Annotated in this window: 51 protein-coding genes and 2 pseudogenes (1 of these 53 only partly in view); 28 read left to right on the top strand and 25 right to left on the bottom strand. The window is 71.2% G+C overall.

The window, feature by feature from the left end; genetic code table 11:
• A protein-coding gene (locus AC5L35_RS22530) for an RDD family protein (protein WP_495061663.1) crosses the window boundary here: on the bottom strand, positions 1–452 show its 5' portion. 22 nt of this gene lie to the left of the window's left edge; the window shows 452 of its 474 coding nt (coding positions 1–452); the start codon lies at positions 450–452; its stop codon lies off the left edge, out of view.
• A 156-nt stretch (positions 453–608) separates the two neighbouring features.
• Between AC5L35_RS22530 and glnA the strand changes: the two genes are divergently transcribed.
• The 5 genes from glnA (at position 609) to AC5L35_RS22505 (ending at position 6,325) form a co-directional block, all read left to right on the top strand.
• Positions 609–2,033, top strand: coding sequence for a type I glutamate--ammonia ligase (glnA, locus tag AC5L35_RS22525; RefSeq protein WP_495061662.1), 1,425 nt, complete (start codon positions 609–611; stop codon positions 2,031–2,033).
• 484 nt (positions 2,034–2,517) lie between these two features.
• Positions 2,518–3,477: a cold-shock protein gene (locus AC5L35_RS22520; RefSeq protein ID WP_495061661.1), complete on the top strand. Its 960-nt coding sequence runs from the start codon at positions 2,518–2,520 to the stop codon at positions 3,475–3,477.
• 1,266 nt (positions 3,478–4,743) lie between these two features.
• The gene (locus AC5L35_RS22515; RefSeq protein ID WP_495061660.1) at positions 4,744–5,346 is read left to right on the top strand and encodes a sulfite oxidase-like oxidoreductase; all 603 of its coding nucleotides are present in this window, start codon (positions 4,744–4,746) and stop codon (positions 5,344–5,346) included.
• Positions 5,316–6,065: a ferredoxin reductase gene (locus tag AC5L35_RS22510; protein ID WP_495061659.1), complete on the top strand. Its 750-nt coding sequence runs from the start codon at positions 5,316–5,318 to the stop codon at positions 6,063–6,065. The genes AC5L35_RS22515 and AC5L35_RS22510 overlap by 31 nt, the downstream gene beginning before the upstream one ends.
• The gene (locus AC5L35_RS22505; RefSeq protein WP_495061658.1) at positions 6,065–6,325 is read left to right on the top strand and encodes a DUF6510 family protein; all 261 of its coding nucleotides are present in this window, start codon (positions 6,065–6,067) and stop codon (positions 6,323–6,325) included. The genes AC5L35_RS22510 and AC5L35_RS22505 overlap by 1 nt, the downstream gene beginning before the upstream one ends.
• Before the next feature lie 27 nt (positions 6,326–6,352).
• On the opposite strand, the gene AC5L35_RS22500 is transcribed toward AC5L35_RS22505, so the two are convergent.
• From AC5L35_RS22500 to AC5L35_RS22450, 11 genes and pseudogenes are all read right to left on the bottom strand, one after another.
• Positions 6,353–7,291, bottom strand: a complete 939-nt coding sequence (locus tag AC5L35_RS22500) for an urease accessory protein UreD (protein WP_495061657.1) — start codon at positions 7,289–7,291, stop codon at positions 6,353–6,355.
• On the bottom strand, positions 7,288–7,983 hold the full coding sequence (ureG, locus tag AC5L35_RS22495; protein WP_495061656.1) for an urease accessory protein UreG: 696 nt from the start codon (positions 7,981–7,983) through the stop codon (positions 7,288–7,290). Before ureG ends, AC5L35_RS22500 begins: the two co-directional genes overlap by 4 nt.
• Positions 7,984–8,000: 17 nt before the next feature.
• Positions 8,001–8,705, bottom strand: coding sequence for an urease accessory protein UreF (locus AC5L35_RS22490; RefSeq protein ID WP_495061655.1), 705 nt, complete (start codon positions 8,703–8,705; stop codon positions 8,001–8,003).
• Positions 8,706–8,739: 34 nt separating this feature from the next.
• Positions 8,740–10,458 carry an urease subunit alpha gene (ureC, locus tag AC5L35_RS22485; protein ID WP_495061654.1) on the bottom strand — a complete coding sequence of 573 codons (1,719 nt, stop codon included), beginning with the start codon at positions 10,456–10,458 and terminating at the stop codon, positions 8,740–8,742.
• The gene (locus AC5L35_RS22480; RefSeq protein ID WP_495061653.1) at positions 10,455–10,835 is read right to left on the bottom strand and encodes an urease subunit beta; all 381 of its coding nucleotides are present in this window, start codon (positions 10,833–10,835) and stop codon (positions 10,455–10,457) included. Before AC5L35_RS22480 ends, ureC begins: the two co-directional genes overlap by 4 nt.
• 9 nt (positions 10,836–10,844) lie before the next feature.
• Positions 10,845–11,147 (bottom strand): urease subunit gamma, encoded by a 303-nt coding sequence (locus tag AC5L35_RS22475; protein WP_495061898.1) that lies wholly within the window; start codon positions 11,145–11,147, stop codon positions 10,845–10,847.
• 55 nt (positions 11,148–11,202) lie between these two features.
• Positions 11,203–12,447: pseudogene (locus AC5L35_RS22470) on the bottom strand (beta-propeller fold lactonase family protein); the annotation flags it as partial.
• A gap of 145 nt (positions 12,448–12,592) precedes the next feature.
• On the bottom strand, positions 12,593–13,198 hold the full coding sequence (locus AC5L35_RS22465; protein WP_495061652.1) for a TetR/AcrR family transcriptional regulator: 606 nt from the start codon (positions 13,196–13,198) through the stop codon (positions 12,593–12,595).
• A 5-nt stretch (positions 13,199–13,203) separates the two neighbouring features.
• Positions 13,204–13,911 (bottom strand): SDR family NAD(P)-dependent oxidoreductase, encoded by a 708-nt coding sequence (locus AC5L35_RS22460; RefSeq protein WP_495061651.1) that lies wholly within the window; start codon positions 13,909–13,911, stop codon positions 13,204–13,206.
• A 122-nt stretch (positions 13,912–14,033) separates the two neighbouring features.
• Complete coding sequence (locus AC5L35_RS22455; protein ID WP_495061650.1) at positions 14,034–14,699, bottom strand: TetR/AcrR family transcriptional regulator; 666 nt, start codon at positions 14,697–14,699, stop codon at positions 14,034–14,036.
• Positions 14,700–14,701: 2 nt separating this feature from the next.
• Positions 14,702–14,881 (bottom strand): hypothetical protein, encoded by a 180-nt coding sequence (locus AC5L35_RS22450; RefSeq protein WP_495061649.1) that lies wholly within the window; start codon positions 14,879–14,881, stop codon positions 14,702–14,704.
• Between the two features lie 145 nt (positions 14,882–15,026).
• On the opposite strand from AC5L35_RS22450, the gene AC5L35_RS22445 reads away from it, so the two are divergent.
• From AC5L35_RS22445 to AC5L35_RS22435, 3 genes are all read left to right on the top strand, one after another.
• Positions 15,027–16,823, top strand: a complete 1,797-nt coding sequence (locus tag AC5L35_RS22445; protein ID WP_495061648.1) for an MFS transporter — start codon at positions 15,027–15,029, stop codon at positions 16,821–16,823.
• A gap of 167 nt (positions 16,824–16,990) precedes the next feature.
• Positions 16,991–17,884 carry a cytochrome P450 gene (locus tag AC5L35_RS22440; protein ID WP_495061647.1) on the top strand — a complete coding sequence of 298 codons (894 nt, stop codon included), beginning with the start codon at positions 16,991–16,993 and terminating at the stop codon, positions 17,882–17,884.
• Positions 17,885–17,985: 101 nt separating this feature from the next.
• Positions 17,986–19,356 carry an FAD-binding oxidoreductase gene (locus AC5L35_RS22435; RefSeq protein ID WP_495061646.1) on the top strand — a complete coding sequence of 457 codons (1,371 nt, stop codon included), beginning with the start codon at positions 17,986–17,988 and terminating at the stop codon, positions 19,354–19,356.
• A 36-nt stretch (positions 19,357–19,392) separates the two neighbouring features.
• Here the strand turns inward: AC5L35_RS22435 and AC5L35_RS22430 are convergent, their stop codons facing one another.
• The gene (locus AC5L35_RS22430; RefSeq protein WP_495061645.1) at positions 19,393–20,271 is read right to left on the bottom strand and encodes an alpha/beta fold hydrolase; all 879 of its coding nucleotides are present in this window, start codon (positions 20,269–20,271) and stop codon (positions 19,393–19,395) included.
• Between the two features lie 122 nt (positions 20,272–20,393).
• On the opposite strand from AC5L35_RS22430, the gene AC5L35_RS22425 reads away from it, so the two are divergent.
• The 5 genes from AC5L35_RS22425 (at position 20,394) to AC5L35_RS22405 (ending at position 28,114) form a co-directional block, all read left to right on the top strand.
• Positions 20,394–23,696, top strand: a complete 3,303-nt coding sequence (locus tag AC5L35_RS22425) for an ATP-binding protein (protein ID WP_495061644.1) — start codon at positions 20,394–20,396, stop codon at positions 23,694–23,696.
• A gap of 475 nt (positions 23,697–24,171) precedes the next feature.
• Positions 24,172–24,765, top strand: a complete 594-nt coding sequence (locus AC5L35_RS22420; RefSeq protein ID WP_495061643.1) for a hypothetical protein — start codon at positions 24,172–24,174, stop codon at positions 24,763–24,765.
• Positions 24,743–25,426, top strand: a complete 684-nt coding sequence (locus AC5L35_RS22415; protein WP_495061642.1) for a helix-turn-helix transcriptional regulator — start codon at positions 24,743–24,745, stop codon at positions 25,424–25,426. Before AC5L35_RS22420 ends, AC5L35_RS22415 begins: the two co-directional genes overlap by 23 nt.
• Positions 25,427–25,481: 55 nt before the next feature.
• Positions 25,482–26,102: a Pvc16 family protein gene (locus tag AC5L35_RS22410; RefSeq protein WP_495061641.1), complete on the top strand. Its 621-nt coding sequence runs from the start codon at positions 25,482–25,484 to the stop codon at positions 26,100–26,102.
• Complete coding sequence (locus AC5L35_RS22405) at positions 26,099–28,114, top strand: ATP-binding protein (RefSeq protein WP_495061640.1); 2,016 nt, start codon at positions 26,099–26,101, stop codon at positions 28,112–28,114. The genes AC5L35_RS22410 and AC5L35_RS22405 overlap by 4 nt, the downstream gene beginning before the upstream one ends.
• A 14-nt stretch (positions 28,115–28,128) precedes the next feature.
• Here AC5L35_RS22405 and AC5L35_RS22400 read toward each other — a convergent pair whose 3' ends face one another.
• Together AC5L35_RS22400 and AC5L35_RS22395 are read right to left on the bottom strand one after the other, a co-directional pair.
• A complete protein-coding gene (locus AC5L35_RS22400) occupies positions 28,129–28,320 on the bottom strand; it encodes a hypothetical protein (protein WP_495061639.1) in 192 nt (63 codons plus the stop codon).
• Between the two features lie 169 nt (positions 28,321–28,489).
• Positions 28,490–28,570, bottom strand: a pseudogene (locus AC5L35_RS22395) (sigma factor-like helix-turn-helix DNA-binding protein); the annotation flags it as partial.
• A gap of 223 nt (positions 28,571–28,793) precedes the next feature.
• Here AC5L35_RS22395 and AC5L35_RS22390 point away from each other — a divergent pair.
• Positions 28,794–29,102 carry a dihydrofolate reductase family protein gene (locus tag AC5L35_RS22390; protein ID WP_495061638.1) on the top strand — a complete coding sequence of 103 codons (309 nt, stop codon included), beginning with the start codon at positions 28,794–28,796 and terminating at the stop codon, positions 29,100–29,102.
• Positions 29,103–29,112: 10 nt separating this feature from the next.
• On the opposite strand, the gene AC5L35_RS22385 is transcribed toward AC5L35_RS22390, so the two are convergent.
• A complete protein-coding gene (locus AC5L35_RS22385) occupies positions 29,113–30,324 on the bottom strand; it encodes an RICIN domain-containing protein (protein ID WP_495061637.1) in 1,212 nt (403 codons plus the stop codon).
• A 414-nt stretch (positions 30,325–30,738) separates the two neighbouring features.
• Between AC5L35_RS22385 and AC5L35_RS22380 the strand changes: the two genes are divergently transcribed.
• Genes AC5L35_RS22380 through AC5L35_RS22365 form a run of 4 tightly spaced genes read left to right on the top strand, consistent with a single transcriptional unit; the run spans position 30,739 to position 33,456 of the window.
• Positions 30,739–32,313 carry a phage tail sheath family protein gene (locus tag AC5L35_RS22380; RefSeq protein WP_495061636.1) on the top strand — a complete coding sequence of 525 codons (1,575 nt, stop codon included), beginning with the start codon at positions 30,739–30,741 and terminating at the stop codon, positions 32,311–32,313.
• Positions 32,314–32,370: 57 nt separating this feature from the next.
• The gene (locus AC5L35_RS22375) at positions 32,371–32,820 is read left to right on the top strand and encodes a phage tail protein (protein ID WP_169399698.1); all 450 of its coding nucleotides are present in this window, start codon (positions 32,371–32,373) and stop codon (positions 32,818–32,820) included.
• A gap of 1 nt (position 32,821) precedes the next feature.
• Positions 32,822–33,301: a hypothetical protein gene (locus AC5L35_RS22370; RefSeq protein ID WP_495061635.1), complete on the top strand. Its 480-nt coding sequence runs from the start codon at positions 32,822–32,824 to the stop codon at positions 33,299–33,301.
• The gene (locus tag AC5L35_RS22365; protein WP_312859511.1) at positions 33,298–33,456 is read left to right on the top strand and encodes a DUF6760 family protein; all 159 of its coding nucleotides are present in this window, start codon (positions 33,298–33,300) and stop codon (positions 33,454–33,456) included. Before AC5L35_RS22370 ends, AC5L35_RS22365 begins: the two co-directional genes overlap by 4 nt.
• 714 nt (positions 33,457–34,170) lie before the next feature.
• Here AC5L35_RS22365 and AC5L35_RS22360 read toward each other — a convergent pair.
• Together AC5L35_RS22360 and AC5L35_RS22355 are read right to left on the bottom strand one after the other, a co-directional pair.
• The gene (locus AC5L35_RS22360; protein ID WP_495061634.1) at positions 34,171–34,410 is read right to left on the bottom strand and encodes a hypothetical protein; all 240 of its coding nucleotides are present in this window, start codon (positions 34,408–34,410) and stop codon (positions 34,171–34,173) included.
• Positions 34,411–34,437: 27 nt separating this feature from the next.
• A complete protein-coding gene (locus AC5L35_RS22355) occupies positions 34,438–37,500 on the bottom strand; it encodes a hypothetical protein (protein ID WP_495061633.1) in 3,063 nt (1,020 codons plus the stop codon).
• 184 nt (positions 37,501–37,684) lie between these two features.
• On the opposite strand from AC5L35_RS22355, the gene AC5L35_RS22350 reads away from it, so the two are divergent.
• The 8 genes from AC5L35_RS22350 to AC5L35_RS22315 all read left to right on the top strand — a co-directional run bounded on the left by AC5L35_RS22350 (position 37,685) and on the right by AC5L35_RS22315 (position 45,697).
• Positions 37,685–38,143 (top strand): hypothetical protein, encoded by a 459-nt coding sequence (locus AC5L35_RS22350; RefSeq protein ID WP_495061632.1) that lies wholly within the window; start codon positions 37,685–37,687, stop codon positions 38,141–38,143.
• 17 nt (positions 38,144–38,160) lie between these two features.
• Entirely contained in the window at positions 38,161–38,595 is a 435-nt protein-coding gene (locus AC5L35_RS22345) for a phage tail protein (RefSeq protein WP_169399240.1), read from the top strand.
• A gap of 3 nt (positions 38,596–38,598) precedes the next feature.
• Positions 38,599–39,360 carry a CIS tube protein gene (locus tag AC5L35_RS22340; protein WP_495061631.1) on the top strand — a complete coding sequence of 254 codons (762 nt, stop codon included), beginning with the start codon at positions 38,599–38,601 and terminating at the stop codon, positions 39,358–39,360.
• Positions 39,361–39,726: 366 nt separating this feature from the next.
• Positions 39,727–41,595, top strand: coding sequence for a VgrG-related protein (locus AC5L35_RS22335; protein ID WP_495061630.1), 1,869 nt, complete (start codon positions 39,727–39,729; stop codon positions 41,593–41,595).
• Between the two features lie 46 nt (positions 41,596–41,641).
• Complete coding sequence (locus tag AC5L35_RS22330; RefSeq protein WP_495061629.1) at positions 41,642–42,049, top strand: GPW/gp25 family protein; 408 nt, start codon at positions 41,642–41,644, stop codon at positions 42,047–42,049.
• A complete protein-coding gene (locus AC5L35_RS22325; RefSeq protein WP_495061628.1) occupies positions 42,049–44,001 on the top strand; it encodes a putative baseplate assembly protein in 1,953 nt (650 codons plus the stop codon). The genes AC5L35_RS22330 and AC5L35_RS22325 overlap by 1 nt, the downstream gene beginning before the upstream one ends.
• Complete coding sequence (locus tag AC5L35_RS22320) at positions 43,998–44,561, top strand: phage tail protein (RefSeq protein ID WP_495061627.1); 564 nt, start codon at positions 43,998–44,000, stop codon at positions 44,559–44,561. The genes AC5L35_RS22325 and AC5L35_RS22320 overlap by 4 nt, the downstream gene beginning before the upstream one ends.
• Positions 44,558–45,697, top strand: a complete 1,140-nt coding sequence (locus tag AC5L35_RS22315; protein WP_495061626.1) for a zinc ribbon domain-containing protein — start codon at positions 44,558–44,560, stop codon at positions 45,695–45,697. Before AC5L35_RS22320 ends, AC5L35_RS22315 begins: the two co-directional genes overlap by 4 nt.
• A 42-nt stretch (positions 45,698–45,739) precedes the next feature.
• Here AC5L35_RS22315 and AC5L35_RS22310 read toward each other — a convergent pair whose 3' ends face one another.
• The 3 genes from AC5L35_RS22310 to AC5L35_RS22300 all read right to left on the bottom strand — a co-directional run bounded on the left by AC5L35_RS22310 (position 45,740) and on the right by AC5L35_RS22300 (position 53,115).
• Positions 45,740–46,306 carry a dienelactone hydrolase family protein gene (locus AC5L35_RS22310; protein WP_495061625.1) on the bottom strand — a complete coding sequence of 189 codons (567 nt, stop codon included), beginning with the start codon at positions 46,304–46,306 and terminating at the stop codon, positions 45,740–45,742.
• A gap of 53 nt (positions 46,307–46,359) precedes the next feature.
• The gene (locus tag AC5L35_RS22305; protein WP_495061624.1) at positions 46,360–52,452 is read right to left on the bottom strand and encodes an eCIS core domain-containing protein; all 6,093 of its coding nucleotides are present in this window, start codon (positions 52,450–52,452) and stop codon (positions 46,360–46,362) included.
• Between the two features lie 300 nt (positions 52,453–52,752).
• Positions 52,753–53,115, bottom strand: coding sequence for a cupin domain-containing protein (locus tag AC5L35_RS22300; RefSeq protein WP_495061623.1), 363 nt, complete (start codon positions 53,113–53,115; stop codon positions 52,753–52,755).
• 62 nt (positions 53,116–53,177) lie between these two features.
• Here AC5L35_RS22300 and AC5L35_RS22295 point away from each other — a divergent pair, with 62 nt between their 5' ends.
• Positions 53,178–53,669: a DnaJ family domain-containing protein gene (locus tag AC5L35_RS22295; protein ID WP_495061622.1), complete on the top strand. Its 492-nt coding sequence runs from the start codon at positions 53,178–53,180 to the stop codon at positions 53,667–53,669.
• Between the two features lie 3 nt (positions 53,670–53,672).
• Here AC5L35_RS22295 and AC5L35_RS22290 read toward each other — a convergent pair whose 3' ends face one another.
• The 4 genes from AC5L35_RS22290 to AC5L35_RS22275 are packed head-to-tail and all read right to left on the bottom strand — an operon-like array spanning position 53,673 to position 56,259.
• Positions 53,673–54,617, bottom strand: coding sequence for an EamA family transporter (locus AC5L35_RS22290; protein WP_495061897.1), 945 nt, complete (start codon positions 54,615–54,617; stop codon positions 53,673–53,675).
• 8 nt (positions 54,618–54,625) lie between these two features.
• A complete protein-coding gene (locus AC5L35_RS22285) occupies positions 54,626–55,063 on the bottom strand; it encodes a GlcG/HbpS family heme-binding protein (protein ID WP_495061621.1) in 438 nt (145 codons plus the stop codon).
• 41 nt (positions 55,064–55,104) lie between these two features.
• Positions 55,105–55,524, bottom strand: coding sequence for a nitroreductase family deazaflavin-dependent oxidoreductase (locus AC5L35_RS22280; RefSeq protein ID WP_495061620.1), 420 nt, complete (start codon positions 55,522–55,524; stop codon positions 55,105–55,107).
• A 21-nt stretch (positions 55,525–55,545) separates the two neighbouring features.
• A complete protein-coding gene (locus AC5L35_RS22275) occupies positions 55,546–56,259 on the bottom strand; it encodes a M50 family metallopeptidase (protein ID WP_495061619.1) in 714 nt (237 codons plus the stop codon).
• Between the two features lie 92 nt (positions 56,260–56,351).
• On the opposite strand from AC5L35_RS22275, the gene AC5L35_RS22270 reads away from it, so the two are divergent.
• Complete coding sequence (locus AC5L35_RS22270; RefSeq protein WP_495061618.1) at positions 56,352–57,257, top strand: helix-turn-helix domain-containing protein; 906 nt, start codon at positions 56,352–56,354, stop codon at positions 57,255–57,257.
• The last annotated feature ends 4 nt before the right edge of the window (positions 57,258–57,261 follow it).

Here is a 57,261-nt window from a genome sequence, read left to right as displayed (position 1 = left end):
ATGGTGCGAGCCGCACGGTCGTGCCAGCCCCGGCCGTCGCCGTCGCGGACGACCGCCGGGATGACCAGCGCGATCAGCGCCGTGCGCAGCAGCGCCCTCGGTATTCCGATGACGGAGGCGGAGTCGATCGAGGCGACCCTGATGCCCAGGAGCGTCATCCCCGCGCTCGCGCCGAACACAGCGACCGGCACGGCCGTGAGCAGGAACCAGATGCCGAGGACCGCCCACGACAGGTTCGGGCCGCCGATCTCGTCCGAGCCCAGGACCAGCAGCGCGATCAGGTAGCCGAGCAGCCAGTCGACGATGAGCGCACCGAGCCGGCGCCCGAACCCGGCCACCGAACTGACCCCGTCGGCGGGGAGGCCGAACCGCTGGCCCGGATGGCCGTCGGCGCCGCGTCCGGGTGGACCCGTGCTCGATCCGGGCATCCAGGACTCGATCCAGCGCGCCATGGCGTCTAGCGTAGGGGCGCGACACCGGAGGGACAGCTTGCCCAGTCCGTTAACCTCCGTGAAACGGCCGAGTGACCGCAGGGCAACAACGCGCCCATAGCGTCGCCAGCGAGAGTGGTCATTCGACCCCCATGCCGTTCGAAGGAGTCATCGAGGGTGTTCAGCAACTCCGAAGAGGTTCTGAGCTTCATCAAGGACGAGAGCGTCGAGTACGTCGACATCAGGTTCTGCGACCTCCCGGGAGTCATGCAGCACCTCACGGTGCCCGCGTCCACGTTCACGCAGGACCTGTTGGACGACGGCATCGCGTTCGACGGATCGTCGGTGCGCGGCTTCCAGGCCATCAACGAGTCCGACATGGCGCTGTTCGCGGACGCCGCCACGGCCCGGCTCGACCCGTTCCGCAAGCACAAGACGCTCAACATCAACTTCTTCGTGCACGACCCGATCACCGGGGAGCCCTACAGCCGCGACCCCCGCAACGTCGCGCGCAAGGCCGAGGAGTACCTGCGCGCCTCGGGCGTGGCCGACACCTGCTTCTTCGGTGCCGAGGCCGAGTTCTACATCTTCGACTCGGTGCGCTTCGGGTCCGACCCGCACCAGCAGTACCACCACATCGACTCCGTCGAGGGCTGGTGGAACACCGGCCGCGAGGAGGTCGGTGGCAACCAGGGCTACAAGGTGCCGTTCAAGGGCGGGTACTTCCCCGTGCCGCCGGTGGACCACTACGCCGACCTGCGTGACGACATCGTCGCCCACATGATGTCCAGCGGCTTCGAGGTCGAGCGGGGCCACCACGAGGTGGGCACCGCGGGCCAGGCCGAGATCAACTACAAGTTCAACACGCTGCTCCACGCGGCCGACGACGTGATGCTGTTCAAGTACCTCGTCAAGAACACGGCATGGGCGGCCGGCAAGACGGCCACCTTCATGCCGAAGCCGCTCTTCGGCGACAACGGCTCGGGCATGCACGCCCACCAGTCGCTGTGGAAGGACGGCCAGCCACTGTTCCACGACGAGTCCGGCTACGGCGGCCTGTCCGACACGGCCCGCTACTACATCGGTGGCCTGCTGCACCACGCCCCGAGCCTGCTGGCGTTCACCAACCCCACGGTGAACTCCTACCACCGCCTGGTGCCGGGCTTCGAGGCTCCGGTCAACCTGGTGTACTCGGCGCGCAACCGGTCGGCCTGTATCCGGATCCCGCTCACGGGCAACAACCCCAAGGCCAAGCGCCTGGAGTTCCGCTGCCCCGACTCGTCGGGCAACCCGTACCTGGCCTTCTCCGCGATGATGATGGCCGGCATGGACGGCATCAAGAACAAGATCGAGCCGGCCGCGCCGATCGACAAGGACCTCTACGAGCTTCCGCCCGAGGAGGCCAAGGACATCGCGCAGGTCCCGGGCAGCCTGAGCGCGGTCATCGACCGGCTCGAGGAGGACCACGAGTACCTGCTCGAGGGTGGCGTCTTCACCCCCGACCTCATCGAGACCTGGATCTCGTACAAGCGGGAGAACGAGATCGACCCGCTGCGACTGCGCCCGCACCCGTACGAGTTCGCGCTCTACTACGACGTCTGATTCAGGCGTTTCGCTGACCATCTAGGCAGCGACAGAACGGCGGTTGACCTGGCAAGACGCCTTCCGGCGCTTGTCAGTGTCCACCGCCGTTTTTCGTGCTCGTGCGCCACGGCGGGTTTGAGGACGGTGGGGTGCAGCCACCCGACCACGCTGCCGCACCGGAACAGCAACCTGCGACAACGAACCACCGTGCCGGTGCACCCACAGGCCCAGGGCGTCAGCGGCGTCCTGCGCGGCCGCTGCCTGATGCATCCGGCGAGTCTCCCGCTGCCACTCCGCCACCTCCAGAACCAGCACCGCGTGAGCACGATGGAGCAGCAGCGGCTGGTCGAGGACCGGCTCCGAGAATTGATCGAGCCCCTCCTGCCCGATCCTCCGCCAGCGCGCGGGCCCGCACTGCCCGCCTGTGGGCCCGGCCCGACGGACCGCGAGGTCGGTCGGGGAGACTGGGGCCAGTACCCGCCCTCCCGACCTGGAGCCTTTAATGCCGCAAGGGACCGTCCGTTGGTTCGACACCGAACGGGGTTTCGGCTTCCTCGCGCCCGAGGACGGCTCGCCGGATGTGTTCGTGCACGCCTCCGAGATCGTCGGGGGCGGCGGCGCGACAGTGCTCCGCGAGGGCCAGGCCGTCGTGTTCGAGGTCGGCGAGAACGACCGCGGGCCCCAGGCGCTGCGCGTTCGCGTCACCGCCGACGCGGCCGCCGACAGCGCCGTGGGCCTGCTCGGCACCGTCTCCTGGTACGAGCCAGGCAAGGGCTACGGCTTCGCCGCGCCCGACGGCGGCGGCGCCGACATCTTCGTGCACAGCTCTGCCATCGTGACCGGCGGCGTGCTCACCGAGGGGCAGCGGGTGGCGTTCCTGGTCGTGGAGGGCGAGCGCGGCCCGCAGGCCGGGCACGTGATCCCGCTGGGGGCGGGGGCCGGCCTGCCCGCTGCGGCCGGCACCACGGGCACCGCGGACGGCACCGACAGTGCTGATGGCACGGTGGCCTGGTACGACGAGGACAAGGGCTTCGGCTTCATCAACCCCGACTCCGGCGCCGGGGACGTCTTCGTCCACGCCCGGGCCCTGGCCGAGGGGCTGACGTGGCTCGCCGAGGGCGACCGCATCGCCTACGAGGTGGCCAGTGGGGACAGGGGTCCGCAGGCCCGCGACGTGCACCTGGTCCGGGGCGCCGAGCACCAGACGGCGCCGCAGCGGTCGGCACCAGCCGTAGGGCCGGTATCGCGGGAGGTGCCAGTACGAGGCGGTGAGGGTGTCGTCGCGCGCTACGACGGCGACCGCGGCTTCGGGTTCATCACCCCGGACGCGGGCGGAGACGATCTCTTCGTCCACGTGTCGGTGGTCATGGGGTCGGGGCCGCTGGAGAAGGGTGACCGGGTCCGGTACGCGGTGCGTCAGAGCGACCGGGGCCCGCAGGCCGACCGCGTCGAACGCCTCTGAAGTCGAACGCCTCTGACGAGGCGGCCCCGCCGACGGCTGATCACTTCCCGACCAGAGTGCTCGTTCATCCCCGTCGATGGTGCCCTCGGCAACGCGGCTGCAGCCTGCTCCAGGAGATCGATCTCCCTCGTGGTGACGGGCGCCCCGTGTCGACCGGACCTCGGCTGTTCGACCGAGAGCCACCAGAACGCACGGTGCGCAAGGCGGCATCCTCGACACCAGCATCCTGATCGCCACCGACGTCAGCCCCATCCCCGGCGAGCTCGCGATCAGCACCATCAGCATCGCCGAACTGCGGTTCGGCGTCCTCGTCGCACCCGAGCACGCGCGCGCCGCCCGCCTGTTCAGGCTCAGCGCCATCCAGCGGCCGCTTCGACCCTCTGCCCGTCGACGACGCCGTCTCCGACAGCTACACCCAGCTCGCCGCCCGCGTCACCGCCGTCGGCCGTCAACCCCGCGCCCGCGTGATGGACCTACTCATCGCCGCTACCGCTCACGCCCACAACGCCACCATCTACACCCGCAATCCGAAGGATCTCGCACGTCTTGAAGACCTCGTCACAATCGCGGTCGTTTGACCCGCCGCGAGCCCTGGCCTGGTTCTCGTGCGCCACAGATGCGCCACGAACAGCCTGTTGATCTCCATGTCCGCAGTTCAGAAGCATGTAGCGTGCTGATCTACGACGTGTGATCCGCAGGTCGCCCTGACCTGCTGAACGACCCCGGAAACGGCGGTTGGCCTGCGAGACGTCCTCGGACGTCGGGCAGCGTCAGCCGCCGTTTCCGTGCTCCCTCAGCACCAGCTTCGCCGAGGTCCACGCCGGAATCCGCGTGCTGCGTGACGTACTCGCACAGGGCACCTGACCCCGAACACCCGACCCGAGACCCACCTTTTCGCCCCCCGAAGGGCGGAAACCCGGATCTCGCACCGATCAAGAAACCCGCGCGGGCGACTCGCGGAGCCGGGACGGGCGACTCGCGGAGCCAGAACGGGCGACTCGCGGGGCCGGGGCGGGCGACTCGCGGGGCCGGGGCGGGCGACTCGCGGGGCCGGGGCGGGCGACTCGCGGGGTGGGTCAGGGGGTGGATGCTCGCGCGCCCCGGCGCGGTGTGGCCCGGTGTTGATCCCGGACAGCGACTCCCGGGGAGTCGACTAGGGAGTTCACCGGCGCGAACGGCCCCGCATCCGGGGCAGGGTGCCCCCATGGAGATTTCAACGGAGGGCCGGGGGCGGACCGCCGGCGTCCGATCCTGCCGGTAGACGCGATGGCACTCTCGCCCAACTTCCACAGCAAACGACGCACCGACGTCGATCCGGCACGGGTTCCGCCCGGCCAGTACGTCACTTCCGGGTTTCCGGTTCTGTCGGCCGGACCGACACCGAAGACAGCACCAGCGGAATGGACCTTCACCGTCCGGGGCGCTGTCGACCGATCCCTGACCTGGACGTGGGAGGAGTTCCGGAGCCTCCCGAGCGAGACGATCACCGTCGACATCCACTGCGTCACGAAGTGGTCGAAACTCGGCACGTCCTGGACCGGCGTCGCACTCGAGACGCTGCTCGGCGACGTTCAGACCGAGGCCCACCACGTGCTCGCCTTCAGCGACGGTGGTTACACGACCAATATGCCCATTACCGACGTTTCGGCCGGCAGAGCGTGGTTGGTGTACGAGTACGACGGCGCACCGCTGGCCCCGGAGCACGGCGGGCCGGTTCGGCTGCTCGTCCCCCACCTCTATTTCTGGAAGAGCGCCAAGTGGGTGCGCGGCGTCGAGCTTCGCAACCAGGACGAGCCGGGTTTCTGGGAGCGGTACGGCTATCACAACTACGGAGACCCATGGCGGGAACAGCGATACACGGGCGACTGAGCTGGCAGGTGGGCACGGTGGTCGAGGCCGTCGAGGAGACGCCGAGCACCAGGACCATCGCGCTTGCGCTGCCGGACTGGCCCGGTCATCGAGCCGGCCAGCACGTTGACATCCGCCTGACCGCCGACGACGGCTACCAGGCGCAGCGTAGCTACTCGATCGCATCAGCCCCGGAGGACGGCCACGTCATGCTGACCATCGAACGGCTGGCCGACGGTGAGGTGTCTCCTTACCTGGTCGACGAGCTCAAGATCGGCGATCAGCTCGAGTTGCGCGGACCGATCGGCGGCTACTTCGTGTGGGAGGCCACCTCCGCCGGTCCGGTGCTGCTCGTCGCCGGAGGCTCGGGCGTCGTGCCGTTCCGTTCGATGTTGCGGCACCACCTGGCGGCAGGTAGCGCAGCGCCGATCCGGCTGCTCTATTCGGCCCGCTCGCAGTCGTCGCTCATCTACCGCGACGAGCTGACGCGCCTGTCCGCGTACCCGGAAACCGACGTCCGCATCACCCTGACCCGTGAGGAGCCAGGCGGCTGGGACGGGCACCGGGGCCGGATCGACCGGGGATTCCTCGATCTGGTGGCGTGGCCAGCTGCTGACCGTCCGTCGGTGTACGTGTGCGGGCCGACCGCTTTCGTGGAGACGGCGGCGGACGCGCTGGTCACGCTCGGCCATGAGCCCGAACGGATAAGAACAGAACGCTTCGGCGGGACGGGGACGTGATGACCGTGTTGGACGGCAACTCGATCGCGGGCGAGCTACGCTCGGCGTTCGGTGTGGAGATGACGATCGCCGTCGGAACCTGCGCGACGTGCGGGGCGAGCAGCCCTCTCGCCGAGTTGCGGGTCTACCTCGACGCGCCCGGCGTCGTAGGCCGTTGTGCGAACTGCGAGCGCGTCCTGCTGGTCATCGTGAGGAGCCACGGGATCGCGTGCGTCGACGTGTCCGGTTTCGCCGCGCTGGATCAACCGACCCGGGTGTGACGCCGCCTGCGGGGCGCCGGTCGCGGCTCAACCCTTGCGAAGATCGGGGGCCGGGGCGCCGACCAGGGACGTGCGCACCCGGTTCCAGACCGTGTGCATCGCCGCCTGGACCGCTCTGGACGTGTGCCCGAGCATGCGCACACCGGCGCCGCACCCGGCCGGCAGCTCGCTGACCCCGGCAAGCACGTCCGGTACCTCCGCAAGCGCCTCACGGAGCAACGTGACGAGGTCGGGCGGTGGCATCCGCGAGCACACCACATAGAGGCCGGCCACGACGTCGTAGCCACCGAGCACGCCCGGCGAGCTCGGGTCGCCGATGTGGCCGGGCCGTAGCCGCATCGTGTCGGCGAACAGCAGCGTGCCGTCGAGGTCACGAGCCTCGGTCTCGGCCCAGCACAGGTCATAGGCGTGCGCCTCGTCATGCGCGACCCTGCCGGGCAGGAGGATCTCACCGAGGATGACCGTCGCGTCCTCGGCTGCCGTGAGGGAGGTCCGCTGGAACAGCCGCGACCCGCGGAACGGCACGACGGGGTCGGGCAGATATTCCAGCACCGCACCGGCACCGACGCGGAGGTTGACCAGCTGTGTCGCGAAGTTGTCCCGGGCGGTGAAGACCTTGGTCGAGGACTGGGTCGTGACGTGCACGGCGGAGCCGGGCGCGCAGTCGATGTCCACCCGGTACCGGTCGCCCTGGACCATCCCGTCGCCTTGCTGCTGCAGGAAGAGGAACGCCATGTCGGGCCGGCCCGGATCCAGATAGATCGGCCGATAGATGTGCAGCGGCGCCCGCTGGTACTGCCGTATCACCTTGGTGCTCCCCGCGCATGGGGCCAGCGCCAGGTCGAGCACTCCCGTCTTCCCCGGGGCCCCGACCGCCAGGCCGTCCAGGACCGTGCCGTCGAAGGTGAGAAGTTCGTCGGGCAGGCCGGTGGGCGTGCACCACGCCACGTCGTCCCGTCGGGTCATCTCGGACCGGCGGCAGGAGCGAACCGGCTGATGACCTCACCGATCCGGTCCATGACCTCGTCGAGCCCGTCGCCGGTGAAGCAGTTGGTGAAGACGAAGGGCCGGCCGTCACGCACAGCGCGGGCGTCCCGGTCCATCACCGACAGATCGGAGCGGACGAGGTCGGCCAGGTCCACCTTGTTGATCACCAGCAGATCGGAGTGGGTGACCCCGGGGCCGCGCTTGCGCGGAATCTTGTCACCCTGCGCGACATCGATCACGAAGATGAAGTAGTCGGCGAGAGCCGCGCTGAACGTCAGCGTCAGGTTGTCGCCGCCCGACTCGACGAGCACGACGTCCGCATCGGTGAAGCGATCGGTCAGTTCGGCGACTGCGTCGAGGTTCATGCTCGGGTCGTCCCGTACCGCGGTGTGCGGACAGGAGCCGGTCTCCACCCCCACGACCCGCTCCGGCGCGAGCACACCGGCGAGCGTGCGTCGCACGTGCTGGGCGTCCTCGCTCGTGAAGATGTCGTTGGTGACGACGAGCGGGCTGTGCCCCGCCGCGATGAGCAGTGGGACCAGGTCCTCGATCAGCGCCGTCTTACCCGAACCGACCGGCCCTCCGATGCCGATCCTGGTGATGCCCGGGGCCCGGACACCGGCGAACCCGGCCATCGGACCGTGGGTGTGGGTGTGGGTGTGTGGCTCCATGTCGCGTGTCCCATTCCTCAGCTGGCGAACAGCCGGAGTTCGGATTCCTCGTGCAGCATCGCCATGACGTCCAGCAGTGGCGTGCAACTGGCGATGTCGGGAACGTCCTTGTCGACGACGTGCAGCGCGGCCTCGCCCATGACGGCGCGCACGTCGTGCAGCACGGCCTGAGCCGTGTTGTGGTCGGTCACGGCCAGCCGCACGGCTGCCGCGACCCAGTTGGCGGAGAACGCGAACAGCTCACCGGCCACCGACTCCAGGCGTGGCACCCCGAGGGATGCGCTCACGACACCGAGAACCACCGCATGGTTGCCCGGCGAGCGCCCGCTCCGGACCTGCCTCGCGTAGTCCGACACCGCCCTGTGATCGAAAGCCGATGTCGCGATGCGCAGCAGGGCACGCCCTGTGCGTGCAGACGTCTCCCTGGCCTCCCGGGAGAGCTTCACCGCGGTCAGCCGCTCGTCGGCCCGCGTGACCAGCTCCAGATCGAGGGAGTCAGGGGTGGCTGTGGCACGGTGCGCACATGCCAGCCCGATCCCGTCCGTCGGCGCGACGGCGAGCTCCAGGTGGTCACGCAGCAGGGCCGACAGCAGTGCGGGGTCACCGGGCGTGGCCAGCCGACCGGTCTGCGCCAGCGTCTCCAACCCGGAGGACAGCGTGTAGCGGCCGCTGGGGAACGCTGAGTCGCTCAGCTGCAGAACGGAGAGGAATCCCGTCAACATCCGGGACCTCCGACGAGTTGCGGATGGTCCGGCATCAGACGATGTAGTACAGCTGGGACATCGGCACCTCGCTGACCGCGGGCACAACGGCCGGCTGACCGTCCACGTCGACCTGGTAGGTCTCGGGGTCCACGGAGATGTCCGGGGTCAGGTCGTTGCGCACCATCTGCGCCTTGCCGACGGTGCGGCACCCACGCACCGCTTCGGTCCACCTGTCGAGCCCGAGCCGCTCCATGACCTGGGCGTCCGCGGCCGCCTGCGACACGAATGTCACCGACGTCCGCCCCGCCGCCTTCCCCAGCCCGGCGAACATCGGTTGCAGCAACACCGGTTCCGGGGTCGGGATGGATGCGTTCGCGTCCCCCATCACCGACCAGGCGATGAGGCCGCCCTTGATCACGCACTTCGGTTTGACACCGAACATGTTCGTCGGCCACAGCACGATGTCGGCGAGCTTGCCCGGCTCCAGTGAGCCGACGAGGTGACCGATGCCGTGCGTCAGTGCCGGGTTGATCGTCAACTTCGCCAGGTAGCGCAGGATCCGCTCGTTGTCGTCACCAGCCGTTTCCCCTGGCAGGCTGCCGGTCAGCTTCTTCATCTTGTCCGCGGTGCGCCAACACGTCGCGACGGTGTCACCGACGCGACCCATGGCCTGCGAGTCCGACGAGTACATGCTCAGCACGCCCATGTCGTGCAGCACGTCCTCGGCCGCCTCGGTCTCAGCGCGGATACGGGACTGTGCGAACGCCACGTCCTCCGGATTGTCCGGGTTCAGATGGTGCGTCACGATCGTCATGTAGAACAGGTTGTCCGTCGTGTCCGTGGTGTACGGACGCGTCGGATTGGTCGAGGACGGCAGCACGTTCGGCAACGACGCGATGGCCATCATGTCCGGGGCGTGCCCGCCGCCCGCGCCCTCGGTGTGGTAGCTGTGGATCGTCCGCCCGTCGATCGCGTCGAGCGTGTCCGCGAGGTACCCGCTCTCATTGAGGGTGTCCGCGTGCAACGCGACCTGCACGTCGTACTCGTCGGCCACCTCGAGCGCGCAGTCGAGCGCGGCCGGTGTGGCCCCCCAGTCCTCGTGGACCTTCAACCCGAATGCGCCCGCCTCCACCTGCTCACGCAGACCCTCCGGCCGGCTGCTGTTGCCCTTGCCCATCAAGCCGACGTTGACCGGGAGAGTCGCGGTCGCTTCCAGCATCCTCGCCATGTTCCACGGACCAGGCGTGCACGTCGTGCCCTTGGAGCCGTCAGCAGGACCGGTGCCCCCGCCCAGCAGGGTGGTCACCCCGCTCGAGAGGGCGTGCGGAACCTGCGCCGGCGTGAGGAAGTGCACGTGGGTGTCGATCGCACCCGCGGTAGCCACGAGACCCTCGCCGGAGATCACCTCCGTACCCGGCCCGATGACGAGGTTCGCGGACACCCCGTCCTGGACGTACGGGTTGCCGGCCTGGCCGACCCCGACGATCCGCCCGTCCTTCACGCCGATGTCGGCCTTGACGATCCCCACCACCGCGTCCATGACGATGACCGAGGTGATCACCAGGTCCAGCACGCCGTCGACGTTGCGCAGTCCGGGTGCTTGCGCCATACCGTCGCGGATCGACTTGCCACCGCCGTAGACGGCCTCCTCACCGGGGAGGATGCGGGTGCTCTCGACGCGGGCGATCAGCTCGGTGTCGGCCAGCCGGAACCGGTCGCCCGCTGTCGGACCGTAGAGCGACGCGTACCGCCTTCTCGAGACCGTGCTCATGGCCGCTCGTCCATTCCGGAGAACCCCAGTTCGGCGGCCCGGGCCAACGCCTGGCTCGCTGTCCATCGGGCCGACATGCCACCGTCGAGCAGACCGCTGAACCCGATCACCCGACCGGCCCCGCCGAACTCGACCAGGTCGACGTCGCGCTCGTCACCGGGCTCGAAACGGATCGACTGTCCCGACGGCACGTTCAGGCGCATGCCCAGCGTCGCCGCCCGGCGGAAGTCCAACACCCGGTTCACCTCGAAGAAGTGGAAGTGGGAGCCGACCTGGATCGGCCGGTCACCGGTGTTGCGCACCGAGAGGCGCAAGGTGCGCCGCCCACTGTTGATCTCGATCGGGTCGTCGTCGAGCAACCATTCACCTGGAATCATCGTCAGCCCCTAGGGAATCGGGTTGGCCACGGCCAACAGTTGCGTGCCCGTCCGGAAAGTGGCCTCGACCTGGACCACGTTCACCATCTCCGGCACACCGGGCAGCACGTCGTCCCGGCTCAACACCTGCTTGCCGAGCTCGGTCGCCTCGGCGACCGAGCTTCCGTCCCGGGCCGCTTCCAGCAACGCCTCGGTGATCAGAGCGATCGACTCGGGAAGGTTCAGCTTGAGACCGCGATCCCGGCGCCTGCGCGCCAGCTCGGCCACCTGGTAGATCACCAGCTTCTCGAGCTCCCGGGGGCTGAGCATCAAGGACGACAGGGAGGTCTCGATACGTGGTTCCGCCGAACCGCTGGGCACCGTCATGTCAGAACCCGGCCAGCCCCTGCGGGCTGTTGTAGGGGATCTCCGCGCTGGTGACCTCGGTGAGCGAGCCGTCCGGTCGGACCGCGTACCCGACGAGCTTCGAGGCGTTGCCATAGATCTGGTACAGGTAGCCACCGTCCGGGGTGATCCAGCTGTCGTTCGGGCCGCTGCTGACCGTCCCGTTGAGCGCCCGGAACGTCCCGTCACCGGGCACCTTCGGGCACGCGGAATGGTGGGCCAGCGAGATCACGTCACCGTCGATACGGAAGGTGCTGATGTGGCTGTATCCGAAGTTCGTGGCGAATACCCACTGGTCGTCGGGCGACACCGCCAGCCAGCACAGCTCGGACGGCAGCCCCCCGCCGGTGTCGATCTTCACCACCGGGCCGGTTCCGAGCTCGCCACGTTCGTCGAACGTCGCCAGTGCGATGCCGTCGGCGACGGCATAACCGATGACGAGGTGATCCGGCCGGTGGTGCAGGAACGCGGGGTAGAACGGCGATGCGCCACCACCGTCCTGGAACAGCCCCTCCCCCAGCGAGCCGTTCGCCGTCACCGGGAAGACGACGATGCCGTCCGGGTCGGGCGCGTTGGACGCCACCGACTTCTTCGTGCCGTCCGGCTGGTCCGCCCAGAGGATCGGGGAGCCGTCCGGATTGGCCCCGGCCGGTTGGTCGAACGTGGTGCCGACGACCAGGAACTTCTCGTCCGGGGACAGCACGACCATCGTGGACACCCGCAGCGGCTTGTCCGGGGTGTTCACGGTGTAGCCCTCCGGCCGGGCTTTGAGCTTGCCATCGGTGCTCACCGACATCAGGCGGACGTGGTCGGGGCCGAAGGAGTGCAACACGAACAGCGTGCTGCTCGCCGCCGAGTACGCCAGCGACTTCGCGGTGCCGCTCCTGCCGGTGACGATGTTTCCGGTCCGCTTGACGTCCAGCAGCGTCAGCTTGCCGTCCTCGCCGACGCCGAAGCTCGAGACCGAGTTGTCACCACCGTTGGTGGCGAACAGGAACCGCTTGTCCGCCGTGACCATCACGCTGCCGGCCGCCTCGAAGGCGTTGGGCGCGCTCTCCTGCCCACTGATCGGCTTGTACAGCCCGGAACCCGCGCCTCCGGTGGGAATGCGTTCCACCTCGGCGATCGAGCCGTCCGAAGCACGCGCGTAGTGGATGACGACGTTCTCGACCTCGTTGGTCTGGATGTACACGTGACCGGTGGCGTACATGTCCTGATCCATATGTCTCTCCCGTTTCCCGTTCTTCTGCTCGGAACATGCCCCGACTTCCGCGTCCTCGCGTCAGGGGACACCCGAGCCACACCCCCGGTTCATGCCCCGGTCCGAGGAGGTGCCGGCCGGCGGTTCCTCGGACCAGCCGGCGTTTCGGTTCCTATACGGACGGCTCGACCACGCTGCGCACGGCAGCCAGGAGCGCGGCCCGGTGCTCGTCCAGCCGGGCGGAGACCGGTTCGTCACCTGCGGCCGCACGCAGGGCCGCAGGCGCGCTGAGCCAGCTCTCGGTCATGCGCAGGACGAGCGCGAACAGGTCGGCCGAAGGGATGTCGGCGCGCAGCCTGCCCGCGCGCTGCGCCGCGGCGACCGCCTCCAACCGGTCGCGGTAGGTGGCCACCTCCGTGTCGGTCGGCTCGGCGCGCTCGAAGGCGCGCCAGACGGCGATGCGGCGCGCCTCGGGATTGGCCAGTACGTAGTCGAACCTGGTGGCCGCGAACCCGATCAGGTCCCCGTCCCGCAGCGGAACCGCTGTGGTGACCGCCTCCGCCTGGTCGTCGACCACGGCGTCGAACAGCCGGTCCTTGTCGCCGAAGTACACGTAGATCAGACGCTTGTTGGCACCCGCACGCTCCGCGATGCGGTCGATGCGGGCCCCGGCCAGCCCGTACTCGGCGAACTCCTCGGTCGCGGCGCGCAGCAGCAGCGCCTTGGTCGCCGCGGCGTCGCGGGGGCGTGGTCGGCGCTCTGCCGATGACGCGGACATGTCCGTCACCACGCGACGGGACCGGTGGCGTCGAAGAAGCCACCGGTGGGGCCGTCCGGGCCGACCTGGGCCATCCGGACGATGACCTCAGCGCCCTGCTCGACGGTCTGGGTGCCGGCGTGATGGTTGAGGTCGGTGGCGGTGAAGCCGGGGTCGACGGCGTTGATCCGGATGCCGGGGAACGCCTTCGAGTACTGGACGGTCAGCATGTTGACCGCGGCCTTGGACGACGGGTAGGCGATGTCCGGGTAGAAGTGCGAGGGGTTCGCCGGGTCCCCGAGGTCGCGCGTCACGGACAGGCCGCTGCTGACGTTGACCACCACCGGGGCGGCGGACCCCGCCAGCAGCGGCAGGAACGCGTGCAGCATGCGGACCTGCCCGAACACGTTGGTCTCGAACACCTCTCGCACCGAGTCGCCGGTCACGTCGGCGACGGGGACGAACCCGCCGTCGGCGGTACGCGGCTCGATGCCGGCGTTGTTGACCAGCACGTCCAACCCGCCGTCGGCCTCGATCGCCTTCGCGGCGGCGGCCACGGACGCGTCGTCGGTCACGTCGAGCTGCACGAAACGCGCGCCGAGCCCTACTGCGGCGGTGCTGCCCCGCGTGACGTCGCGGGCGCCCGCGTACACGGTGTGACCTGCGGCCACCAGCTGCCGGGTGACCTCGTAGCCCAGGCCCTTGTTCGAGCCGGTGATGAGGACGGTGGACATCGCTACCTCCCGAAGATCTTCTAACTAACCGGATGTTTAACGGTAAGGCCGGCCGCTAAATCAGTCAACAGTTAGTTACTTAGGGATCGCCGGTCGTCTCGCGGCTCCGCCTCACTCCGGGGTCAGGGCTGCGTGATCGGGGCGAGCCAGACGCCGACGAGGGCGTCGATCAGGCCGGAGGCAGCATCGTGCCAGGTGGCACGGGGGGTGGGGGTCCCCTCGGCGAGTGCGCGCTCCCGCTCGGCGATGACGTGCACCATGAGGTGCCGTCCGATGTCGCCGCGTTCGATGCGGACCTCGACCGGCAGTGCGGGCAGGCAGCGGTTGAGGCCGTCGAGGATGCGATGCAGGGCCGGCGAGGTCAGGGACTCCTCGATCATGATCTCCCGCAGGGCGGGGTCGGTCATGACCTGGGCGCCGAAACGGGCGTACCAGGTGGGAGCGCCGAGACCGGCGAGGTGTTCGGGGATGGGCCGCACGAGACACGCGACCCAGTCGCGGACCTCCGGGCTGTCGCCGATGTCGGCGAGCAGGCGTTCCCTGATCCGCTCGATCTGCTCGCTGTGACGCCGGATGATGGCCCGGACCAGGTCGGTCTTGGTGCCGAAGTGGTAGCCGACCACGGCGGTGTTGCCCTGGCCCGCGGCTTCGCCGACCTGGCGGTTGGAGACGGCATACACGCCGTGCTCGGCGAACAACCGCTCGGCGGCGGCCAGGATGCGATCGCGGGTGACGGTGTTGCGCTCGGCGCGGGAGGCCCGCGGGGCGCGTGGAGCTTGTGCCGGCACCGTCACCACCGCACCGGGAGTTCTTTCGCACCGCCGACGGTCCGCGCCGGCGCGGGGTGGGCGACCAGTTGCTCCCAGCGGCTGCGATCGGCGAGCACCATGGCCATCATCCTGCCGATCGTGGTGACGCGCGGGTCGGAGAGCAGGTACTCCGGTGTCCGCTCCGCGGCGTCCGAACTCATCGCGACCTCCCTGTCCGACTGCGCGGCGAGCACGGGCCGACCCGGCGCGCCGGTACCGAGTGAACCGTACCGGCTGGATTAACTCAATCACTTGATTTAGACTCCGGCCCGTCCTCCCCTCCCGCCGAGCTCGGAGCCGTCCTCGATGAGTTCACCCAGCGCGCCGGCGACCGGCCCCGTTGCGGTCCGGTCGCCCGCCACGGTGCTGGTGGCCGTGCTCGCGTTCGCCGGGATCGTGGTCTCGCTGATGCAGACCCTGGTCATCCCGCTGATTCCCCAGCTGCCACAGCTGCTGAACGCCCCGCCTGCCGACACCACGTGGGCCATCACCGCCACACTGCTCGCCGGCGCCGTCGCCACCCCGACCGTGGGCCGGCTCGCGGACATGCTCGGCAAGCGCCGGATGCTCATGGTCTGCCTGATCATCCTGGTGGTCGGCTCCGTGATCGCCGCGCTGAGCACGACGCTGGTGCCGCTGGTGATCGGCCGCGCGTTGCAGGGTCTGGCGGCGGGCGTGGTGCCGCTGGGGATCAGCCTGATGCGGGACCAGCTCCCCCCGGAGCGCCTCGGCTCGGCCACCGCCCTGATGAGCGCATCGCTCGGTGTCGGCGGTGCGCTCGGCCTGCCCATCGCCTCGCTGGTCGCCCAGTACGCCGACTGGCACGTGCTGTTCTGGGCCGCGGGCGCCATGGGGGCCATCGCCACCGTCCTCGTGCTCACCCTGATCCCGGAGTCACCGCAGCGCGCCGGGGGACGCTTCGACCTCGTCGGCGCCGTCGGTCTGTCGGTCACGCTGGTGTGCCTGCTGCTGGCCATCTCCAAGGGCGGTACCTGGGGCTGGACCAGCGGTCTGACGCTCGGACTGTTCGCCGTGGCGGTCGTCGCGCTCGCCGCGTGGGGCTGGTGGGAGCTGCGCACCCCGCACCCGCTCGTCGACCTGCGCATCAGCCGCCGGCGTCAGGTGCTGCTCACCAACACCGCATCGGCGGTGTTCGGGTTCTCGATGTTCGCGATGTCGCTCGTGCTGCCCCAACTGCTGCAGCTGCCCACGGACACCGGGTACGGGCTCGGCCAGTCGATCTTCGCCGCCGGCCTCGTCCTCGCCCCCGGCGGCCTGGTCATGATGGCGATGAGCCCGGTCTCCGCGCGGATCACGGCCGGCCCCGGCCCGCGCACCACCCTCATGCTCGGTGCGCTCGTCGTCGCCATCGGCTACGGCCTGGGCGTGGTGCTGCACGCCACCATCTGGCAGCTCCTGCTCATGTCCGTGTTCATCAGCGCCGGCATCGGCCTCGCCTACGGCGCCATGCCCGCGCTGGTCATGGCCGCCGTGCCCGTCACGCAGACCGCCGCGGCGAACAGCCTCAACAACCTCATGCGCGCTCTCGGCACGTCCATCGCCAGCGCCGTGGCCGGAGTGGTCCTCGCCCAGATGACCGTCCCGTTCGGCCCGGTCGCCGTGCCGTCGGAGAACTCCTTCCGCGTCGTACTCGGCCTCGGCGCGGGCGCCGCACTCGTCGCGCTCGCCATCGCCTCCTTCATCCCACGCCGACGCCCTGCCACCGCCCCGGCGCCCGTGCCTGCCGCTCCCCCGCAAGCACTCCCCCTGCCCCCGCGCGCGGAGGCCGATCACCGGGAGAGCACGGTCGTCCCACTGCTGCACGGAGTGGTCCGCCACGGCGGCCGGCCTGCGCACGACGCCGTGCTCACCGTCGTCGACACGGCGGGCCGCCAGCTCGGGCACGCCCGCAGCGACGCGGGCGGCCACTACCGCATCACCCGTGACGGCGACGGTCACGTCTACCTGCTCGTCGTGCAGTGGGCCGGCACCTCCCGGGCCGAGTACCTGCAGACCGCGGGCCTGAGCCCCCACGACATCGACCTCGACGTCCCGCTCGCCGAGGGGTCCCGGCGTCTCGAGACCGCCGAAGCCACCACCTGAGCAGCCGCCCGGCGGATCTCTCCGCATGAACTTGCCCCTTCCCACCACGGAGAGGGCAAGCCAGAAAGGAAGCCAGTGACCGACGCAGCGCCCCTGACCGACGACCAGACCGACCGGGCAGAGAGCTGCTGTCCCTCGACCCGCCCGATCACACCCGCCTGCGGCGCATGCTCACCCCGGAGTTCACCGTCCGGCGCATGCGCCGCCTGGAACCACGCATCGTCGCGATCGTCGACGCCCACCTCGATGCCCTCGAACGTCTGGGGGCGCCGGCCGACCTCGTCGCCAACTACGCCCTGCCCATCCCCTCGCTGGTCATCTGCGAGCTCCTCGGAGTCCCCGCCACCGACCAGAAGGAGTTCCAGCAGCGCACCAACCGTCAGCTCGACATCACCCTGTCCGAGCCGGAGAAGGTCGAGCTCGCCCGCGAGTCACTGGCCTACATGCAAGGGCTCGTCGCGCGCGCCCGCCGCGACCCCGGCGAGGACCTGCTCGGCATGCTCATCCGCGAGCGCGACGAGGATCTGACCAACGCGGAGCTCGTGGGCATCGGCAACCTGCTGCTCGTCGCCGGCCACGAGACGACCTCGAACATGCTCGGCCTGGGCACTCTCGCGCTGCTGCGTCACCCCGACCAGCTCGCCATGGTCCGCGACGATCCCGACAGCGTCCCGGGTGCCGTCGAGGAGCTGATGCGCTGGCTGTCCATCGTCAACAGCGGCTCCCCGCGGCTGGCCACCCGCGACGTCGACATCGACGGCACCACCATCCGTCGCGGCGCCCTGGTGCTGTTCAACCTCCCCACCGCCAACCGCGACCCCGCGCTCCTCGACGACCCCGAACGCTTCGACATCACCCGCAAGGCCACGAGCCACGTCGGCTTCGGTCACGGCATCCACCACTGCCTCGGTGCGCCGCTGGCCCGCCTGGAGATGCGCATCGCCTTCCCCGCGCTGCTCCGACGCTTCCCCCAGCTGCGCCTGGCCGTGCCCGACGACCGTGTCGCCTTCGCCTGGCACAAGGCCATCTACGGGCTCGAGGAGCTCCCCGTCGCCTGGTGATCGCTGCGGCCCGGCCTTTCGCAGTCCGTGGAGCGGGGGCGGATAGCGTCATCCCCTTGAACCAAGGAGATGATGTGACGTCGCAAGGAAATCGTTCGTCGGTGGGCACGCAGCTCGCCGATGCGCTCACGGAGTTGGCCGCGGCTGTGGTGGGACCCGTCCTGCTGCCCGGCGAGCCGGACTACGAAGCTGAACTGACCGGATACAACGTCGCGTTCCGCCAGGACCCGGTGGCCGTCATCGGTGTGACGTCGGTGGCCGACGTGAGTGCGGCTGTGCGCTTCGCCGCAGGACAGAACCTGCCGGTCGCGGTCAAGTCCACCGGGCACGCCCAGATGCGGCAGGCCGACGGCGCGCTGTTGATCAGCACCAGCCGGATCGACGACGTCGAGATCGACGCCGCCGCCCGGACTGCCCGCATCGGTGCCGGAGTGCGCTGGAGCAGCGTGGTGGAGGCGGCAGCTCAACACGGACTCGCCCCGCTCAACGGCGCAGCACCGAGCGTCGGCGTCATCGCCTACGTCACCGGCGGTGGCATCGGACCGCTCGCCCGTTCCTACGGCTTCGCGGCCGACCACGTCCGCTCGCTGGAGATCGTCACCCCGGACGGCGTCGCCCGGGAGGCGAGCCCGGACGGGAACACGGACCTCTTCTGGGCCGTGCGGGGCGGCAAGGGCAACTTCGGTGTGGTCACCTCCGTGGTGGTCGACCTGTTCCCGGTACGCACCCTGTACGGGGGCGGCATCTTCTTCCCCGGCGAGTCGGCGCAGGAGGTACTGACTGCGTACCGGGGCTGGGTCGCAACGGTGCCGGACGCGATGACGTCCTCGATCGCCCTGCTCCGGCTCCCGCCGGACCCGAGCCTGCCGCCGCCCCTGCAGGGCAGGTTCGTCGTCCACCTGCGGATCGCCTACAACGGTCCCGCAGCGGAGGGCGAGCGGCTGGTCGCGCCGCTGCGGGAGGCGGCGCCGATCGTCATCGACGCCGTCGGCGAGATGCCCTACTCGGCAGTCGGCACCATCCACAACGACCCGCCCGGGCCCATCCCGTTCCAGGACACCTCCACGCTCCTCACGGAGCTGCCGGTGGAGGCCGTCGACACCGTGCTGAAGCTCTTCGGCCCGGGCGCCGACACGCTCGTCACGCTGCTGGAGATCCGGCACCTCGGTGGTGCCCTCTCGCGCAAGCCCGAGCACGCCAACGCGGTCGACGGCCGGGACGCCGGCTTCCTCGTCTATGCGGTCTCGATAGTTCCGCCTGACGTGGCGGGCCCGGCAGTCGCCGAGCTCGATGCACTGCAGGCGGCGCTGGAGCCCTGGAAGACCGGGGGTGTCTCGTTCAACTTCACCACCAGTGGCTCGCCCGAGCTCGTCGCCACCGCCTTCAGCAGCGAGACGCACGCCCGCCTGCTCGAGCTGAAGGCCCGGTACGACCCGGCGAACCTGTTCCGCTTCGCGGGGCTGACCCGCTGACCCCCTGACCCCTGACCGGGACAACGGTGTCTCGGTCTACCTGGCGAGCAGGGCGCGCAGGGCTTTGATCACCTCGGTGGGGGCCTCCTCAGCCATGAAGTGCCCACAGGACACGGTGGCGTGGTCCAGGTCGGGGGCCCAGGCCCGCCACCGGGCGGCGGCGTCGAAACCGAGGGCGGCACCCCAGTCCTGCTGCCGCACCGTCACCGGCATCCGCAGTCGGTTGCCGGCCTGCCGGTCGGCCTCGTCGTGATCGACGTCGACCGTGGCCGAGGCCCGGTAGTCGGCGACGATCGAGGGGACCGCGCGGCGGGACGCCTCCAGATAGGCGGCCCGGACGTCGACGGGGATCGCGTCCGGATCGACGGCCCAGATGTCGAGGAAGTGACCGAAGAACGCGTCCGCCGCGCCGCTGATCATCAGCTCGGGCAGGCCGGGCGGCTGGGCCATCAGGTAGAGGTGGAAGCCGACCGCGGCGGACGTGCCGTGCATGACGTCCCACGTGTCGAGGGTCGGCAGGACGTCGAGCGAGGCCAGGTGGGTGACCGCGACGGGGTGGTCGAGCCCGGCGCGGATGGCGACCAGCGCACCCCGGTCGTGGCCGGCGAGTGCGAACCGGTCATGCCCGAGTGCGCGGGCGAGCGCGACGACGTCGGCGGCCATGGTGCGCTTGGAGTAGGTCTGCCCGTCGGTGTCGGCCGGCTTGTCGCTGTCGCCGTAGCCGCGCAGGTCGGGGCAGATCACCGTGTGGTCGGCGGCCAGGTCGGCGGCGACGTGCCGCCACATCAGGTGGGTCTGGGGAAACCCGTGCAGCAGGACGACAGGGCTGCCCGAGCCGCCCACCGCCACGTTGAGCTGCACGCCGTCGGCGACGGTGACGCGCTGCCGGCTGAATCCGGCGATCTCCGGTGTCATGTGGACTCCTCGTCCGGTCTGGTCGGTGGTACGGGCCCACCCTCCGTTCCGCCGATCAGCACGCAGTCAGCGACCGCTCAGCTCGTCGGGCCGGGCGGCGGAGGCCGATAGGTTGGGCGCCGATGGTGGGTTTCGGTGTGCTCGGCCCCGTGGAGGCCGCGAACGAGCACGGCCCGGTCAACCTGAAGGGCCCGCGACATCGGGCCGTCCTGGCCCGGCTGCTGGTCGCGAGAGGCCGCGCCGTGCCGGTCACCCGGCTGATCGACGATCTGTGGGACGAGGCGCCCGACGGCGCGCTCGGCGCGGTCCAGACGTTCGTCGGCGCTCTGCGGAAGGCGCTCGAGCCGGACCGCCCGCCGCGGACCCCGGCCCGGCTGCTGGTCACGGCGCCGCCCGGGTACGCGCTGCGCGCCGACCCGGAGGCGGTGGACGCGTGGCGTTTCGAGGCCGCGGTCGCCGCCTCGGGCCGGCTGCTGGCCGACGGGAGAGCGGAGGAGGCCCGCAGCCTGCTCGACGAGGGGCTCGGGCTCTGGCGGGGACCGGCGTACGCGGAGTTCGCCGAGCAGGGCTGGGCGCGCGGGGAGGCCGCCGGCCTGGACGAGCTGCGCCTGCTGGCCGTGGAACGCCGGGCCGAGGCAGGGCTGGGCGCCGGCCGGGCCGCCGAGTCGGTGCCCGATCTGGAGGCCCACGTCGCGGCTCACCCGCTGCGCGAGGACGGCAGGCGGCTGCTGGCACTGGCGCTCTACCGGGCGGGGCGCCAAGGCGACGCGCTGACCACGCTCCGCCGGGCGCGCACGATGCTGCGGGCCGAGCTGGGCGTGGACCCCGGACCGAGCCTGCGGCAGCTGGAGGCGGACATCCTCGCCCAGGCCCCGCACCTCACCGCGCCGCTCGCGCACCGCGGGCAGAGCCCGGCGCCCACGGCGGTCGGCCGACCGGGGCCGGCCGGACATCCGTTCGTCGGCCGTGCCGGGGAGCTCGCCGAGCTGGCGGACGCCGCGCAGGCCACTGTGACGGCGGGCCGGCCGCGGCTCGTACTGCTGTCGGGAGCGGCCGGCGCGGGCAAGACGGCGCTCGCCACCACCCTGACCGAACGCCTCGCGGCCACCGGCTGGACCACGGCGTGGGGGGCCGCCCCCGAGCAGCGGGGCGCGCCTGCGGCGTGGCCGTGGGCCCGGATGCGCGAAAGCCTCACCTCACCCGGGGCTGCGCCTCCCGATCCCGCCGATGCCGCAGGTGCTGATCCCGTCGCGGCGCGGTTCCTCCGGCATCGTGCGATCGGCTCCTTTCTGGCCAGGGTCTCCGAGCGGGGCCCGGTCCTGCTGGTCTTCGACGACCTGCACTGGGCCGACGAGGAGACCCTGGCCCTGCTGACCACGCTGGCGGCCGATCCGGGTGCCGGGCGCGTGCTGCTCGTCGGCACGTACCGCTCGACCGAGATCTCCGCGGGGCTGGCCGAGGCGCTGGCCCGCGCCGCCCGTACCGAACCGGCCCGGATCTACCTGGGCGGCCTGGCCGAGCCGCAGGTGCGGGAGATGGTCGAGGCCCTCACCGAGCGCGAGACGACCCCGGCGGACGCCCGCGTGATCCACGCGCGCAGCGGGGGCAACCCGTTCTTCGTGCGGGAGCTCGTCCGGCTCTGGGAGGCTGAGGGCCAGGCCGGTTTGCACGCCGTGCCCTCCGGCGTCCGCGACGTGATCCGGCATCGCCTGGCCGGGCTGGCCGAGCCGGCACGGACGCACCTGCGCCATGCCGCGATCATCGGTCCGGAGGTCGACCTCGACGTGCTGGTCCCGCTTGTGGGGGACGAGGAACGGGTGCTGGACTCCGTCGAGGCCGCCCTCCTCGCGGGCTTCCTCGTCGAGGAGAACGCCGACCGCCTGAGATTCACGCACGCACTCGTGCACGAGACGCTCTACCACGACATCACGCGCGCCCGCCGGGCCCGCCTGCACGCCGCGACCGCCGGGATCATCGAGCAGATCCGGCCCGGTGACGTGGAGGCGATCGCCCACCATGTCCTGCTGGCGGGAAGCCGGGTCACCACCGCCCGTACCGCGCGCTGGGCACGCGCCGCCGCAGAACGGGCGGAGCAACGCTTCGCCCCTCACGAGGCGGCGCGCCTGTGGCGGGAGACGGTGACGGCCCTCGACCGGACCGACGAGGGCGCCAGAGAGAGCGACCGCAACGGCCGGGAGCGGCTGGACGCGGTGATGGGCCTGGTCCGGGCGCTGGCGGTCACCGGCGAACTGCAGCAGGCCCGGAGCCACCGGGCCACGGCAGTCACGGCGGCCGAGGCGCTCGGCGACCCGTTGCTGACCGCCCGCGTGCTCGGCTCGTTCGACGTGCCCGCGATCTGGACGGCCAACGACGACGAGGCCCTGTCCGACCGCCTCGTCGCGGCAGCCGAACGCGCACTCGGAGCCCTCCCGGCCGACCGCGAGAGCGAACGCGGGCGCCTGCTGATCACGATCGCGATGGAACGGCGCGCCGACGCCGGACGACGCGGGGACGAGGCGGCGCGGGAGGCCGAGACGATCGCCCGCCGCCGTGGCGACCCCATCTTGCTGGCCTTCGCGCTCAACGGCCGTTTCCTGCAGACCTTCCACCGCGCGGGCCTCGCTCCGGAACGAGCCCGGATCGGCGAGGAGCTCATCGAGCTTGCCGCCCGGCACCGCGGGCTGGTGACCTTCGACGTGCTCGGGCACCTGATCCTCGTCCAGGCCGGCGCCGCCGTCGCCGATCTCGGTGCCGCCGACCGGCACGCCGCCGCGGCCGATCAACTCGCCGAACGCCACGACCTTCCGCTCGTCGGTGTCTTCACCGACTGGTACGCCGCGCTCCGGCTCGCACTGACCGGCCCACCCGAGGAGACGGCAGCCGCCTACCGGGCCGCCGCCCGGCGGCTCACCGGCACCGGGATGTCCGGCCTGGAGGACGGGATCCTCCCGCTGGCCCTGCTCAGCCTGAGCGCCCCCGACGTGCCGACCGGCATGGACGACGCCGACTGGGGCGCGTACGAACGCTGGGCCCGCCCGTTGTTGCTGTTCGCGGACGGCCACGGCGACCAGGCGCTCACCGCTGCACAAGCGGTCCCGGACTCCCCTTGCGACCTCCTCTTCGAGGCCCGCACCTGCCTGCACGCCATGACGGCGATCCGGACGGGAGACCGTCCGGCGATGGAACGCCTCTACGCCCGGTTGCTTCCCGCAGCCGGCGAGCTCGCCGGGGCCGGCAGCGGCCTGCTCACCCTCGGCCCCACAGCCCACCACCTGGGCACGCTGTCCACCGCTCTCGGGCGGCACCATCAGGCCGTCGGCCACTACCGGCAGGCCGAGGCGATCGCGGACAAGGCCGGGTCGCCGCGCTGGGCCACCGCCGCGCGCGATGCACTGCGCACCCTCGGCAGCCGGCGCACCGATTGACCACGAAAAGAGGACGAAAGCACGGATTCTGAACTACGTCATATCTGCCGGATGTGCGGATTGTCACAGAACTGGGCAACGCGGCTGCGTATCTCCATCGGCTAACCGACGACTCGCCGAACATCGCGTTACCAAGATTCGCCGAGATCGGCCCCGATCCCACTCAACGCCCCTACTGCGTGGAATGTCTACATCGCCCACCGCTCGCTTCCGCGTAAGAACGAGGAGACCAAAACAGTGGTCCACGGAGAATGGAGGGGGTTGACAACGGAGAGAAGCGCCGGGCTATCCTGGCCGGGTCATGCCCTCGGCGGGACGTTCCACAATCAGGGCTTCGTGTCGCACATCTGCGAGTACCGTCCGCGGTAACCTCGGGTGGTGGCAACGCGCTGCCTGCGCCCGGCTAATCACCGGGACCACCACAGCGGCCTGTTCTCGCCATCAGCGTCCGAAAGGCAAGCCACTGAACACCCGCATGCGCATCAAACTAGGTCTGCTTACGCTCAGTGCCATTGCCTTGACAGCATGTTCGGCCGCCCAGGCGCCGGCACCGGCGCAGGTGGCGCCGGCCCCGCCACCGGCGCAGGCACAGTCCGACCAGGGCCAGGGCTCGTCGTCGTCCTCCGGCGACAACTCCGGCGGCTCGTCGCAGGCTGCGGCGGCGCTCGGACAGCGCAGCTCGGAGGGCGGTTACTGGCCGGCTTCGCTCCAGCTGGGGCAGAACAACAGCCTGGGCAAAGTGGTGCTCGACGGTCAGGGATTCACGCTGTACCGATTCGACAAGGACACCGCTCACCCGTCGGCGTCGAATTGCACCGGAACCTGCCTGGCCAAATGGCCACCGGTGCTCACGAACAACAAGATCCAGATCCAGAACCTGGACCCGTCCGCATTGGGCGCCGTTACGCGCCCGGACGGAACGCAGCAGGTGACCGTCGGCGGCTGGCCGGTCTATCGGTACATCAACGATGTCGTTCCTGGTCAGGTCACCGGGCAGGGAGTCGGCGGAACCTGGTTCGCGATCGCGCCGGACGGCTCCAAGGCCGGTGGCGGCAAGTCCGTCAAGTAATAGCACCGGCTCCGAAGGAAACGACATGGCCGTGACCGTCACGGTAACCGTGCATTCGGATGATCCGTTGGCACTGGCCGGTGCTCTCAGTCATCTTCGTCATCAGCCGGCACTCGAGGTGGTCGAACCGTCGACGCCACCCGCCGGCGACTCGGTTGCCGTTGTACTGACCCAGCGGGTCGACGAAAGCACCGCCGTCGAACTGCGCAGGCTGGTTCGGGAGCCCGGACGGCGAGTGGTCCTGGTCACCGACCAACTCCGGGAGCCGGAGCTGATGGCGGTGCTGGAATTCGGGGTCCGCACCATTCTGTGGCGCGCCGAGGCCACCCAGAGCCGGCTGATCGGAGCGATCCGGTCGGCCGCGCAGGGGGACAGCAAACTCCCGCCGGACCTGCTCGGGCAGCTGATCGCCCACGTGAGCCGCGCCCAGCGGTCCACAACGGACCTGCCGTCGACGGCCGTGCCGGCCGTCGGTCTCGCACCACGCGAGATCGACGTGCTCAAGCTCGTCGCCGAAGGCCTCGACACCCAGCAGATCGCCGACAAGCTCGCCTACTCGGAACGCACCATCAAGAACGTCCTCCACGGCGTGATGTCCCGGCTGCAACTGCGCAACCGGGCCCACGCCGTGGCATACGCCCTCCGCGAGGGCTACTTCTGATGCCCCACGCTCGGACACGAGCACGCACCCGCCCTCACGGCCCAGGAGATCACCGATGATCCACGAGGTCGACGAGGCGCTGCGCTCACTGATCGGGACGCGTGCGCTGCCGGGCGTGATCACCGACATCCAGTTCGACGCGCCCACCCGCAACTGGGCGGCCCGGCGCAACTCCCCGACCGTCAACGTCTACCTCTACGACATCCGCGAAGAGGTCGCGTGGCGGGAACGGGGCGCGGTCGCCGTCCGGGACGCGGACGGCCGGATCGTCGCCCGGCGGCAACCGCCACGCTGGTTCCGGCTCTCCTACCTCGTCACGGCGTGGACCACCCGGCCCGAGGACGAGCATCGCCTGCTGTCGGCGCTGCTCATCCTGCTGTTGCAGCACGAGGCGATCCCGCGGGACACGCTGACCGGGACGCTGGCGGAGTTGAACGTGTCGATTCCGATGTCGGTCGCGGTACCGCCGTCCGAGTCGCGCTCGATCGCCGACCTCTGGTCCGCCCTCGGCGGCGAGCTGAAGCCGTCGCTCGACATGGTCGTCCTCGCGCCGTTCGTCGCCTCTCCCGAGTACGCGGTCGGACCGCCCGTCCTCGAGGAGACGATCACGATCCGGGATCGCAGGGGCGTGATCATCGACTCCGCCACCCGCGACTACCGCAACCGCCTGCCGTGACCGTTCGCGACCCGGCCGTTCCGTTGCTGCACCGGTTGGACCTGCTACACGCCCGGGCCGCGGACATCGTGCGGCAGCGCGCCACCGGCGACGCCAGCTCCGCCGACCCGTTGCGTGGCCTCTACCTCCCACCGGAGGTCGCGCTCCAGTGGGCCCACCGGCCGTCACCGGGCAGCGAAGCCCCGGACGCGGACGACGACGGGTACCCGGAGGCACTGGAACCCACCGAGGCGCCGGAGGACCGGCTGACCGGCCTGGCGCACAGGTTCATGCTCCCTGCGCTGGACGTCCACATTCTGCTGGCCGCACTCGCCCCGGACGTCGACCGCCGGTTCGAGCCCCTCTACGGATACCTCAACGACGACGTCTCACGCCGCCGCGTCACGGTCTCCGTCGCTCTCGAGCTGATCGGGCTGGGTCCCCACCACAGATCGGCCCGCGCTCGGATGCACCCGGCCGCGCCCCTGCTGCACGGCGGTCTGATGACCGTGGAGGACGACCGGGAGCGGCCCCTGCCCGGCCGGACGCTGCGTGTACCGGAACGGGTGGTCGCGTACCTGCTCGGCGACGACACGCTCGACAGCGAACTGCTCCACACGGTCCGGCAGGCGCCACCGCGCCCGGCCACCACAGGGCCGGAGCCGAACGCGTTCGAGGCACGGTTGGCGAAGCTGCTCCCCGACGCCTCGGTGGTGGTGCACCTGCGCGAGCACCGGCCGGGCACCGGGGTCGCCGTCGCCGTCGCGGCCCTGCAGCACGCCGGTCGCACCGTGCTGCGCTTCGACCTGCCGTCACCGGCGGATCCCGCGGCTGCCGTGGACCTGATCCCGGCGCTGGTCAGAGAGGCCCGCCTCCGCGAGGCCGCTCTCGTGATCAGCCCGCTGCCGGCGCATCCGGGCGCCGTGATGCGGACGCTGGAGCACGTCGACGTGCCCGTCGTTCTCGTCGACCCCAGGCCGTTCGACCCGAACTGGTCGCCGTCGGCCACCGCGGTGCTGTCGCTGGACCTGCCTCCCGGTGGCCTGGCCCCGACGGAGCTCTGGGCCGAGGAGCTGGGCGAGGCCGACGTCCCGGATCTCGCCGCAGCCGTGGCACCGTTCCGGCTCGGCCCGGACCAGGTGCGCCGCGCGGTCCGGTCCGCCCGTGCGCTCGCCGCCCTCGACAGCGCGCCACTGAGCCGCGTGCACATCCAGCACGGCGCCCGGCAGCAGTCGGCGCCGCTGCTCAACCAGCACGCCCGCCAGGTGCAACCCGAGGTCGGCTGGCCGGACCTCGTGCTGCCCGACGAGCCGTTGCAGCAGCTGCGCGAGCTGGTCGTGCGCGCCAGGCAGCGGGAACGGGTGCTCCGGGAATGGCGGCTGCGCCCCGGCGGTGGACGCGGACGCGGGGTGGTGGCCCTGTTCGCCGGCGACTCGGGCACCGGCAAGACGCTGTCCGCCGAGGTGGTGGCCGGTGAGCTGGGCGTCGTGCTCTACGTGGTGGAGCTGTCGTCCGTGGTCGACAAGTACATCGGCGAGACCGAGAAGAACCTCGAACGCATCTTCGCCGAGGCCGACCGCACCGACTCGGTCCTGCTGTTCGACGAGGCCGACGCCATCTTCGGCAAGCGCTCGGAGGTGAAGGACTCCCACGACCGCTACGCCAACATGGAGAGTGCCTTCCTCCTGCAGCGCCTCGAGTCGTTCGACGGCATCGCGCTGCTCACCACGAACCTGCGGGCCAACATCGACGAGGCGTTCACCCGCCGGCTGGACCTCATCGTGGACTTCCCGTTCCCCGATCCGGCGTTGCGGACCCAGCTGTGGCGGCAGTGCCTGACCCACGCACCCTGCATGCCGGACCTCGACCTGGCGGCGCTCGGGGACAGGTACGAGCTGTCCGGCGGTGGCATCCGGAGCGCCGCGGTGACGGCCGCCTACCTCGCCGCCGGTCGCGGTGGGCCCATCTCCGACGACGACGTCCTCATCGGCGCCCAGCGCGAGTACCAGAAGATGGGTCGCGTGGTCTGGTGATCCGCGCGGCGCGGTCAGTGGCCCGGTTCGAGGACCGGGGCGAGCCCGAAGGTGGCGAGCACCTGGGGGTCCTGGAACACCACGTTGTGTGCGATCCCCCGTGTGCTGACCGTCAGCACCTGGAGGGTGTGCAGGCGCAGCACCCCGGCCCCGTCGGGGCAGTAGGCGACGAGGGCGGGCTGACCGTTCGCCGAGGTCGGGACCATCCGCCAACCCGTGCCCCGCTTCGAACGCGCGCACGTAGCGCTCGACCGTCTCCCGGACGGACCGGTCGTCGGGCTCTCGCAGCGCGTTCTCCCGGGGTGCGGCCGCGGCCAGCGCTGCCCGCGCACGCTGCAGCGCGCTGTTGACCGCGGCGGCCGAGGTGTCGAGCTGGGCGGCGACCTCCGCCGCGGTGAACTCCAGGACGTCACGAAGGACGAGGACGGCACGCTGGCGCGGCGGGAGCAGTTGCATGGCGGCGATCAGGGCCAGCCGCCTCCCGGCGCGCGCGGTGGCCCGGGACAGGGGATCTCCCTCAGCGTGGCGCAGGTAGGTGTCGGGAAGGGGCTGCAACCACGGCACCTCGAAGTCCGGCACCAGCGGGGTCTCCGCTGGGCCGCGGGACCTGGCAGCTGTTCTCCACGCTCTGGCCCAGCCGCTCCGACGACTTCTCGGCCAGGATGAACACCGCCCCGAAATGGGTGGTGTCACGACGCTCACCGACGTCAGCGCGTGGGCCAACTCCACGGTGATCGGTGGGGAGCTCACCGACGAGGTACGACGGTTGCGGCGTGAGCGGGACGTCATCGTCATCGGCAGCACCAGCGTCGTGCACACGCTGATGGAGCACGACGTCGTCGACGAGTACCGCCTGCTGGTCTTCCCGACGGTCCTGGGCACCGGGCGGCGCCTGTTCACCGATCCCTCCGTGGCCCGGGACCTGCGTCTGGTGTCGGTCGAACAGAACGGTGCCGCCGCGCTGCTGCGCTACGAGAAGACCGGGTGACAGGGCTGGATCAGGACGCCGCGGTGAGCTGCCACTCCTGCCCCGCGACGGATTCGCTCTCGCCGCACTCTCTCGCCTGCACCACCTGCCCCGTACCGATGTCGGTCAGGCAGGAGCCGGTCTGCGAGTTGACGATGGTCACCACGTCGTTGCTGCCCGCGGGCTTCAGGATCCAGGCCTCGTTCTTCTGCAGTTGACCATTGCCGACGTTCCGCAGGGTGAGCTGCGAGTTGTTGCTCTGAACGGGCTGTCCGAGCGCGAAGTTGCGGCCCGCGGTGGGAACGATGGCCGTGGAGCCGTCCTGGAGACGCACGAGGGTCCAGGTCTGGAGGCGCTGCTGTTGCTGGTTCAGCTGGTCCGACTCGACCAGCGGCGTACCGCCGCGCTGGTCGGGGGCCGCCGTCAACGCCACCTCGGTCTGGGTGATGTCGGAATGGGTGATCGTGACGTCGGTGTTCCCGCCCGACGAGTTGCCCGAGCCCTGCCGTTGTTGCTGCTGTTGCTGTTGCTGTTGCTGTTGCTGTTGTTGCTGCTGCTGCTGGGTGGTGGGCGGCGCCTGCTGCTGGGTGGTGCCCTGCAGTCCGCCCGTCAGAGGCGGCACCTGCACGTTCGGCGCCTGGAAGGAGGGGAGGGCGAAGGACGGGAACAGGCGCGACTGCAGGTTGGTGAACGGGAGGTACAGCAGCCCCGCGGCGATCAGGGCGGCCACGATCAACAGGCCCAGCAACACCAGCAACCACTTGGGCACCAGTCCCATCTGGACGTACGTGCCCCGCAGCTGTGTCGGCTTCGCGCCCGTCAACGCCGCGTCCTCCGGCGGCATCACGGTGACCGCGAACGGGTAGCGCTGCGGCTTCCCGGTGAGCCGGCGCCGGCGTGGACGCACCCGGAGCACCGGCGACCCGACGACACCGGCCGGCACCAGGGTCGACGGTTCCCTTCCGTCGAACAGCAGCCTGTCCTCGTCATCGCGGCCGACCAACCGGATCTCGAGCGGAGCGTTGCCCCGGTTGTTGACGCTGAAGCGCAGCAACGCGGAGAGGCGGCCACGGACCGTCAGCGGGTTCATCTCCGCGCGCAGGTCCCCGAAGGGCGTGACGGTGAGGGTGCCCTCGGCGACATCGGACAGTTCAGGGTGCTCGCGGGGTACCACGCGGACACCGAACGGAGTGGGGCCTGCCAGCACCTCCGGCGTGCGGGGCACCTTGACCGTGAGGGTCACGCTGCCCTCGTCCCCGGGGAAGAGCCGCAGCTTGTCCGGAGTGAACTGACAAAAGCGACTCAAGGGACCGAGAACCGAGAGTTGATACTCCTCGACCGTGTCCCCGTTGTTACGCACCTTCAACGTGAAGGTGGCAGCGCCCGCTCCTGGAGTGACAGTGCTCGACGTCGGCTCGAGAGACGTCCATAGACTCACCGAACAAGACTACGGATCAGCACGAGCCGGAGCAGGGGTCGAAAGGGCAGTAATCGGTCCATCACACCGGACCGAACGGGCAGGTTCCGGTGCCCGTTGCGCGGGCACCAGCATGCCCGCGGGTGGGGTCCGGCGGACCTGTCGGCGAGGGCGGGCGGCCCACATGATTCAGCGAAAAGCTTGGCCGCCACTTCATCTCCGGTACGAGGAGACCCCTGCATGCCTACTTATCTGTCGCCCGGCGTCTACGTCGAGGAGGCGCCCAGTGGTTCGCGTCCAATTCAAGGCGTGGGCACGGCGGTTGCCGCCTTTGTCGGTTTCGCCCCCAAGGGTCCGCTCAACACACCGGTGCTGATTCCGAACTGGTCGGCATACGTCGCCCAGTTCGGCGAGTTCGCGGAGGGCAGCTACCTCGCCCACGCCGTGTACGGGTACCTGAACAACGGCGGCTCGATCTGTTACGTCGTCCGGGTAGGCAGTGGCCCCGATGACGCGGACGGCGCCGAGGAGTCGTCCCGCCCGGCGGGCGCTCTCCCCGCGGCCGAGCCCGCCACGCTCGGGCCCTTCAGGCTCACGCCGCTCCCCCGCGGCAACGGCTCCGGTCCGCTCACCGCCGAGGTGACCGACACCCAGGGCGAGAACGTCCCCGAGGACCGCTTCACGCTCCTCATCAAGGAGGGCGACAACACGCTCGAGACCTTCGACGTCTCGGCACGCAAGGGCACCCGGAACTACATCGTCAACCAGGTGCGGCAGAACTCGAAGCTGATCAGCGTCGAGGAGGCGACCCCGAGCGGACAGGTGAGCCGGCCCGCGAACCAGTCGGTCACCCTCAACGCTGCGCCCGCTGCCGTCTCGACCAGGGGCTCCGACTCACCGAAGCGGCTCAACTCCGGGCACTTCATGGGAGACACGGACGACCGCACCGGCCTGGGTGGGCTCGAGGAGATCGACGAGATCACCATGGTGGCCGTCCCCGACGCGATGGCCGCCTACGAGCGCGGCGCGCTGGACATGGACGGTCTGAAGGCGGTCCAGCTCGCGCTCATCTCGCACTGCGAGCAGATGGGTGACCGGATGGCCATCCTCGACCCGCCGCCTGCGATGAAGGCCAAGGACATCCTGGACTGGCGCCAGCAGACGGCGGCCTACGACTCCGCGCACTCGGCCCTCTACTACCCCTGGATCAGGGTCTTCGACCCGGCCAGCGGACAGCCTCGCCTGGTGCCGCCGAGCGGCCACATGGCAGGTGTGTGGGCCCGCACCGACGCCGCGCGCGGCGTCCACAAGGCTCCGGCCAACGAGGTGGTGCGCGGCGCCATCGACCTGGGGACGCAGATCACCCGTGGCGAGCAGGGCATGCTCAACCCGGTCGGCATCAACTGCATCCGCACGTTCCCGGGCCGCGGTGTCCGCGTCTGGGGCGCTCGTACGCTCTCCTCCGACCCCGCATGGCGCTACCTGAACGTGCGCCGCTACTTCAACTACCTCGAGGAGTCGATCCTCGACGGCACCCAGTGGGTCGTCTTCGAGCCGAACGACCGCTCGCTGTGGAACCGGATCCGGCGCAACGTCACGGCGTTCCTGCTCCAGGAATGGCGCAGCGGAGCGCTGTTCGGAAACCAGCCGCAGAACGCGTTCTACGTCAAGTGCGACGCGGAGACCAACCCGCCGGAGTCGGTCGACCAGGGGCGCGTGGTGTGCGAGATCGGGGTGGCGCCGGTGAAGCCGGCCGAGTTCGTGATCTTCCGGCTCTCCCAGTACTCCGAGGGCGGCGCCGAGCTCACCGAGTAGGGCCCGGTCGCACACACCTCACTGCACGCATATCTGATCAGCTAGAAGGAGCGATGGATGAGTCTCCAGCCGGGTGATGCGTATGTTGCGCATCAATTCACCGTCGACATCGACGGTATTCAGAGCCCCATCAACAAGATCGGGGAGATGAAGTACTCGCTGGGCGTCGTGGAGTACCAGCAGGTGGACCAGCAAGGGAAGCCCCTGCGCAAGAAGATGCCCGGCGCGCCCGAAGGCGGCACCGTCACGGTGACCCGCGGTCTCGACGACCAGTCCACACAGTTCGACACCTGGATCGACGCGGCGATGACCGGCGACATGTCCACGGCCCGCAAGAACGTCTCTCTCGTGGTGAACGACTACACGGGACAGGAAAAGATGCGGTGGAACCTCACCAACGCGTGGGTCAGCAGCGTGACGACCACGGGCGGTGAGGCCGGTAGCGCGTCGCCGTTCACCCAGGACATCGAGATCAACTGGGAAACCATGAACAAGCAGAACGGCTGACATGCGCCGCAGCGGCCCGCGTTACCGCAGCGCTTCTGCAACTGCGCTGGCGGAGACCTCGCCCGCGGCGTCGGACGCAGAGGCTCTCGATGTACCTGTGCAACGAGAGCCTCTGCGTACCGAGTTCGAGTTCGAACTGCCCCGGGGATATGTGGACGAGTCGGGCGTCGTGCACCGTCGTGGCACGATGCGGCTCGCCACCGCACGCGACGAGCTTCTGCCGTTGCGTGATATCCGGGTGAAGGAGAACCCGGCGTACCTGTCAGTGGTCCTGCTCGGGCGCGTGATCACCCAGTTGGGCAGCATCGGACCGGCGAACGACCAGATCGTCGAGAAGATGTTCGCGGCCGATCTGGCGTTCCTGCAGGACTTCTATCGGCAGGTCAATGCCGAGGGCCACACCCGGGCGTCGGTGGCTTGCCCGCATTGTGATAAACCGTTCGAAGTGGAGCTTGGTGGGAGCCGCCTGGGGGAATCGTGACGTACGCAACTTCTCGTATTCACGAGGAGATTGCGTACCTGGCCTATTACTTCCACTGGCGCCTGGAGGACGTGTTGGATCTCGAGCACCACGACCGCAGGCGGTACGTGAGCGAAGCGAGCGCGCTCGTGCGCCGTTCGGAGGAAAGCCAGTGATCCGATGAACCTATTTCCCCGTTTTCGTCGGCCGAGGCCGGTGGCGCGGCCGACGGAGACGTCGGCCGCGCCATCGGCGCATGCGCCCTCGGAGGACTGGAAGACCGTCGCGCCCATTCAACGGGTCCTGGACGAGCCGTCGCGGGTTCTCGGCACCACCAGGAGGTCCCCGGCAACCTTCGCGGATCCTCGGATGTCGAGCCCGGAACTGGTCCACAACGTCAGTGCGGACGCACCGGGCGGCGTGGTCCACGGACTGCTCACCAGCCGGGTGGGGCAGCCGCAACCCCTCGATCTGCCGATGCCGCCACTGCCGGTCGCGTCCCGACCGGCGGAGTCCGCGCCGGCCGAGTCACCGCCGCCCGCCGACGCCATCCCGGTGGTGAGGGTGCAGCGGGCATCGGCCCCGGGCCGGATGACCAAGGCCGCTCCCACCTGGCCTGCCCGGCAGTTGCAGGCGATCGCGCCCGGTCCACCGCTCGCGCCGGCCTCTCCCACCGGGCCGAGTCCCGCCCACGACCAACCGGCCGCCACACCGAGTGTGCAGCGAACGCCCGCTCCCGCCTCGGCTGCGGGACAGGCCCCGGTCCTGCAGCAGCGCCCCACGCCCGGCGTCCTTCCCGACCGGCCCGCACCCGGCGTGTCGAACGCGTCGACCGGCGGCTCGTCCGCGCCGTCCACTCCACCGGCGGTCACGCCCACCGGCCCCACCGTTCAACGCCGGGCCGGGCTCGGGGAGCCGCGGCCCGCCACGCCCGCTCCCGGCAGCGCGACGCCGGGAGATGCCGCGTCCCCGGCGCCGGGCACGACCCCCGGCGTCACACGGAGCGGGAGCCAGGGTGCCGGTCCGCCCGCCCGCAGGCGTTCGAGGATCGGGCCACCCCTCACGCCGTCCGAGGCCGCGGGGCGCGCGTCGTCGTCGCCGGGCGCGAGTCCGGTGCAGCGGTCGGTCACCGGATCTCCGCCGCCGGCTCCCCCGGCTCAGGTGCGGTCCACGTCCCGCTCCCCGCAGGCGGCGGACGGTCCCCGGCCGGCGAGCGGACCGGTGCCACCTGCCGTGCCCGTCACCCCACCGCAGGCGGCCGACTCCCCGACGTCGGCGGCTGCGCCCGGCCGCCCCGGACAGAGCCCCTCGACCCCCGGCCAGGGCGGCGCACCGGCGGCCTCCTCCGTGCAGCGCGCCCCGGCATCGGGCGAGGCTGCGCGGCGGCCGGGCGGAACAGCGTCCCCGACCCCCTCCTCCGGGGGCGGCGCCTCCTCGACAACCGGCACGGCGTCCGCCGGCTCTGCCGCGAGCGCGGCCTCCGCGCCTGCTGTGCAGAGCAGGCCGCTCACCTCCGCCACCCCGCCCCCCACCGCCACCACCCCGCCAGCAGCACCCCCGGCCCCCGCAGCCGACGAGTCCGGGTCGCCCGACGCTCCCCGCAGCCAGGCCGCCGGAACACCGGCAGGACCGCCCAGCACCACCACCGTGCAACGCGCACCTGCCGCACCCGCACCTGGCTCCCCCAGCACCCCGGCCACCGCACCGAGGACCACACCGCCGGCGACCAGGACCTCCCCCTCGACGCCGTCGAGCCAGTCCCCCGCGACCCCGGCGACCCCGGCGACCCCGGCGACCCCGACCCAGGCGACCCCCACCTCCACGGGCTCCGGTCGGCCCCCCACCGTCCAGCGCCGGCCGCTCACCTCCGCCACCCCGCACCCCACGGCCACCACACCACCCGCAGCACCCCCGGCACCCGCCGCCGCCGACACCGGGTCGCCCGGCAGCCAGAGCACCGGTACCCCGGCAGGACCGCCCACCAGCACCACCGTGCAACGCGCCCCGGCGTCGGGTTCCCCCAGCAACCCGGCCACCCCACCGGGCGCGGCACCGCCCACGCCCCCGGCGACGACCTCCCCCTCCACGCCGTCGACCCCGGCCCGCACGACGCCGGTGACCATGACCCCGACGACCACCACGACCCCGACCGCCACGGGCTCGACGGCCGCCGGCCGGTCCCCCACCGTCCAGCGCCGGCCGCTCACCTCCGCCACCCCGCCGCCCACGGCCACCACCCCGCCCGCAGCACCCGCCGCCGGCGAGCCGGGGTCGCCCGACGCGCCCCGCAGCCGGACCACGGGCACACCGGCCGGGCTGCCCACCAGCGCGACCGTGCAGCGCGCCCCCGGACCGGCCACAGCCCCGACATCCGCGCCCGCCTCCCCGAGCAGTCCGGCCACCCCGCCGAGGACGACACCCCCGGCGACCAGGACCTCCCCTGCCGCGCCGTCGAGCCGGTCCCCCGCGACCCCGGTGACCCCGACGACCCCCGCACCGGGCTCGACCTCCACGGGCTCGACAGCCTCCGGTGAGTCCTCCACGGTCCAGCGCAGGCCGCTCACCTCCGCCACCCCGCCCCCGACGGCCACCACCCCACCCGCACCGCGCACCGCGGCCGGACCGACCGCCACCGGTACCCGGTCCACCGGCACCCCGGCACAGCTCCCCACCAGCACCTCCGTGCAACGCGCCACCGCACCGGCAGCGACCCCTACCCCCGCACCGGGCTCCCCCGGCAACCCGACCACCCCACCGAGCGCGGCACCGTCCACGACTCCGGCGAGCACGCCCGCGTCCACGCCTGCGACTCCGGCGAGCACGCCCGCGACTCCACCGAGGTCCACGACCTCTTCGTCGACCTCGCCGTCCACCTCCCCGTCGGCCTCGCGCCCGGACGGGCCCGCCGTGCAGCGCAGGCCCCTCACCTCCGCCACCCCGCCCCCCACCGCCACCACGCCGGCACCTGCGCCACTCCCTGCCCCGGCCGCGATCGACCCGCCCGGAACACCGGCAGCGTCGGTCCAGCGCACAACACGGTCGACCGCACCTCTGAACCCGACAGGCCGGCAGTCCGCGCCGTCGAGCTCGACCCCGACCGGCTCGACGCCGGGGACGACGACACCGGGCACGACGACACCGGCGGCAGCGCCTTCCCCGGCAGCGCCGTCCCCGATCGCGCCGTCCACGATCGCGCCGTTCCCGGCCACGCCTTCCCCGACGACGACTTCCGGGGCAACGCCACCGACCCCGACGAGCTCGGCGCCGGCCACCCGGCCCGGCTCCCCGCGGGCGGCTGAGCCCACCGCGGTACAGCGCAGGCCGCTCACCTCCGCCACGCCGCCCCCCACCGCCACCACTCCGACGGCACCCACCGCACCCACCGGACCCACCGCCGGCGGCCAAGCCGACGGAGGAGCACCCGGACTGCCCACCCGCGCGACCGTCCAACGCATCGCCACGCCCTCGACGCCCTCGACTCCCACAGCGCCCACCCCCGGCGAGCCCGCGGAGTCGTCGAGCGCTTCCGGGCCGGCGTCGACGCGGAGGGCCACCGCGCCCGCGACCCCGCTGACGCCCACGACGGGCTCCTCGGCCGCCGGGCAGGCGACCCCGCCCGGCACCCGGTCGGTGCCACTCACCGGATCCACGCCGGCCACGACGGTGTCCACCGGCCCCACCGTGCAGCGGCTGGGAGCCACCTCGCCCGCACCGCAGACCCCGGGCACGAACCCCGCCGCGCCGGCCGCCACACCCCTGCAACGCAGGACCGCTGCTGCGACCCCACCCCCGGACGGACCGGGCAGCGTGACGTCCGCTCCCGCCCTCCCGTCGTCCCCGGTCGGGGGAGCCCGCAGCCCGGCAGGCGGCGCCACGCCCGTCTCTCGGTCCGCGGGCCTAAGGTCGCCGGCCCCGGTTCCGCCGGCCGCTCCCGGTTCGAGCGGTTCGGCCGCGCCGGGGAGCCCGACCGGGGACGGCGGGCCGCCCGCCGTGCAGCGCGCCCCGCAGGCACCGGGCTCGGGCAGCGCACCTGCGCAGGGCGCCTCCTCGGCCACCCGGCCCGTCCAGCGGCTGGCGCCGCTGCGTGCCACGTCGGTGCTGGGTACAAGCGCACCCACGACGGGGAACCAGGCGGCCACCACGCGGTCGCCCGGAGCTGCTCCGGGCTCACCCGTGGTCCAACTGAGCCGGCCCGGCAGCACGGCACCGGCACGCAGCACGCCGAACGCCCCGCTCCCCGGACCGCCGCTCCCCGGACCACAACCGGGCAACTTCCCGCCGCCCGGCCTCCCCCTGCCTCCCGGGACGATCCTCCCGAGCCCTGTCACTTCGCCGCCGGGGTTCGGCGGCCCCGGCCAGACCGCGGGAGCACCCGGGACACCCGATCCCGCCGCGGGACCGGGCGTGACGACCGCGGTGCGTCCGACGGTGCAGCGGTCGGCGGCCACCGGGGCACCGGCGACACCGGCCCAACCGTTGGCGCTGACGCAGCGGACCTACCCCGCCGCCCCGCTCACGGTCCCCACCGTGCGCCGCCGGCAGGAAACAGGCGCGGCGGCGGTGCAGCGGAGCGCCACCACCCGCAGTGGACCGGCGAATGCCGCGCGACCGCAGAGCGCGCCCCCGCCACCCCCCACGACCAGCACCAACACCGTGGTCCAGCGTGCGGCGACGGCCCCGAGCGGTACCGCTCCGGCACCGGTCCCGACCACGGACCCGGCCTCGGCCGGCTCGCCGATGTCCCCGCTGAGCCGCCAGGACATGGACCAGCTCGCCCGTGACCTCATCGGCCCGCTCTCCCGTCTGCTGCGGGCCGAGCTCAGGTTGGACCGTGAACGCAACGGCCGGTTGCGCGACCACTAGCACCAGGAGAAGGACAGATGCCCCCAACCACCGACCCCGGCTCCACCGTCTTCTTCAAGCTCTCCATCGACGGACAGGACTTCGGGCTGTTCACCAGCTGCGAAGGCTTCAGCGTGCAAGCGGAGGCCCAGCAGCACCAAGAGGGCGGCAACAACTCCTTCACCTGGCATCTCCCTGGCCGCATCAACTACAGCAACATCCGGCTCTCCCGGCCGATCAACTCGGACTCCAACCAGGCCAACCAGTGGATGGAGCAGTCGATGGTCACCACCCTCTTCACGCGGCCGACCGCGGAGATCACCGCGATGAACCCCGACGGCAGCGAGCTCTGCACGTGGGGACTCAACGAGGTCACACCGGTGAGCTGGCAGGGCCCCACGTTCAACCCGGACAGCCCCGGAGTCGCCACCGAGACCCTCGAGCTCGCCTACCACGGATTCAGCCTCTTCTGAGCCATGGTCAACTTCAAGGGCATCGCCCAGAACGCGGCAGGGAACGTACCGGGCCTCAGCAACTTCGCGGTCTCGAAGGCCTCGCTGACCCTGTACCGCCCGCCCGCCTCGGCGACCGGCATTCCCGGCTCCCAGATCGGCGAGGTCAAGTTCTCCTACAACCCCGGCAGCGTGCAGATCCAGCGTTCCGCGTCCTGGAGCGCGCAGTCGGCCGTCGCCTTCGAGCGCGGCACCACTCCGGAGTTCCACGGTGCACAGCCGGCCAACATGAGCCTCGAGATCATCCTCGACGGCGGCATCCTCGGTGGCCTCACCGGCGGCGGGGTCGACAAGGACATCGAACTGCTGATGTCGGCCTGCCAGGTGGATCCGCAGAGCGTGAGCAGCAAACGCCCGTCACCACCGTGGGTGAAGCTCTCCTGGGGCAACCTGAAGGAAGCCCAGTTCACCGCGATCACGCAGAACGTCAGTGTGAACATCACACGGTTCAACGCGGACGGCACACCGAACCGCGCGACCTGCCAGCTCTCTCTCATGGAGATTCCGCAGGCGACCAAGGGCCAGAACCCCACCTCCGGGGCGCTCACCGCATCGCGGATGCACTCGGTGGTGGCCGGGGACTCGCTGGCGTCGCTCGCCTGGGCGGAGTACGGCGACCCGACCGTCTGGCGGGTGATCGCGACGGCCAACAACATCGACGACCCGTTGCGGCTGAAGCCGGGACAGGAACTGCTGCTACCGGCGGCGGAAGAGGTGCGGCGATGAGCGAGCCTGCGAGCGAATCAATGACACAGCGCCTTCGCGAAGCGCCGACCGAGCGCAGCGAGGGAGAGCGATGAGCGAGCCTGCGAGCGAATCAATGACACAGCGCCTTCGCGAAGCGTCGACCGAGCGCAGCGAGGGAGAGCGATGAGCGAGCCTGCGAGCGAATCAATGACACAGCGCCTTCGCGAAGCGTCGACCGAGCGCAGCGAGGGAGAGCGATGAGCGAGCCTGCGAGCGAATCAATGACACAGCGCCTTCGCGAAGCGCCGACCGAGCGCAGCGAGGGAGAGCGATGAGCGAGCCTGCGAGCGAATCAATGACACAGCGCCTTCGCGAAGCGCCGACCGAGCGCAGCGAGGGAGAGCGATGAGCGAAAAGATCTACACCAATGTGCTCGAGGTCCAGATGAACGGCACCAAGCTGCCGGATCCGCTGGCACGGCTGCTCATCTCGGGCTGGGCGGACAGCAGCATGAACCTGCCGTCGGCCTTCGAGCTCACGTTCTCCGACCCGCACAGTGACGTGACCACCACGTTCTCGCAGCTGGCCATCGGGGCGAAGGTCCAGATGTCGGTGGCCGCCGACGGCCAGATCGGGCAGCCGCTGCTGACCGGCGAGGTCACGGCGCTCGAGGCGGACGCGGACCGGAACGGCCGGACGCTGCGGGTGCGCGGCTACGACGCTGCGCACCGGTTGCAGCGCAACCGGCGGGTCGCCGGCTATCCGAACATGACGGCGGCCGACATCGTGCGCAAGCTCGCGACCCAGAACACGCTCCAGGTCGGCAAGATCGACTCGACGCCGACCGTCTACGAGATGGCGACCCAGCCCAACATCACCGACTGGGACTTCATGTCCCGGCTGGCGCTGGAGAACGACGTCTATCTCTACGTGGACCGCACCGGCAAGCTGCAGTTCACCGCCCGCCGGGACGCGTCCGGGGCGCCCGCGGACACCACCACGTCGGAGAAGAGCCCGTACGTGCTGCAGTTCGGTGCCAACGCGCTGCGCTGCCGGGTGGGGGTGACCTCGGCAGGCCAGGTCAACACGGTGACCGTACGAGGGTGGGACGTGCCGACCAAGCGCACGCTCACCGCCCAGGTCCCGGCGACGAAGACCGACGGGACGCAGATCGACGTGACCCCCGCCGAGGTCACGACGAAGTTCGGGAAGGCCGCGCTGACCGACTCGGACGTGCCCTACACCACGCAGTCACAGGTACAGCACGCCGCCACCGCGCTCGCCGACGACGTCGCCAGCTCCTTCGCCGAGATGGAGGTGGCGGTCACCGGCACCCCTGAGCTCGGACCGGGCGTCCCGGTCGCGCTCAACGGGGCGGGCCGTCCCTTCGAGGGCAAGTACACGGTGACCTCGGCCCGGCACGTCTTCGAGAGCGGTCAGCAGTACCTCACCTGGGTGGAGGTCACCGGCCGTCAGATCCGCAGTCTCTACGGTCTGGCCTCCGGCGGGGGCCAGAGCGCCCCGGTGATGCCGAGCATGGCCAACGCGCTCGTGAGCAACGTGAAGGACCCGACGAAGCAGGGCCGGGTGAAGGTCAAGTTCCCCTGGCTGTCGGACACCTACGAGAGCGGCTGGTGCCGGGTGGCGCAGTTCGGCGGGGTGCGCGGCGGCGGCTCGGTCCTGCCCGAGGTCAACGACGAGGTGCTGGTCGGGTTCGACCGGGGCTCCCTCGAGCACCCCTACGTGCTCGCCGGCCTCTACAACGGCGTCGACCGGCCCACCCCGGACCCCAACCGGCTGGACCAGGTCGACGGGGTCAGCGGCGCCGTGAACTGGCGGAGCATGGCGTCCCGCAGTGGGCACACCGTCGAACTGCTCGATGCGAAGACCAAGGCCACCACCGGGATCCGGATGCGAACCGGCAACGGTGCGCTGACGATGTACCTCGACCAGACCAAGACCACGATCACCGTGGACAGCAAGGGCGCGGTGAGCATCAAGGGCACGGTCAGCGTGAGCATCGAGGCCGGTGGGGACCTGAGCCTCAAGGGCGGCGGCGCGGTAAACATCGACGCCGGCGGCGTGCTGAGTCTCAAAGCCGGTGGGGACGTGGCGCTCAACGCGGTCGGGGCCGCGACCATCAATGCGGTGGGCACCGTGACCATGAACTCGGCCGGGCCCGTCGAGGTGGGCTCGGTGTCCGCCGTCACGGTCAACGCCCCCGCGGTCGCCCTGAACGGTGCCGTCCTGGCCAACGGGGTGCCGGTGATATGACAGGCACGGAGTCGACAGCGCCCCTACGCATCCTGGCGATGCGGCGATGAGTGGCGCGTTCGTCGGTGCGGGCTGGTCGTTCCCCATGCACACCCAGGCCTCGGGCGGGATCGCGCTCTCCCGAGGTGAGGGCGAGATCGTGGAGGCCATTCGGCTGATTCTCTCCACGGCGCCCGGGGAGCGGCCGATGCGCCCGGAGTTCGGCTGCGGCGTGCACGATCTGGCGTTCGACCCGATGAACCCGACGACGGCCGGCCGGGTGCGGTTCGAAGTGATGGCAAGCCTCGAACGATGGGAACCGCGTATCGAGGTGCTCGACGTGGTCGTCACCGCGGATGACGACGACGCCGCCACGCTGCTCATCGACATCGAATACGAGATTCGCGGCACCAACAATCCGCGGAACCTTGTCTTTCCCTTCTACGTCATACCTCCCGACGAGAGCGAAGTTTAATGCCCCTGCCCGCCCCGAACCTCGACGATCGTCGGTTCCAGCAGTTCGTCGACGACGCAAAGCGCTACATCCAGCAGCGCTGCCCCGAATGGTCGGACCACAACGTCTCCGACCCCGGAGTCACCCTGATCGAGGCCGTGGCCTACATGGCGGATCAGGTCGTGTACCGGCTCAACCGCGTGCCGGACAAGAACTACCTGGCGTTCCTCGACCTGCTGGGGATCACCCTCTTCCCCCCGGCGGCGTCTCGCGTCGACGTGACGTTCTGGATGTCGGCCCCGCAGCCGGAGCCCCTGGTGATCCCGGTGGGCACCGAGGTGAGCACGGAGCGCACCGACACCGAGGTCGCGATCGGCTTCGCCACCGACAGCGACCTGGTCATCCCGCCGTGCGAGCTGCAGTTGGTGCTGCGCCAGGTCACCGGCGGCGCACCGGAGGACCGCACCCAGGAGATCCTCAGCGAACGGGACGTGAGCGCGTTCTCCGCCGAGCCCCGCGCGGGCGACATGGTGCTGTTCGGGCTGTCGGTCGCGGTGCCGAACTGCGCCGTGGTGCTCGAGCTGGACAGCCGGGTCGACGGCGTCGGGGTCGACCCGCGCCAGCCTCCGCTGCGGTGGGAAGCGCTGACCTCCCGCGGATGGCAGCCGTGTGAGGTGGCCGAGGACGGCACCGGTGGCCTGAACCGCACCGGCCAGGTCATCCTGCACGTCCCCGACGGGCACACCCGGTCCCGGCTGGGCCAGCAGGAGGCCGGGTGGCTGCGCTGCCAGGTCACCGAGCCGAAGGTCGGGCAACCGTTCTACTCGGTGTCGCCCACCCTGCGTTCCGCCACGGCGTTCACCATCGGCGGCACCGCCCGTGCGGTGCACGCTGACGACATCCAGAACGAGATCCTCGGTGAGGCCGAGGGGGTTCCGGGACAGCGGATGCAGCTGTCGCGACCGCCGGTGGTGCTCGGCGAGCCCTCTCTGGTGCTCGAGGTGTCCGACGACGACGGATGGCGGCCGTGGGAGGTCGTCGACAACTTCGCCGCCTCCGACGCCCGCTCCCCGCACGTCCGCCTCGACGCGACGACCGGCGAGATCACCTTCGGCCCGGCGGTCCGCGAGCCCGACGGCAGCGTGCGGCAGTACGGCGCGGTGCCGCTCAAGGGCTCGGTCGTGCGGGCGACGCGCTACCGCTCGGGCGGAGGGCGCACCGGCAACGTCTCCCGCGGCACCGTCCGGGTGCTGCGGAGCTCGATCCCGTCGATCGCCCGGGTGGAGAACCGGGAGGGTGCCCGCGGCGGCCTCGACGGCGAGACGATCGACGAGGCCAAGGTGCGGGCGCCGATCACCCTGCGCGCGCAGGACCGGGCGGTGACCCCCCGGGACTACGAGGAGCTCACGCAGCGGGCCGCACCCGAGGTCGCCCGGATCGCGTGTCCGACCGTGCGCGAGTCGGGGAACGAGAACGCGGTGCGGGTGCTGGTGGTCCCCCAGGCCGTGCCGGACATCGGCGGGCGCCTTCGCTTCGAGCAGCTCGTCCCCGGTGACGAGCTGCTGGCCCGCATCACCCGCTATCTGGAGGATCGGCGCCCGCTCGGGGTGCGGCTGTCCGTGGGACCGCCCTTCTACCAGGGCGTATCGGTGCAGGCGACGATGCATTCCTTCCGCGGGGTCTCCTCGCAGCAGGTGCGAGCCGGCGCGCTGGACGCCCTGTACGAGTACCTGGACCCGCTGACCGGGGGGCCGCAGGGCGAAGGCTGGCCGTTCGGGCGCCCGCTGGCGGCCGGTGAGCTTTTCGCGGCTCTGCAACGTGTACCTGGCGTGGAGCTCGTGGACGAGGTGCAGCTGTTCCCCGCCGACCCCCTCACCGGGCGGCGAGCCGACCAGACGGACCGGATCGATCTCGCGCCCGTGGCGTTGCTGTTCCCGTTCGACCTGCGCGTGCGAGTGATCGGGGATCGATGAGAGACGGTGTCACCGACCCCCGCAGCCCGTACCCGCTGGCCGACCAGCTACCGGCGATCTACCAGGAGGACTTCTTCGGGCTGCGCTTCGCCAGCGGCTTCGACGTGGTGCTCGGACCGCTGCTGATCCTGCTCGACTGCCTCGAGGCCTACTTCTCCCCCTGGCTGGCCCCCGAGGACTTCCTGGACTGGCTGGGCCAGTGGATCGGCGCCGAGCTCGACGGCGACGAGCCGGTGATGATCCGCCGGGAGGCCATCGCCAGCGCCGTGACCATGCACCGCAGGCGCGGTACCGCCACCGGCCTCGCCACCGCCGTCCGGCTGGCGATCGGGGTGACCCCGGAGATCACCGAGAGTGGCGGATCGTCGTGGTCGGCGCGACCGCTCGGTCCGTTCCCCGGCAGCGCTGAACCGCAGCTGCGCGTGACCGTGCGGGTCCCCGACCCGCGCACGGTCAACCTGGCTCGGTTGGAGGCCGCGGTGGCGGGGGCAAGTCCTGCACATATGCCGTTCACCATCGAGGTGATCGGCACCAACGGAAACGACGTGTTGACGGTATGAGCGACGAGACCACTCCACCCCGCTGCCCCAACTGCGGAAACGAGGGGCCCTCCAGCGGCAAGTCCTTCTGTGAGGTGTGCGGCGACTTCGTCGACTGGGACGAGGTCCGGCGTACCGAGCAGCGCGCTTCCCAGTCCCGGCCTGCGCCCCAGCCGCAGCCTGCGCCCCAACCCCGGCCCCAGCCGCAGTCGCAGTCGCAGTCGCAGCCCGAACCCCCGTCTCCGGCGTCCGCGCCGGCACCGTCCCCGTACCCGCAGGCCCCGGCACCGGTCTCGTCCCGGACGGCAGGGTTCGACGACACCCCCGCCGACCCCGATGCCGAGTCGCGCAAGTCGGACCTGCGGCAGCGGGCCCGCCGGCTCCTCGTCCCGCTCTCCGACGACGTGGCGCCGGTGCTTCCCGGACGCCCCGAGCCTCCCCGGCCCGAGGTCCGGCCGGTCACGGCGACGCAGGAGAGCGGCATCGTCTGCTGGAACTGCGGGGTCGAGAACCGGTCCGACCGCCGGTTCTGCCGTAACTGCGGTGTGGACCTCAGCGCTGCGCCTGCTCCCGCGGCACCGCGGAAGCCGGGGTTCTGGCAGCGCATCCGGCTCTGGTTCGCCCGGCTCAGCCGGGGCAAGCTGATCGCTCTCCTCGCGCTGCTGGCGGCCGCGATCCTCGCGGCGCTGGCTTTCCTGTTCCTGCCGGCCCTGCTCAACAAGTTCTCGCAGCTCACGCCATCGACGGTGGCGGCGTCGGAGACCGACCAGCAGCATCCGCCGACCGCCGCCTTCGACGGCAACTCGACCAGCTGGTGGGGCACGGGCCAGGGCGGCGACTCCGCGGGTGCGGCCATCACGGCGAACTACGCGCAGTCGGTCAACCTCCGCGCGGTCCGCATCACCCCCGGCGTCTCCCCGAACCCCAAGGACCGCGACAAGGAGAACCGGCCCCAGCTGCTCGACGTCACGGTGGAGAACACCCAGGGGCAGAACAAGGTGTTCCACGTCCGTCTGCAGGACGGCCTCGTGCAGCAGGTGGACACCCCCGTGGACAACGTCAAGTCGGTGACGCTCACGGTGCGGAGCGCCTACCAGTCGGGCCCGGGCAAGCAGGTGGCCATCGCCGAGGTGGAGCTGCTCGGAACGCGCAGCTGAGGATCGCGCACCGGCGGGGCGACGTGGTCGTCCCGCCGGTGGTCAGCCGATGGCCGCGAGGAAGTCGAGCACCCGCTTCCTGAGCACCGTCGCGGCGCTCTCGTCGTAGACGGGCAGGCTGCTGTCGGTGAACAGGTGCTGGTCACCGGGGTAGAGGAACAGCTCCGCACTCTCCACCGTCTCGACGAGCTCGTGGGCGATGTCGACATCGCCCCACTCGTCGTGGTCCATCGTGTGGATCTGCACCGGGACGCCGGGGGGCCACGTGCCCCCGAACTCGGACAGCGGGACGCAGCCGTGGAGCAGCAGGGCGCCCTTGGCACCCGCACGGGTCTGGGCCAGCATCTGCGCGGGCATCACCCCGAGCGACAACCCCGCGTAGACGACGTCGGAGGGCAGGTCCTGGGCGGCGAGCCGGCCACGCTCGATGAGGGCGCCGAACCCGATCTCGTCGGCATGGCCGATGCCGTCGGTGAACTCGGTGAAGGTTCGGCCGTCGTAGAGATCCGGGGTGTGCACGACGTGTCCGGCGGCGCGGATTTCGTCGGCGAATGCGCGCACTCCCGACGTCAGTCCCTGCGCATGGTGGAACAGGACGATCTCAGCCATGGCGCGGGAGCCTAGTGGCCGGTGATTCCGACAGGTCGAACGCGCTGGGTGCGCTATCTGCTCGGGACGGCGGCCGCTGTCAGCCTGGACGCCGTGACCGTCATCGCGTCCCACGGGGGGTGCACGAGCCGGTTGGACCGGTCCTCGTACCACAGGATCCGGCCGTCCCGGTTGACGACGCGGTGCTGATCCACCTGATCCGGCCGCGGGCGGCTGGTGCGGACCAGGAACCCGGACCCGTCCCCTTCGGTCCGCAGGTCCTGCTCGAGCCTCTTGATCGAGTCGGTGACCGCGGGTTCGGCCGCCGTGGGGTGGGTCCACTGCGAGTGCACCGCGGTGTCGACGGCGTGCTCGGCCGGTGTGCTCGTCTGCTCGGTCGGCAGGGAGACCGCGACCGGCACGATCCCCGACACGGTCTTCGACGCTTCCGGTCCGGAGCCGCCATGGAAGGTGAACACGAACCGCACATGGCCGTCGAAATGGACGAGGGGGAGCGTCATCTTGGAGTTCGACACCACCCGCGCGCCGCTCTGCACCTCGGTGCCCTGGCGCTTCCGGAGGGAGAACCCCAGGAAGCCGGTGCCGCTGGGGGCGCCCTTCACACCGGATGCCGCGGCGCCGAACTGCCCGGTGATGCCGCTCATCGTCGACTTGCGCTCCCGCTCGCGGAACCGCGTGGTGTTCTCCGCCACCAGCGCGACATCCGCACCCTGCTCCTCGCGGTCCTGGGCAAGCTCCACCACCTCGGCGGTCACCGAGACCCATGCACTGCCGAGTTTCACCCGGAACCGGGGGCTGGTGAGCGCCTCGCCCCGGGTCAGGCGGGGCAGGTCGGCCATCAGCCGCTCCCGGCTGAACGCCTGCTCGACCCGCTCGGAGTTCCTCAGGCCGCGGCTCGGGCCGGAGTCCCAGGCGCCGCGATAGTTCTGCCGCCCGTAGGTGTCGAGCAGGCCGAGCAGGGAACCGACGTCGGGCAGGTCGCGGATGACGGTGTTGGACGGAAGGCCGTTCATCCAGGTCTGCTCCGGGGCCACCCGGGCGGTGCGGGGTTCCGCACGACGGACCGCCCAGGCCCGGCGCAGACCCGGCGTGGGCTGCTGACCGACCCGGAACCGGGCGTCCTCGGCCTGGTCGACCGCGAGGGCGTCGCTGCTCTCGACGAGCGCCCGGAAACGCACCTTCGCCCGGCCCGTGTGGCGCTCCTTCGTCAGGAACGCCCTCTTCGTCATCGGGGGAGCCGGCGCGGCGTTCCGAGCGGTGGACCTCGCCACCAGCTCCGCCCGCTCCGCGGCCAGCTGCTCCAGGCGGGATGCCGCGTTGCGCTCCACGGAGTTCGCGGCGCTCGCGGGCCGGTGTACGAACTGTCGCCGTGTCCGTTCGACCTCCAGGATCCGCTGGTCGATCTCGTCGATCCTCGGGTCTCTCAGCGCTTCCGTGCGCGGGCGTTTGCGGACCTCCGCGGTCTGCTCCTCCAGCAGCTCCGCCTGCTCGGCCATCAGGGCCGCCCGCCGGCGCGCCAGCCCCTCGCCGTCCACCCGGGCGGACGCGGGATCCGGTATCGCGGCATGGAACTCGCGCTCGGAGCGCTCGACCTCCTGGAGCTCCGTGGCGATCCGGTCCATCTCCTGGCGGAACCGGCCGGACGTCTTCCCGACGCTCTGGTCGACCGTCCTGCCCCACAGGCGACGCGGTGGCCGGAACTCGACGTCGATGGCCGCGATCCCGTCGAACACGCTGCCCGGAACCTTCGACTTCGTCCCGCCGCCCGAGCTTCTGCCGGTCCGCTGGTCGGAGGTGGCGTCCACTCCGCGCTCGTAGATGCCGGTGACACCGCCCACGAGCGCGGGGGCAACTCCCGAGGGATCGGAGGTGCCCTCGACCCCGACACTCGTGACGTAGGCGCTGCGTGAGTCGGCCATCGGCCGCCCGTCGGTGCCCAGGAGGGTGAGGCCGGCGGCGGCTCCGCTGTTGAACTCGACGGAGGGGATGTTCGCGGCGTGCGTCATCTCCTCGACGCTGGACCTGACGACCACGCTGCCGTGCTTCTTCAGCGTGATGGTCCAGGACTGACCCGCCATCAGCGACCGCATCCTCGTCCGGAGCTCGTCGATCGTGAACTGCTCCGCGAGCTCGGCGCGGGCCGCCGCCCAGGCCTTCGGGGACCCGAAGGCCCGGACGCCGGTGTCGGTCAGCTGGTCCAGAACGGCCCCCGAGGAGAGCCGCGCGGGCCGCACCGGCACCAACCTCGAGGCCGAGGTCGCCGCTCCCACGGGCTGGGGCAGCTCGGGGTGGAGCAGCTCCAGCACGATGTCGCTCGCGCCGAGAATCTGGGACTGCGTGATCCGGGACGGCGGCCGGAAAAGAGTCGTGGACGCGGTGGCCGGCCCGGCCCCCGGCCTCTGCTGCATGTCACGGGCGGGGAATGCGAACTCACCCCGCATGACCGCTGTCACCGTCCGGGGCGGCCCCCCGCGGAGCCTGACCTCGATCCCGAAGCTCAGCCTGCCCGTGAAGAGCTCAGCAGGCTCGACCGACTTCCCTCTCGATATCGCGGCGGCGGACTGGTCGCGTCCGACTTCCTGCATCCGATCCACGTACGCTCGCTCGCCGACCGTGACCGACAGGTGGGGCGCGGACACGGATCCCTGCGCCCTCGCGGCGACCCGGTTGCGCTGCCCGCGCGAGGTTCCCGCGGCGGCCGTCGAGTCCGTGCCGATCTCGAACTCGAAGGCGGGAACCGAGCGGAGGTGCGACGTCATCGCCGCCGTGGCCGAGACGATGCGGATGTCCGTCCGCTTCTTGTCGACCGTCACGGACGTGCCCCACGGCCGCCCGTGGGTGAGCGCGGAGACGAGCGGCCGGAGCGCGACCGGGTCGAAGAGCGGAAGCACCTTCTCCTCGACCTCACGCCAGTGGGAACCGAACCCGTCGCCGATCTCCGCGCGGAGCTTCTCCACCACCGCCCTGTCGTCGTCCAGCCGTACGACCACGTCCGACGCACCGATCTGACCGGTCCGGCTCACCCGCTCCGGCCCCAGCGCGGCACCCGGAGCGGCAGTGGGGATGACATCGGTCCCCGGGCGGACAGCGAGCCGGGTGACCGGAGCACGGAAGCGCTGCCTACCGCGGGCTCCATCCACGACGTGCTCGTCGGTGTGCGACTTCGGCACCGCCACCAGGAACCGGAGCGGGGTGGGTTCGTCGCCCAGGGCCTCGGTGACCCCGCTCTCGGCGAGCCGGACGTCCACCGTGGCCGTGCCGATGAACACGACCATCGGCTCCGAGAACTTGCCGCTGGCGACGCTGCCGCCACCCCGGCGCGCCTCCGATGCCTTGCGGTGCCGTACCGCGAACTCGCCCCCGAGCCCGGGGAACTGGGCGGACACCGCCTCCGAGAGCTGGTGGTCGACCCCGCCCTGGACTTCGACACCGCCACCCCGATAGGAGGAGTGCTGCGCGGCCGACCCCTCGCTCACGTCGTTGAGCACGTTGAGCTCGGCCTTGTCCGAGAGCTCCCGGACGTAGTCCAGCCGCTCCAACCGGGCCGTCGCTGCCATCCAGGCGGCACCGTGCCGGGCGCGGACCAGCGGTGGGCTCTGCAGCGGCACCTTCCGGGTCATCGCCGGAATCGACGCCGCGAGACGCTCGCGGCTGAACGCACCGAGAACCACGGGCCGCAGACCCGGCCAGGCCTCGCCCAGCTGCCGCTGCCCCAGCGCTCCCGCGAGGTCGGCGACGGGGTTGTGGGCGTCGTCGGATCCCGCGAGCACGTCGAGGATGACGGCGTGGGCCGGCAGCCCTCCCCCGCCCTGTCCTCCGGAGCCCCAGATCGCCTCGCCGGGCCGTCGGACGGTCGCGCCAACGGCAAACCTCGGTGCGGTCATGGCCCGGCGTCCACCGACGGCCGCGAACCTCCTCGCCCCGGCGGCCTCCACAGACTCGGCGGCCTCCACGACGGCCTGGAACCCCAACCTCGAATACGCACTGGTGGGAGCGGTCGAGGCCGCGTCGAGAAGGCTGAACGTCAGCCTGGCGACACCGTCGAAGACGGCGCCGCGCGCCTTCATCTTGATGCCGGTGCCGGACCGGACCGTGATCTGCCCGCCCGACCTGTCCTCACGCCCGTACTCGACCGGGACGGAGAGGGTCCCGCTCAAGGGCGCACCGTTGAAGTCGGAGTTCGAACCCGCGAAGACACCTTCCGCCCGCCAGCCCGCGACGCCGGAGGTACCCACCGTCCGGCTCGCGTCGGTCCCGACGTTGAATTCCGTCTGCGCGGTGGTGCGAACGTGGCGCATCTGCTCGATCTCGGCGGCGACCCGGATCGTGCCCCGGCCGTTCATGAGGGGGATCTCGAGACCCCTGCCCACCATCATGGCTTTCAGGTCGCTCTGCAGCGACACCATCGTGAGATGCGCCAGCAGCTCCCGCCGCATCGTGGGCCAGGCTGCGGTGAACACGTGGCGGCCGCAGCTCTCCACGGACGCCGGGTCCGTCTCGGCGCCGAGCAGCGCGCGCACCCCGCCACCGGTCCGCTTCCCGGCCACATCCACCGCGTAGACGTCCTGGACCACGTCCATGCCGCCGAGCGCGCGGGTCTCCTGCACCCGCACCGGCGGCATGAGGTGCTCGCGCGGACCTGGAGCACCTGCCGCCTCGGCCTCCGGGCCGGCGACCAGTGCGGGCACGCTCACCCGGGAGCCGGACCCGTCGTCTCCCTCGCGGATCTGCCGCCGGGAACCCACCACCGGCAGCCGACGTGGCCCGCGGAGACCGGAGAGGTCGAACGCGATCTCGATCTCGGCGTCGATACGCAGCGCACGTTCCGCTGTCTTGGTGCGCGCGAAGCTGCGCCCCACACTCGCCAGGACGCTGCTGGTGATCCGGTCCCGCAGCGCACCGCCCTGGAAGGTGAACCCGGTGGCCGCGGACGTCTTCGCACTGAAGATGCCCCCGCCGCGGATCCGGGATCGACGCTCCCCGAGCTCGGAGACCGACGTGGACCGGTCGCCGCCGTCCTCGAACTCCAACTTCTCGATCGTGTCCCGCGTCGCGGCCTCGACGACCCGGGCCGTCACCCCGATCTCACCCGTCCAGCCGCCGACGTCCAGGGCGACGAGCATGACGTCACCCCGGGTCAGCGACGAGAGCACCGGCTGCAACGCCTGCAGGCGGAGCGGCGCCGCGACCTGTTCTCCGGCCTCGTCCAGCTGACGCGTGCTCAGGACGTGGGCGAGCTCCCGCAGCAGGGCATCGCTGACCAGGTTGTCCGCGCCCTCGAGCTGAAGGACGCGGTCACCGCCCCCGAGCTGGCCCTCGCTGATCCGCTCGGGTGGGCTCGGGACGTCACCACCCCCGGTGGAGCCCCGCGCCGTCCTCGCCGCTGCCTCCGCGGGCGCGTCGGCGTTGGTTCGTCCGGCGTCGACCTGCGCCGCAACCCCGTTCGCGCCCTCCTCCGGGATGGGGGGCAGCGGCCTCCGCCGGGGGCGCGCCACCGGTCGAGCCGGCACGCGCTGCACGACGGAGCCCATGGCGACCTGCCCTCGGTCGGGCACCCGCACGGCTTCGGCGTCCACGGTTGCGCCGGTCGTGGACAGCCCCGACACCACGGCCGATGCCACCGCATCGGCCTCCCGCTCGAACCGGTCGTCCGGACGGCTCATCCGCAGGCGGTTGCCCTGGTCGGTACCGCTCACCGGACCGCGCCGTTGCTGGACGACGTGGGTCAGCTCGTGGGCGATGGTCCGCCGGTCGGTCCCTGCACCGAGCACGACGTGCTCACCGGAGGTGTAGGCGCGGGCCCCGATCTCCGTCGCCGACCGCTGCGCGACCGCATCGGAGTGCACCCGGACGCCGGAGAAGTCCGTCCCGAGCCGCGTCTCCATGTCGCGCCGTACTCGATCGTCGAGAGCCCGCCCGGGGGACGCCAGCACGTCGTGGACGGCGGAGCTGTCCTCGTGGCCCGACTGCGGCTGCTCGGCCATCGCCCGGTTGACCGCGCCGTTGCCCGCCAGGCGCTGCAGCGTGGCCAGCCGCGCCGAACCCGGCTCGGCTGCGGCCGGAGCGGAGCGTCCGGCCTGACGTGCGGGCGACCGAACTGGATGCTGCGCACTGCCGACCTCGTGCGCGGAGCCCCGCAGCCGCACTGGTTCTCCCCGCTGGTCGTGACATCGTTCGGCTCCTCCTCGCCCGAAACTCGGGGAGACTCCCCAGATTGGTCGAAGGAGCGGAAAGCACGGGAAACCGAAGATGTACGTCCAGGGAAGTCCGCATGGCCTGAGCGTTTCCGCAGGTCATGGCCGGATTTCGGAAAGGTGAGTCGCGAGGATGCCGCCCCGGATACCATTTCCGGACAACAGCGAACAGCGCCGCCGCCGGCGCAGGAACAGCACGATTTCCGGCGGCTTTCCGTCGCCGGCGGCCGATCGGCCGGGAGCTGGGTCCGGTCAGTCGTCCCGGTGCGCGGTATTCATGGTGAACGCCGGCAGGCACACCGCCACGTACTCCGCACCGTCCGCACCGGGCGAGCTGTAGCGCACCCACTCCCCCGCCGCGGTGTGCACCGCCTGCCCCGCCGCCACGGTGAGCTCGCCGCTCTCGTGCTCCACGCGCAGCGCACCCCGCAACACGAGCGTGAACTCGTCGAACTCGGGCCGCTGACCCGGCTCCGACCAGCCCGAGGGACTGCGCATGTGCGCCATCGACAGCCGCCCGTCGCCGGTGTTGACCTGCCCGACGTACTCGTCGATGGTCTTCGGCGGCTCGCCTGCCGCGGTGACCCGGCTCGGGTTCTCGATCAGTCTCGGCACCGCACGATCATCTCAGCCATGGGTACGGTCGGGACGTTCGGGAAGGTGCAGGGGAGGGAACCGTGGTCGATCCCGGAGGCCACCGCTACGAGTCGGTGGTGGACAAGCAGATCCGGCTCGCCCAGGAGCGGGGTGACTTCGACAACCTGCCGGGGAAGGGCAAACCGCTCCCCGGCCTCGACGACCCGCACGACGAGATGTGGTGGGTGAAGAGCTACCTGCGGCGCGAAGGCCTGTCGAACGACGCGCTGCTGCCACCGTCCGTCCAGCTGCGCAAGGAGGTCGACCGGCTGCCCGCGACCCTGCGCGATCTGCCCACCGAGCAGGCCGTACGCGACGCGGTTGCGGAGCTCAACATGCGCATCGTCGACTTCCTGCGCGCACCGTCGGGGCCTCGCGTCCGCATCGGGCCCGTCGACGCGGACGACGCGGTGAGCCGGTGGCGCACCGAGCGGACGGCACCCGCTCCCGCCGTCGAGGCCGTGTCCGCGCCCCCCGGCCTCCACCCACCGCCCACGACGCCCTGGTGGCGCCGCCTCCTGCGCCGGAGCTGACGGCTACCGCACATCCGGTTCCGCGAGCGCCGCGGGCCGGGCGGTGCTGGTCAGTGCCACGCCGACCAGGATCAACACACCACCGAACGCCTGCGCCGCAGTGGGCACCTGGCCCAGCAGCAGCCAGGACGCGACGGCCGAGGCCACCACCTCCAGCAACGCCACCAGCGACCCGCGCGCGGCACCGATCCGGGCGATCGCGGCCAGCCCGGTGAGGTAGGCGACCACGGAGGAGACACCGATCAGCAACGCGGCGGCGACCAGCCATCCGACGTCGACGCCGGCGAGCAGCACCCCGGTGGCCCCGGTGTCGACCACGACCGGCAGCACACCGGCGGCCCCGAGCACCCCGACCACGACGGCGCCCACCGTCATCCCGACCCCGGCGAGCACCAGCGGCGGGGTCGTGCTGCCTGCGCGGTCGGCCATCAGGAAGTACGCGGCCTGGCACACCGCCGCGGCGAAACCCCAGGCCAGCCCCTCCCAGCGCAGCCCGATCCCGGACCACACCTGCACCACCATCGTCAGCCCGACCAGGGCGACGCCAGCCCCCAGCACCGTGCGCGGACCCGGCGGCTGCCCCCGCACCAGCCACACCCAGCCGATCACGAGGATCGGACCGAGGTACTCCAGCAGCAGCGCGACCGTCACCGGCAGGTACTGCAGGGCGTTGAAGAACGCCACCTGCACGCCCGCCATGGCGAGCAGCCCGTACAGCAGGAGCGCCGGCCCGTCGGCGCGGATCGCGGCCAGCACACCGGGCCGGGCGACCGCCAGGATCGCCAGCAGGATCACGGCCGCCCCGCCCAGCCGCACGAGCACCGCGCCGTTGGCGGACCATCCGGCGTCCGTCAGCGCCTTCGCGAACGGCCCGGACAGCCCGAACGCGGCGGCCGAGACCAGAGCGAATGCGAGACCGGCCTGAGTGCCGTCGCGACGGGCAAGCAGGCCGGCGCTCAGTCCTCGGCTCCGGTCTCCGCCACGAGGCCGGCCGCGGCGATGCCCGCCACGGCCGCGGCCTCGTCGTTGAGCGACAGGTCGCCCGTGACACCGACGGCGCCGAGCAACCTGCCGTCGCCGTCCCGGACGAAGACGCCGCCGGGGACCGACAGGATCCGGCCGCCGGCCAGCGTGGCCACCGACGTGAAGAACTCCGGCGAGTCGGCGGCACGCGCGGCGATCGCCCGGTTCGTCATGCCCAGCCCCAGCACGCCCCACGCCTTGGCGACGGCGATGTCCGGGCGCAGGTGACCCGAGCCGTCCTGGCGTCCCAGCGCCACGAGGGCACCGCCGGGGTCGAGCACGGCGACCGTGAGCGGGTTGAACCGCTGCTCCGTCCCGTGCTCCAGCGCGGCGCGCACGATGGTCTGGGCCTGCTCGAGCGTGATGGTCACGGTTTCCTCCAGGTCGACGGGCGATCGGGCCTGATCCTGCCTCAGGACACCCGGGTCAGCCGCAGGACGGGGATCGTCCGGGTGGTCTTCCGCTCGTAGTCACCGAATCCGGGCTTCTCGGCGACGACGCGTGCCCAGATCTCGTCGCGCTCCGGCCCGGACACCTCCTCCGCCAGCACCGCGAAGGTCTCCGTGCCCACCTCGACGTCGAACTTCGGGTTGGCCTTCAGGTTGTGGTACCAGTCGGGGTTGGTCGGTGCCCCGCCCTTGGAGGCGATGATCACCAGGCTCCCGTCGTCCTGCGGGAAGTAGACCAAGGGCGCCACGCGTACGGTGCCCGACTTGGCGCCGATGTGATGGATCAGGATCATGTTGGAGCCCTCGAAGAAGCCGCCCGCACGCCCCTCGTTGGCCCGGAACTCCTCGATGATCTTCTGGTTCCGGTCGTCCCACTCGCTCATTTTTCTCCTCACAGCACAGCGTCAGAAGAGCAGCACCCAGACCGCGGTGATCACAGCCCCACCAGCGACCAACCAGAAGAGACCGGCCCACATTCCGCCCGGAACGTGGGTGAGACCGGCGAGCATGTCGGCGTCCGAGCTGGCGTGCAGGCCCCGGCGCCTGCCCCGCTGCAGCTCCCGCACCGCACGCAGACCACCGAACAGCAGGAACCAGCACAGCGCGGCCGCGAAGCCGTCCTGCAGCCGCGGCGTGCCCCACCCGGCCACCGCCGTGACGAGCGCGCCGGTGGCCAGCACGGCGACCGCCCCGTAGAGGTTCCGGATGTGGATCAGCGTGGCGACGAGCAGACCGAGCGCGATCCAGAGCATCAAGGACGCGCGGTCCGCGGCCACCAGTGCGGCGCCGCCGAGCCCCAGGAGCGACGGCGCCGGATACCCACCGAGGAACGTGAACACCAGGCCAGGGCCTCGGCGGGCGCCGGTGGACACCGTCAGCCCCGACGTGTCGGGGTGCAGCCGGATGCCCGTCAGGCCCCGCCCGGCGAGCACGGCGACGAGCGCGTGGCCGCCCTCATGGGCGATGGTCACCACGATCCGCGTCCAGCGCCACGACACCTGCCAGACCACCGCGACGAACGCGAGGACGGCCGCCAGGAGCACACCGGGCCGGTCGGCGACCAGCGCACCGAGGGTGTCGATGACGGTTTGCAGCACCGCGCCCGCGCCATCCCCCACGGCACGAGTCTCGCACTGGCGCTACGGGCGCCCCGGGTGCGGGCCGGAAACGGTGTTGACCTTCCAGCCACTGGAGACCAGAGGATGAGCCCATGACCGAGACGACCCTGCTGACGATCGGACAGCTCGCCCGCCGGTCGGGCGTACCGGTCCGCACCATCCGGTTCTGGTCCGACGAGGGCGTCCTGCCCGAGACCGAACGCTCGACCGGAAACTACCGCCGCTACGACGCCCGCGCCGTGGCCCGGCTCGACCTCGTGCGCACGCTGCGCGAACTCGGCCTCGGCCTCGACGACGTGCGGCTCGTGCTGGAGCGCAGACGCAGCGTCGAGGACGTCGCCGCGGCGCACGTACAGGCCATCGACAGTCAGATCCGAACCCTGCGGACGCAGCGCGCGGTGTGCACGCTGCTCGCCCGCGGGGCCCCCTCCCCCAGAAAGGCAGCCCTCATGAACGACCTCGCCCGGCTCTCCGCCACCGAACGCCAGCAGCTGATCGACGAGTTCGTCGACAGTGCCTTCGCGGACACCGATCCCGACGCCCCCGGTGCGGGGATCGCCGGTGCCATGCGAACGATGCCTGCGGAGCTACCCGACGAGCCCACCACCGAGCAGGTCGAGGCCTGGGTGGAGCTCGCCGAGCTCGTCACGGACCCGTCGTTCCGCGCGCGGGTACGGGAGATGGCCACCGCCGGATCCGAGCCGGGCGCCGCCGAGCCGCTGGTTGATCCGGCGGCCGTCATCGAGCACGCGGGCGCGGCGGTCACGGCCGGCATCGCACCGGGATCGGCGGAAGGGCAGGCCGTCCTGCACCGGCTCATCCCACCGGAGCTCGACCCGGCCGGCCGGGACGAGCTCGCCGCCGCGACCGCCACCTTCACCGACCGCAGGGTGGAGCGGTACTGGCAGCTCCTCGGGACCCTCAACGGCTGGGAGCCCAGGCCGCCCTCGGTCCCGGCGTTCGAGTGGCTGATCGACGCCCTCCGCACCCACCCCTAACCCC

The sequence above is a fragment of the Pseudonocardia sp. OZ21 genome, from assembly GCF_059359135.1.
This window is presented reverse-complemented; position numbering and strand designations above follow the sequence as displayed.

What these genes read in the sequence shown, in the direction of transcription:
- AC5L35_RS22400 (WP_495061639.1), bottom strand. Translation starts at nt 28,320, where the DNA reads ATGGTCCCGACCTCGGCGAACGGTCAGCCCGCCCTCGTCGCCTACTGC.
- AC5L35_RS22375 (WP_169399698.1), top strand. Translation starts at nt 32,371, where the DNA reads ATGAGTCTCCAGCCGGGTGATGCGTATGTTGCGCATCAATTCACCGTC.
- AC5L35_RS22460 (WP_495061651.1), bottom strand. Translation starts at nt 13,911, where the DNA reads ATGTCCACCGTCCTCATCACCGGCTCGAACAAGGGCCTGGGCTACGAG.
- AC5L35_RS22490 (WP_495061655.1), bottom strand. Translation starts at nt 8,705, where the DNA reads ATGTTGACGGGATTCCTCTCCGTTCTGCAGCTGAGCGACTCAGCGTTC.
- AC5L35_RS22465 (WP_495061652.1), bottom strand. Translation starts at nt 13,198, where the DNA reads ATGTCCGCGTCATCGGCAGAGCGCCGACCACGCCCCCGCGACGCCGCG.
- ureC (WP_495061654.1), bottom strand. Translation starts at nt 10,458, where the DNA reads ATGAGCACGGTCTCGAGAAGGCGGTACGCGTCGCTCTACGGTCCGACA.
- AC5L35_RS22330 (WP_495061629.1), top strand. Translation starts at nt 41,642, where the DNA reads ATGAGTGGCGCGTTCGTCGGTGCGGGCTGGTCGTTCCCCATGCACACC.
- AC5L35_RS22445 (WP_495061648.1), top strand. Translation starts at nt 15,027, where the DNA reads ATGAGTTCACCCAGCGCGCCGGCGACCGGCCCCGTTGCGGTCCGGTCG.
- AC5L35_RS22345 (WP_169399240.1), top strand. Translation starts at nt 38,161, where the DNA reads ATGCCCCCAACCACCGACCCCGGCTCCACCGTCTTCTTCAAGCTCTCC.
- AC5L35_RS22430 (WP_495061645.1), bottom strand. Translation starts at nt 20,271, where the DNA reads ATGACACCGGAGATCGCCGGATTCAGCCGGCAGCGCGTCACCGTCGCC.
- AC5L35_RS22420 (WP_495061643.1), top strand. Translation starts at nt 24,172, where the DNA reads ATGCGCATCAAACTAGGTCTGCTTACGCTCAGTGCCATTGCCTTGACA.
- AC5L35_RS22440 (WP_495061647.1), top strand. Translation starts at nt 16,991, where the DNA reads ATGCTCACCCCGGAGTTCACCGTCCGGCGCATGCGCCGCCTGGAACCA.
- AC5L35_RS22340 (WP_495061631.1), top strand. Translation starts at nt 38,599, where the DNA reads ATGGTCAACTTCAAGGGCATCGCCCAGAACGCGGCAGGGAACGTACCG.
- AC5L35_RS22380 (WP_495061636.1), top strand. Translation starts at nt 30,739, where the DNA reads ATGCCTACTTATCTGTCGCCCGGCGTCTACGTCGAGGAGGCGCCCAGT.
- AC5L35_RS22510 (WP_495061659.1), top strand. Translation starts at nt 5,316, where the DNA reads ATGGCGGGAACAGCGATACACGGGCGACTGAGCTGGCAGGTGGGCACG.
- AC5L35_RS22320 (WP_495061627.1), top strand. Translation starts at nt 43,998, where the DNA reads ATGAGAGACGGTGTCACCGACCCCCGCAGCCCGTACCCGCTGGCCGAC.
- AC5L35_RS22505 (WP_495061658.1), top strand. Translation starts at nt 6,065, where the DNA reads ATGACCGTGTTGGACGGCAACTCGATCGCGGGCGAGCTACGCTCGGCG.
- AC5L35_RS22370 (WP_495061635.1), top strand. Translation starts at nt 32,822, where the DNA reads ATGCGCCGCAGCGGCCCGCGTTACCGCAGCGCTTCTGCAACTGCGCTG.
- AC5L35_RS22315 (WP_495061626.1), top strand. Translation starts at nt 44,558, where the DNA reads ATGAGCGACGAGACCACTCCACCCCGCTGCCCCAACTGCGGAAACGAG.
- AC5L35_RS22410 (WP_495061641.1), top strand. Translation starts at nt 25,482, where the DNA reads ATGATCCACGAGGTCGACGAGGCGCTGCGCTCACTGATCGGGACGCGT.
- AC5L35_RS22450 (WP_495061649.1), bottom strand. Translation starts at nt 14,881, where the DNA reads ATGAGTTCGGACGCCGCGGAGCGGACACCGGAGTACCTGCTCTCCGAC.
- AC5L35_RS22325 (WP_495061628.1), top strand. Translation starts at nt 42,049, where the DNA reads ATGCCCCTGCCCGCCCCGAACCTCGACGATCGTCGGTTCCAGCAGTTC.
- AC5L35_RS22500 (WP_495061657.1), bottom strand. Translation starts at nt 7,291, where the DNA reads ATGACCCGACGGGACGACGTGGCGTGGTGCACGCCCACCGGCCTGCCC.
- AC5L35_RS22425 (WP_495061644.1), top strand. Translation starts at nt 20,394, where the DNA reads ATGGTGGGTTTCGGTGTGCTCGGCCCCGTGGAGGCCGCGAACGAGCAC.
- AC5L35_RS22280 (WP_495061620.1), bottom strand. Translation starts at nt 55,524, where the DNA reads ATGAGCGAGTGGGACGACCGGAACCAGAAGATCATCGAGGAGTTCCGG.
- AC5L35_RS22390 (WP_495061638.1), top strand. Translation starts at nt 28,794, where the DNA reads ATGGGTGGTGTCACGACGCTCACCGACGTCAGCGCGTGGGCCAACTCC.
- AC5L35_RS22270 (WP_495061618.1), top strand. Translation starts at nt 56,352, where the DNA reads ATGACCGAGACGACCCTGCTGACGATCGGACAGCTCGCCCGCCGGTCG.
- AC5L35_RS22515 (WP_495061660.1), top strand. Translation starts at nt 4,744, where the DNA reads ATGGCACTCTCGCCCAACTTCCACAGCAAACGACGCACCGACGTCGAT.
- AC5L35_RS22520 (WP_495061661.1), top strand. Translation starts at nt 2,518, where the DNA reads ATGCCGCAAGGGACCGTCCGTTGGTTCGACACCGAACGGGGTTTCGGC.
- ureG (WP_495061656.1), bottom strand. Translation starts at nt 7,983, where the DNA reads ATGGAGCCACACACCCACACCCACACCCACGGTCCGATGGCCGGGTTC.
- AC5L35_RS22310 (WP_495061625.1), bottom strand. Translation starts at nt 46,306, where the DNA reads ATGGCTGAGATCGTCCTGTTCCACCATGCGCAGGGACTGACGTCGGGA.
- AC5L35_RS22480 (WP_495061653.1), bottom strand. Translation starts at nt 10,835, where the DNA reads ATGATTCCAGGTGAATGGTTGCTCGACGACGACCCGATCGAGATCAAC.
- AC5L35_RS22335 (WP_495061630.1), top strand. Translation starts at nt 39,727, where the DNA reads ATGAGCGAAAAGATCTACACCAATGTGCTCGAGGTCCAGATGAACGGC.